Origin of the sequence: Flavobacterium notoginsengisoli, assembly GCF_042686225.1 — a bacterium.
Lineage (GTDB): Bacteria > Bacteroidota > Bacteroidia > Flavobacteriales > Flavobacteriaceae > Flavobacterium > Flavobacterium notoginsengisoli.
The window spans coordinates 115,344-173,014 of record NZ_JBHUOT010000002.1 but is presented as its reverse complement, the minus strand read 5'-3'; the positions used below and the strand labels follow the sequence as shown (position 1 = coordinate 173,014).

54 protein-coding genes and 1 pseudogene (2 of these 55 cut by a window edge) are annotated in these 57,671 nt (G+C 29.9%); all 55 read right to left on the bottom strand.

Features of this window, described 5'->3' with window-relative positions; all coding sequences use genetic code 11:
• Window positions 1–162 carry the 5' end (the start) of a glycosyltransferase family 2 protein gene (locus ACFS3A_RS06050; protein WP_379824526.1) on the bottom strand. 1,350 nt of this gene lie to the left of the window's left edge, so only the first 162 of its 1,512 coding nucleotides appear in the window; its start codon is at window positions 160–162; the stop codon falls past the left edge of the window.
• Between the two features lie 2 nt (window positions 163–164).
• Complete coding sequence (locus ACFS3A_RS06045) at window positions 165–1,319, bottom strand: glycosyltransferase family 4 protein (RefSeq protein ID WP_379824525.1); 1,155 nt, start codon at window positions 1,317–1,319, stop codon at window positions 165–167.
• Window positions 1,320–2,201, bottom strand: a complete 882-nt coding sequence (locus ACFS3A_RS06040) for a hypothetical protein (protein WP_379824524.1) — start codon at window positions 2,199–2,201, stop codon at window positions 1,320–1,322.
• Window positions 2,201–3,634, bottom strand: coding sequence for an MBOAT family O-acyltransferase (locus ACFS3A_RS06035; protein ID WP_379824523.1), 1,434 nt, complete (start codon window positions 3,632–3,634; stop codon window positions 2,201–2,203). The genes ACFS3A_RS06040 and ACFS3A_RS06035 overlap by 1 nt, the downstream gene beginning before the upstream one ends.
• A 15-nt stretch (window positions 3,635–3,649) precedes the next feature.
• The gene (locus ACFS3A_RS06030; protein WP_379824522.1) at window positions 3,650–4,795 is read right to left on the bottom strand and encodes an acyltransferase family protein; all 1,146 of its coding nucleotides are present in this window, start codon (window positions 4,793–4,795) and stop codon (window positions 3,650–3,652) included.
• Window positions 4,795–6,195 carry a UDP-glycosyltransferase gene (locus tag ACFS3A_RS06025; protein ID WP_379824521.1) on the bottom strand — a complete coding sequence of 467 codons (1,401 nt, stop codon included), beginning with the start codon at window positions 6,193–6,195 and terminating at the stop codon, window positions 4,795–4,797. Before ACFS3A_RS06025 ends, ACFS3A_RS06030 begins: the two co-directional genes overlap by 1 nt.
• Before the next feature lie 33 nt (window positions 6,196–6,228).
• A complete protein-coding gene (locus tag ACFS3A_RS06020) occupies window positions 6,229–7,050 on the bottom strand; it encodes a polysaccharide pyruvyl transferase family protein (RefSeq protein ID WP_379824520.1) in 822 nt (273 codons plus the stop codon).
• Window positions 7,051–7,054: 4 nt separating this feature from the next.
• Window positions 7,055–7,930, bottom strand: coding sequence for an N-acetylneuraminate synthase family protein (locus ACFS3A_RS06015; protein ID WP_379824519.1), 876 nt, complete (start codon window positions 7,928–7,930; stop codon window positions 7,055–7,057).
• A complete protein-coding gene (locus tag ACFS3A_RS06010; RefSeq protein WP_379824518.1) occupies window positions 7,917–9,083 on the bottom strand; it encodes a cytidylyltransferase domain-containing protein in 1,167 nt (388 codons plus the stop codon). The genes ACFS3A_RS06015 and ACFS3A_RS06010 overlap by 14 nt, the downstream gene beginning before the upstream one ends.
• Before the next feature lie 42 nt (window positions 9,084–9,125).
• Window positions 9,126–10,298: a hypothetical protein gene (locus ACFS3A_RS06005; protein ID WP_379824517.1), complete on the bottom strand. Its 1,173-nt coding sequence runs from the start codon at window positions 10,296–10,298 to the stop codon at window positions 9,126–9,128.
• Window positions 10,299–10,305: 7 nt separating this feature from the next.
• Window positions 10,306–11,436, bottom strand: a complete 1,131-nt coding sequence (locus ACFS3A_RS06000) for a glycosyltransferase (protein ID WP_379824516.1) — start codon at window positions 11,434–11,436, stop codon at window positions 10,306–10,308.
• Entirely contained in the window at window positions 11,433–12,509 is a 1,077-nt protein-coding gene (locus ACFS3A_RS05995; RefSeq protein WP_379824514.1) for a glycosyltransferase family 2 protein, read from the bottom strand. The genes ACFS3A_RS06000 and ACFS3A_RS05995 overlap by 4 nt, the downstream gene beginning before the upstream one ends.
• Entirely contained in the window at window positions 12,509–13,459 is a 951-nt protein-coding gene (locus ACFS3A_RS05990) for a glycosyltransferase family 2 protein (protein WP_379824513.1), read from the bottom strand. The genes ACFS3A_RS05995 and ACFS3A_RS05990 overlap by 1 nt, the downstream gene beginning before the upstream one ends.
• 126 nt (window positions 13,460–13,585) lie before the next feature.
• The gene (locus ACFS3A_RS05985; protein ID WP_379824512.1) at window positions 13,586–14,383 is read right to left on the bottom strand and encodes a glycosyltransferase family 2 protein; all 798 of its coding nucleotides are present in this window, start codon (window positions 14,381–14,383) and stop codon (window positions 13,586–13,588) included.
• A 17-nt stretch (window positions 14,384–14,400) separates the two neighbouring features.
• A complete protein-coding gene (locus tag ACFS3A_RS05980; RefSeq protein ID WP_379824510.1) occupies window positions 14,401–15,426 on the bottom strand; it encodes a glycosyltransferase family A protein in 1,026 nt (341 codons plus the stop codon).
• Between the two features lie 13 nt (window positions 15,427–15,439).
• Window positions 15,440–16,330: a glycosyltransferase gene (locus ACFS3A_RS05975; protein WP_379824509.1), complete on the bottom strand. Its 891-nt coding sequence runs from the start codon at window positions 16,328–16,330 to the stop codon at window positions 15,440–15,442.
• 22 nt (window positions 16,331–16,352) lie between these two features.
• Window positions 16,353–17,189, bottom strand: coding sequence for a hypothetical protein (locus tag ACFS3A_RS05970; RefSeq protein ID WP_379824508.1), 837 nt, complete (start codon window positions 17,187–17,189; stop codon window positions 16,353–16,355).
• Window positions 17,186–18,106 carry a glycosyltransferase family 2 protein gene (locus tag ACFS3A_RS05965; RefSeq protein WP_379824507.1) on the bottom strand — a complete coding sequence of 307 codons (921 nt, stop codon included), beginning with the start codon at window positions 18,104–18,106 and terminating at the stop codon, window positions 17,186–17,188. Before ACFS3A_RS05965 ends, ACFS3A_RS05970 begins: the two co-directional genes overlap by 4 nt.
• A 25-nt stretch (window positions 18,107–18,131) precedes the next feature.
• Complete coding sequence (locus ACFS3A_RS05960; RefSeq protein WP_379824506.1) at window positions 18,132–18,938, bottom strand: class I SAM-dependent methyltransferase; 807 nt, start codon at window positions 18,936–18,938, stop codon at window positions 18,132–18,134.
• 7 nt (window positions 18,939–18,945) lie between these two features.
• Window positions 18,946–20,226, bottom strand: a complete 1,281-nt coding sequence (locus ACFS3A_RS05955; protein WP_379824505.1) for an ABC transporter ATP-binding protein — start codon at window positions 20,224–20,226, stop codon at window positions 18,946–18,948.
• Between the two features lie 56 nt (window positions 20,227–20,282).
• Window positions 20,283–21,149 (bottom strand): ABC transporter permease, encoded by an 867-nt coding sequence (locus ACFS3A_RS05950; protein ID WP_379824504.1) that lies wholly within the window; start codon window positions 21,147–21,149, stop codon window positions 20,283–20,285.
• A 139-nt stretch (window positions 21,150–21,288) separates the two neighbouring features.
• Window positions 21,289–23,256, bottom strand: coding sequence for a polysaccharide biosynthesis protein (locus ACFS3A_RS05945; RefSeq protein ID WP_379824503.1), 1,968 nt, complete (start codon window positions 23,254–23,256; stop codon window positions 21,289–21,291).
• Window positions 23,257–23,338: 82 nt separating this feature from the next.
• Window positions 23,339–24,223, bottom strand: coding sequence for a glucose-1-phosphate thymidylyltransferase RfbA (gene rfbA / locus ACFS3A_RS05940; protein ID WP_379824502.1), 885 nt, complete (start codon window positions 24,221–24,223; stop codon window positions 23,339–23,341).
• 65 nt (window positions 24,224–24,288) lie between these two features.
• Entirely contained in the window at window positions 24,289–25,134 is an 846-nt protein-coding gene (gene rfbD, locus ACFS3A_RS05935; protein ID WP_379824501.1) for a dTDP-4-dehydrorhamnose reductase, read from the bottom strand.
• A complete protein-coding gene (rfbC, locus tag ACFS3A_RS05930) occupies window positions 25,134–25,682 on the bottom strand; it encodes a dTDP-4-dehydrorhamnose 3,5-epimerase (protein ID WP_379824500.1) in 549 nt (182 codons plus the stop codon). The genes rfbD and rfbC overlap by 1 nt, the downstream gene beginning before the upstream one ends.
• A 13-nt stretch (window positions 25,683–25,695) precedes the next feature.
• Window positions 25,696–26,782: pseudogene (locus ACFS3A_RS05925) on the bottom strand (DegT/DnrJ/EryC1/StrS family aminotransferase).
• The gene (locus tag ACFS3A_RS05920) at window positions 26,775–27,203 is read right to left on the bottom strand and encodes a WxcM-like domain-containing protein (protein ID WP_379824499.1); all 429 of its coding nucleotides are present in this window, start codon (window positions 27,201–27,203) and stop codon (window positions 26,775–26,777) included. The pseudogene ACFS3A_RS05925 and the gene ACFS3A_RS05920 overlap by 8 nt, the downstream one beginning before the upstream one ends.
• Entirely contained in the window at window positions 27,200–28,165 is a 966-nt protein-coding gene (locus tag ACFS3A_RS05915) for an MraY family glycosyltransferase (protein WP_379824498.1), read from the bottom strand. The genes ACFS3A_RS05920 and ACFS3A_RS05915 overlap by 4 nt, the downstream gene beginning before the upstream one ends.
• Entirely contained in the window at window positions 28,165–29,070 is a 906-nt protein-coding gene (locus ACFS3A_RS05910) for an NAD-dependent epimerase/dehydratase family protein (RefSeq protein ID WP_379824497.1), read from the bottom strand. Before ACFS3A_RS05910 ends, ACFS3A_RS05915 begins: the two co-directional genes overlap by 1 nt.
• Complete coding sequence (locus tag ACFS3A_RS05905; RefSeq protein ID WP_379824496.1) at window positions 29,067–29,882, bottom strand: glycosyltransferase; 816 nt, start codon at window positions 29,880–29,882, stop codon at window positions 29,067–29,069. Before ACFS3A_RS05905 ends, ACFS3A_RS05910 begins: the two co-directional genes overlap by 4 nt.
• A gap of 24 nt (window positions 29,883–29,906) precedes the next feature.
• A complete protein-coding gene (locus ACFS3A_RS05900) occupies window positions 29,907–30,623 on the bottom strand; it encodes a glycosyltransferase family 2 protein (RefSeq protein ID WP_379824495.1) in 717 nt (238 codons plus the stop codon).
• A 6-nt stretch (window positions 30,624–30,629) separates the two neighbouring features.
• Window positions 30,630–31,715 carry an O-antigen ligase family protein gene (locus tag ACFS3A_RS05895; protein WP_379824494.1) on the bottom strand — a complete coding sequence of 362 codons (1,086 nt, stop codon included), beginning with the start codon at window positions 31,713–31,715 and terminating at the stop codon, window positions 30,630–30,632.
• Between the two features lie 235 nt (window positions 31,716–31,950).
• Complete coding sequence (locus ACFS3A_RS05890) at window positions 31,951–32,925, bottom strand: hypothetical protein (protein ID WP_379824493.1); 975 nt, start codon at window positions 32,923–32,925, stop codon at window positions 31,951–31,953.
• 17 nt (window positions 32,926–32,942) lie between these two features.
• Window positions 32,943–34,082: an NAD-dependent epimerase/dehydratase family protein gene (locus tag ACFS3A_RS05885; protein ID WP_379824492.1), complete on the bottom strand. Its 1,140-nt coding sequence runs from the start codon at window positions 34,080–34,082 to the stop codon at window positions 32,943–32,945.
• On the bottom strand, window positions 34,079–35,023 hold the full coding sequence (locus ACFS3A_RS05880) for a hypothetical protein (RefSeq protein ID WP_379824491.1): 945 nt from the start codon (window positions 35,021–35,023) through the stop codon (window positions 34,079–34,081). The genes ACFS3A_RS05885 and ACFS3A_RS05880 overlap by 4 nt, the downstream gene beginning before the upstream one ends.
• Window positions 35,024–36,460, bottom strand: coding sequence for an MBOAT family O-acyltransferase (locus ACFS3A_RS05875; protein WP_379824490.1), 1,437 nt, complete (start codon window positions 36,458–36,460; stop codon window positions 35,024–35,026).
• Between the two features lie 10 nt (window positions 36,461–36,470).
• Window positions 36,471–37,049 (bottom strand): acyltransferase, encoded by a 579-nt coding sequence (locus tag ACFS3A_RS05870; protein ID WP_379824489.1) that lies wholly within the window; start codon window positions 37,047–37,049, stop codon window positions 36,471–36,473.
• Window positions 37,050–37,171: 122 nt separating this feature from the next.
• Window positions 37,172–38,581, bottom strand: a complete 1,410-nt coding sequence (locus ACFS3A_RS05865; protein ID WP_379824488.1) for a lipopolysaccharide biosynthesis protein — start codon at window positions 38,579–38,581, stop codon at window positions 37,172–37,174.
• Complete coding sequence (locus ACFS3A_RS05860) at window positions 38,581–39,981, bottom strand: hypothetical protein (RefSeq protein ID WP_379824487.1); 1,401 nt, start codon at window positions 39,979–39,981, stop codon at window positions 38,581–38,583. The genes ACFS3A_RS05865 and ACFS3A_RS05860 overlap by 1 nt, the downstream gene beginning before the upstream one ends.
• Window positions 39,974–41,032 carry a hypothetical protein gene (locus ACFS3A_RS05855; RefSeq protein ID WP_379824486.1) on the bottom strand — a complete coding sequence of 353 codons (1,059 nt, stop codon included), beginning with the start codon at window positions 41,030–41,032 and terminating at the stop codon, window positions 39,974–39,976. The genes ACFS3A_RS05860 and ACFS3A_RS05855 overlap by 8 nt, the downstream gene beginning before the upstream one ends.
• Window positions 41,033–41,034: 2 nt before the next feature.
• Window positions 41,035–42,369, bottom strand: a complete 1,335-nt coding sequence (locus ACFS3A_RS05850) for a hypothetical protein (RefSeq protein ID WP_379824484.1) — start codon at window positions 42,367–42,369, stop codon at window positions 41,035–41,037.
• Between the two features lie 20 nt (window positions 42,370–42,389).
• Window positions 42,390–43,139, bottom strand: a complete 750-nt coding sequence (locus tag ACFS3A_RS05845) for an SDR family oxidoreductase (protein ID WP_379824483.1) — start codon at window positions 43,137–43,139, stop codon at window positions 42,390–42,392.
• A complete protein-coding gene (locus ACFS3A_RS05840) occupies window positions 43,124–44,038 on the bottom strand; it encodes a Gfo/Idh/MocA family protein (protein WP_379824482.1) in 915 nt (304 codons plus the stop codon). The genes ACFS3A_RS05845 and ACFS3A_RS05840 overlap by 16 nt, the downstream gene beginning before the upstream one ends.
• Window positions 44,039–44,043: 5 nt before the next feature.
• Window positions 44,044–44,772 (bottom strand): acylneuraminate cytidylyltransferase family protein, encoded by a 729-nt coding sequence (locus tag ACFS3A_RS05835; protein ID WP_379824481.1) that lies wholly within the window; start codon window positions 44,770–44,772, stop codon window positions 44,044–44,046.
• A gap of 9 nt (window positions 44,773–44,781) precedes the next feature.
• Complete coding sequence (locus ACFS3A_RS05830; protein ID WP_379824480.1) at window positions 44,782–45,831, bottom strand: nucleotidyltransferase family protein; 1,050 nt, start codon at window positions 45,829–45,831, stop codon at window positions 44,782–44,784.
• On the bottom strand, window positions 45,828–46,985 hold the full coding sequence (neuC, locus tag ACFS3A_RS05825) for a UDP-N-acetylglucosamine 2-epimerase (protein ID WP_379824479.1): 1,158 nt from the start codon (window positions 46,983–46,985) through the stop codon (window positions 45,828–45,830). Before neuC ends, ACFS3A_RS05830 begins: the two co-directional genes overlap by 4 nt.
• Window positions 46,982–47,992 (bottom strand): N-acetylneuraminate synthase, encoded by a 1,011-nt coding sequence (gene neuB, locus ACFS3A_RS05820; protein ID WP_379824478.1) that lies wholly within the window; start codon window positions 47,990–47,992, stop codon window positions 46,982–46,984. Before neuB ends, neuC begins: the two co-directional genes overlap by 4 nt.
• Window positions 47,989–48,618 (bottom strand): acetyltransferase, encoded by a 630-nt coding sequence (locus ACFS3A_RS05815; protein WP_379824477.1) that lies wholly within the window; start codon window positions 48,616–48,618, stop codon window positions 47,989–47,991. Before ACFS3A_RS05815 ends, neuB begins: the two co-directional genes overlap by 4 nt.
• Window positions 48,608–49,750: a LegC family aminotransferase gene (locus ACFS3A_RS05810; RefSeq protein WP_379824476.1), complete on the bottom strand. Its 1,143-nt coding sequence runs from the start codon at window positions 49,748–49,750 to the stop codon at window positions 48,608–48,610. The genes ACFS3A_RS05815 and ACFS3A_RS05810 overlap by 11 nt, the downstream gene beginning before the upstream one ends.
• A 1-nt stretch (window position 49,751) precedes the next feature.
• Entirely contained in the window at window positions 49,752–50,939 is a 1,188-nt protein-coding gene (locus ACFS3A_RS05805) for a UDP-N-acetylglucosamine 4,6-dehydratase (protein ID WP_379824475.1), read from the bottom strand.
• Window positions 50,940–50,977: 38 nt separating this feature from the next.
• Window positions 50,978–52,048, bottom strand: coding sequence for a Wzz/FepE/Etk N-terminal domain-containing protein (locus ACFS3A_RS05800; RefSeq protein WP_379824474.1), 1,071 nt, complete (start codon window positions 52,046–52,048; stop codon window positions 50,978–50,980).
• Between the two features lie 9 nt (window positions 52,049–52,057).
• On the bottom strand, window positions 52,058–54,493 hold the full coding sequence (locus ACFS3A_RS05795) for an SLBB domain-containing protein (protein WP_379824473.1): 2,436 nt from the start codon (window positions 54,491–54,493) through the stop codon (window positions 52,058–52,060).
• A gap of 48 nt (window positions 54,494–54,541) precedes the next feature.
• Window positions 54,542–55,588, bottom strand: a complete 1,047-nt coding sequence (rfbB, locus tag ACFS3A_RS05790; protein WP_379824472.1) for a dTDP-glucose 4,6-dehydratase — start codon at window positions 55,586–55,588, stop codon at window positions 54,542–54,544.
• A gap of 12 nt (window positions 55,589–55,600) precedes the next feature.
• Window positions 55,601–56,608, bottom strand: coding sequence for a mannose-1-phosphate guanylyltransferase (locus ACFS3A_RS05785; RefSeq protein ID WP_379824471.1), 1,008 nt, complete (start codon window positions 56,606–56,608; stop codon window positions 55,601–55,603).
• Window positions 56,609–56,641: 33 nt separating this feature from the next.
• Window positions 56,642–57,671, bottom strand: partial view of a nucleotide sugar dehydrogenase gene (locus ACFS3A_RS05780; RefSeq protein ID WP_379824470.1) — the 3' portion only. 260 nt of this gene lie beyond the right edge of the window; only the last 1,030 of its 1,290 coding nucleotides appear in the window; its start codon lies off the right edge, out of view — the gene reads right to left on this strand; the stop codon is at window positions 56,642–56,644.

The following is a 57,671-nucleotide window of genomic DNA, read 5'->3' as shown; positions in this document are numbered from 1 at the left end:
TTTTGTTTTTAATTTGATATGACACCAAATAATCAAACTATCCGAATGATCTGCTGCTGTTTCGAATAAAGTTCTGGCAATATTTTTTTGCAGGAAAGATTTGCTCTCTCCATGATAATCAATCTCTGTTACTTTATTATTTTGATGATAAACAATAACCATTATTACACTTTATTTTGATTGACTATTTTTTTATAAAACCCAATGTTTTCGTTGACCAATATATTAATATCAAATTCAGCCTCTACTCTTTCTCTTGCTTTTTTTCCTATTTCCTGACAAAGGAAATCGTTTTGTAACAACTGAATAATTCTGTCTGCATAAATTTCATGATCTGACGGATGAACCAAAAAACCGCTTTCCTGATCAATAATAAGTTCCTGTGCCCAGCCAATATTACTGTTGACAACCGCTTTTTGCATTGCCATGGATTCGATAGTTACCATTCCTAAAGTTTCAGCAAAGGTAGGAAACACACAAACATTTGCCTTTTTAATATAATTTTGAACTTCACTGTAAGGTATTTTACCTAAATAATCTACAGAATTCAAATCCTCTTTGAATAGATCTTTCATCAGTTCCCATGTTGATTTTGAGCCTGTTTTTAAGTCATAAGAATCTCCACCTATTAAAATTAATTTGGCATCAGGAAAATCTTTTTTTACTTTCTTAAAAATTTCAGGCAGTTCTAAAACACCTTTTTTTCTAATTAAAGTACCAATGTAAAGCAGGCAGTTTTTTTCAAACTCTTTTGGATTTTCATTTTCAAAATTTTGAAGATCTAACCCATAATGAATTGTTTTTATCTCTTTATTTTTAATTTTAAAAAGTTCTACTGAAATCTCTCCTGCAAATTTTGTTGGTGCAATGAATCCTTTTGCTTTGTTTATAGCCAGCTTTTCAAACCAGAAATTTTTTTGTTTTTGTTTTCTGTTTTCCAGATGACAAAAATAAGTATCACTTCCATGAAAACGGATTGCTAAAGGAATTTTAAAATTCATAAAAGCTGTAATTCCAGTCCAGTCAGGAGATTCTATCAGATCTATCTTTTCTTTAGATATGATGGAATTACAATAATTTTCAACATATTTTCTATAAAAATACCAACCGAACAATTTATACTTTTTGCTCTTTATTAAATGAATATCGATTGTATTTTCTTTTATGATTTCTTGTGTTTTCTGCCCATAAACAAAAACCGTGACTTTTACACCCGTTTTTGCCAAAGCTACTGCAAGATTTTTCACGCTGGTACCAATTCCTGCGGCATTTGTTACCTTCTCGTGTGGGTATTCTGGTGTTAAAAAGGCTATATGCATTTAATTATTGAAAAAATCTTTTATAATTCTGGCTGTAAATAGTCTTGCTCCCGTATCATTCATATGTCCGCATGAAGCAAAATATTTGTTTTCTACAACTACGTTTTCATAATTATGAATTTCGGGATATGCTTTTTTAACTTTATCAAAGTAATCCATACCTACAACATTTTCGCACATTGGCGTCATAACAGCGATGAAATTAATCTTGTTCTTTTTGCAAATACTTTTGATCTCTTCATAATATTTATTATGTGGTAATGGATTTAAATTGACAATATTATTTTTCATATTACCATTTTCAATTCCCACCAAAGGATAATACCCCATTTCATCTAAATTTCTTGATTTTTTATGAATTAACGTAAAAAATGTTTCCCTAAACCCAATTCTTGCATCATATTTAATATATCTGTAGAATGGTATATAATATAATTCATTAAAATTTCCCTTATCTAAAAAACGCTCTTTTATTATCTCTGAATTATGAATATAAGGCAGAAATTTTGCAGAAACTCCTTCTGCATCGTGATCACTCGATAAATTCAAATCGGCTTCCAAGATTACATTTTTAATTTCATATTTTCTCTCAATCATTAATTTAAGCAGCAATGAAGCTTCAAATAAATGTCCTCCACTCATGCCGTAGTTGAACGTTTTTAATCCTTTCTCTTCAAACATTGGAGCCACAAAATGATTGTTAGCTCTGGAAGACCCCAAAATTACCACATCGTATTTATTTCCATAAGAGTTTACAACGTTTTCAACTTTTCCACGATCTCTGGAATGCATAAATACATAAGTATAAATGCCGTCTAATAGAACTGATATTAAAATTACTACAAGAAAAATTTTAATTATATAGAGTAAAAACTTCTTCATTAAAATTGGAAATAAATAAATTCTTTATAATCAGAGTAAGTTCCAAAAGCAATAATTGCCAGAATTGCTAATGCCATTTTTAAAATGCTTCTGTTACCGGAAATAGGCTCCACTTTAGTTCTGTTATTCCATTCAACCAAAACAAAAATTCCGACCATCAATAACAATTCATAATTATATCGTTCGTTATCTAAATATTGAGAAGCAAACTCTCTGTTTGTAAATATTCTTTTTAAATATAAAACAGCATCAGTAATTGTTCTTGCTCTAAAAAATATCCAGGCAACACAAGTCAACAGAAAAGTAGTTAATATACTAAACACAACTTTTATGGAATCTAAATTCCATTTCAAAACAAAAGAATCTATATTGTTTCTATTACTATTGGATAATAACAAAGGAAGAAAATAAACGGCATTTATAAATCCCCAGACAATATAAGTCCAATTGGCTCCATGCCAGAATCCACTAACAATAAAGATGATAAAAGTATTTCTGATTTTCATCCAGAGTCCTCCTTTACTTCCTCCCAACGGAATATATAAGTAATCTCTAAACCAGGAAGAAAGTGAAATATGCCAGCGACGCCAGAACTCAGCAATATCTCTTGAAAAATAAGGATAATTAAAGTTTCTCAATAAATCTAAACCAAACAATTTAGAAACCCCAAGCGCAATATCTGAATACCCTGAAAAATCCCCATAAATCTGAAAAGCAAAATAAACAGCTCCCATTATCAGTGAAAATGAATTCATTGACGTATAATGATCAAAAATTGCATTTGCATAAACTGCACAAGTATCTGCTATTACTATTTTTTTAACTAACCCCCATACAATTTGACAAACACCTTCTTTTGCCTTTTCTAAATCAAATTCTCTTTTTACTTTTATTTCCGGCAATAAATGAGTCGCTCTTTCGATTGGTCCTGCAACAAGAAGAGGAAAATAACTTACGAATAAAGAATAATCAACAAAATTATATTCTGCTTTTATTCTTTTGTAATAAATATCTATAACATAAGACAATCCGTGGAAAGTATAGAATGAAATTCCAACAGGTAAAATTACATTTAATAAAAACGGACTTGTTTTAAATCCAAATGCTGTAATCATTTCAGCAAAAGAAGAGGCGAAGAAATTATAGTATTTAAAGATTCCTAAAAATCCTAAATTTACAATAATACTAAGCCAAAACCAGAATTTCCGTCTTTTATCTGAATCGCTTTTCTCAATTTGAATTCCGGTGAAATAATCTAAAAATGTAGAAAATACTAGTAAAAATAAAAATCTCCAATCCCAACACGAATAGAAATAATAGCTGGCAACAATTAACAAAGCATTTTGCGTGCTTTTCGTTTTATTAAATACAAACCAATACAGAAAAAAAACTATTGGTAAAAAGATGGCAAATGCCAGAGAATTAAAAAACATAAATTAGTTTAATAGTCAAAATTTATTTTCAGTTATAATATGTGATACTTTTCTCTTTAATTTTAAAAATTGTATTTCATATCCATAATACAAAAGATGCGAAATAAGAATAGTTAATCCAAAAACGCCTATATAGATAATACTATTTTTAAAAAATGGTAAAAAATCCTTCAAAAATGGCATAAATAAAGGCATCAGCAAAAAGATAACCAGTTCATGCACCAAATATAAACCATAAGATATTTTACCTAAATAATTGAGTATTTTATTTTCAATTTTAAAAATTGATTTATTATTTGTTGCCAGGTTAATAATACATATTGCAAACAACCAGGGAAAAATAATGTAATTAATAATATTAAACAATGATCTAATTACAGCACCAATTAAAAACAAAATAACAATTAAAATGTACACTGTTAATTGAATTTCTCTTTTGGTAAAAAACTCATATTTTATACATCGTTTACCTAAAAAAAATTGTTTATAAAATGCTAAAACACCAAAAAAGACACCAATTGCCATGCAATCAAATCTGGTTACCGTTATGATGCTTGATAATGTTTGCAGAGAATTATTTCCAGTGATTTTTTCAAATAATATTAAAAATAACTTACATAAAGGCAGGAATAAAATAATGAAGAGAACTATTTTAATTCTCAATTGCTCCTTGATTTTCATTATCCAGGGCAGAATTAAATAAAATTGCTCCTCAATTCCAATTGACCAGATAACTCTAATAATTAATGGTGTTAATTTTAAAATGAGAGTTACATTGGTTAAAAAAAACACATTCATTAATAAACTTTTTATAGAAAATCGTTCCATCTCGCTTATGTAATATTTGGGCGCAATAAAGGGAACGATAGTATAAACAAAAAATAACATCAGAAAATAGAGTGGCCATATTCTTAAAACTCTTCTAAAATAAAAATCTCTTGTATTAATTTTCGAAAATTTTTCTTTCTCTACTAATAACAAATAAGAAATCAAAAATCCGCTTAAAACAAAAAAAATGGTTACTCCGATATTTCCAAAATTACTTAATGCTTTAGAAAATTTATTTTGATTATGCTGCAAGTGAGAAATGATAACCATAATTGCTGCAACTCCTCGTAACGAATTCAAATTCGGAAAATAAACTTTATTATCTTCTGTCATTAATTTTGTTTTTTTAATAGTACGTCAATTGCATCCCAAATTATTAAAGAAGCTTGTGTTGGTTTTTTTCCGGCTACAATTTCATACCATTTTTTTCCATCTGCCACATTGGTAAGTTTATGATCTAAAATTTGTTTTACTTGTTTTTCTAAATCATTTTTATTAGTGCAAAAAACTGCAGCTTGCTGGCTAGGCATACTTCTAAAATGCACATATTTATAATTTTGACCAATATCTCTAATGCCCTTTTTTAATTGAGGTTGTTCATAATTAAAATAAATACAGGGCTTTTCGTGTGCCACAAAATCAAATACGGTAGAAGAGCATACATTTGTAACAAACTCTGAATGCGCACAAACATTATGTAATAAACCCAAATCTTCTTTAGTTGGTAAAACCTCATTCCAGTTTTTACCGGCGGGTTTCCATAAAGGATCAAGAACAGCGATAACATCTTTATAAGATTCTATTACTTCATCATATCGTGTTGTTGTATCTACTGGACATTTACGATAAATAATACCTAAATTTTCTCCCTTTAAATTTAAATTACGTACAGCTTTTGCTAAATCTTCCAAATAATATTGATCGAGAGGTGAAGTTGTTTCATCATCACCAGAAAAACAAATATACTTTTTAGAGACATCTAAATTATTTTCATTAAAAAAAGTCGCTCTGTCCTTTGACAGACTACTGTCATAATGAGGCTCAAATTGAGGTGTTCCTGTTACAAAAACCTGCGATTCTTTTACGAAAGAATAATATTTTAAGACTTCTTCTTTCATTAAATCGCTCCATACAAAATAAAAATCCGCTTCAACAACCTGCATTGCCTTAGGAACGTTATCCCATGAATACACAAAAGCAACTACTGGAATTTTAAGGTCTTTGGCTGCTAATAATGCACTTATAGACTGCGTTGCCCGTTGCGTTGTACAAAAAACCAAATCAGGTTTATGTTTCTGTAACTGTGCCTTACAATACTGATACTTAGAAGTCGAACGTTCCAGGGCATTGATACGTTTTCTTATTCTGAGAATTCCATTTTCTGAAGAATTGAAACCAATTAAAAACCGGATAAATAAAGTACGTAATATATTTTTTACGCCTTTATAACTAAAAGGAAATTTGTAGGTTTCATAAACCTTATCATTAAATTTCTTTTGAGAAACATTCAGTTCTATATGTTTTCTAATCCTGGAATAAAGAGGTGTTAAAGGATGTGTCTTGTGATTTTCGATTTTGATTTCATCAAACCCTAACTGCTCTTTTAAAGAAAAAACAGTATTGTTCCAATACGTGATTTGATACCCTTTTTTTTCTCCTATCTCTTTAAATTTTGTAAAAGCAAAATTACGTAAACCTACACCGTCCGGGAAAAAGACAAATATTTTTTTCATTAAATAAAAGCTAAAGCTATAGTTAGAAAAGTCTTAATTTTTAAAAGGACAGACTTTCATTAATCCGTCACATAATTGATCTATAATTTCTCTTTTAGGAAGATTTGGAAGCTCTTTAAAAAGATTTTCTAAATCAGAAACAGAATATTTTTCCACTCTAATTTCCGGTTTATAAAAAGGCAACTGAACAGATTCAAAATAATCCTGATATTTTATATCATCTCCAAATACCTTATCCGAAAATTTCTGCCAAACTGCAGGAATATTATATGCATGAGCTACTATAATTCCATGAAGTGATGATGAAACAATTTTTTCGCATTGCAAAAACTCTATTGTTTTGGTTTCAATATCGTTTGTCATCATATTGATAAGAAGTACCTCAGGATTATCTTTAAACCAATCTTGTACTAATTTGAAATCATTGTAATGCGGTACAAAACCAAACTTATATTTTTTCTCCACCCTGGGATTAAAATATCTTGGTAATAATAATGCAGGATCTCCATAAACTTCAGGAACATCATAAGAAAGGTCTAAAAGAAACTTTCTGGTCTGAGGTCCTCTTACGGCTAAAAAAACTGCATTTTTTATTTTGGTATTGCGGTTAATTATACCACTTCCCCAAACAATACATTTGTGATTTACATTTGCCAAAATACTCCCAATAGTAACATAAATTGGCATTCCATAATCTAAAAATGAAAACTTTTTGGGCCAGGCAAAAATCACTTTTTTTGCAGAAATCTTTTCAACAAGGTATTTCCCGAGAAGATCTCCGTAATTTTCTCTGTTTTTACCCTGAATAATTCTTTCGTTCCACCAAAAAAGCCTAATTGTGTTTGAGAAAAACATATAATTAAACTTTTTTATTTTTAAGTTTATCTCTCTGGATTTGTTCAATTGGCAAAATATCCGAAGTTTTAAAAGTCAATGCTTTATAGACTGCATTTAAATCTCTAGTAAGTTTTCGTAATCCCATTGGTTCTAATGAAGCCGCATGATCAGTACCTTTCCAGGTTCTGTCCAGAGTATAATGTCTTTCGATAATATTAGCACCTAAAGTATAAGCTGCAATATCTACGGCAATCCCTAAATGATGGCCTGAAAACCCAATATGTTTTACACGATGTTCATATTTTTCTTTTAAAATATTAATATCTAAAAGACAAACATCTTCAAAAGGAACCGGATAACCCGATGTACAGTTATATAAAACTAAGTCTTTATTTCTTCCTTTTTGAGTAAAGAATTCAACTAAAGTATCGGTTTCGTCTTTAGTTGTCATTCCTGTAGAAATATGAATTTCACCAGAATAATTCTCGCTAAGCCATCCCAACATTTCAAAATTGTTGTTACATGCTGATGGAATTTTAATAAAATCAGGATTTAAAGAAGCTATTTCTTTTGCTGATGTGGTATCCCATACAGATGTAGAATAGGTTATTCCGATTTCATCACAATAGACTTTTAATTCTTTGTGCTGTTCAACATCGAATTCTAAAAATTCCCTGTGTGCTCCGTAAGTTTCTCCGTAAGAATTAGAGAAATTTGGATGGGGCGAGTTGTATTGTTCCTCTGTTAAAAGTTCTTTATTGTTACGTTTTTGGAATTTTACTGCATCTGCATTTCCAAAGATTTTAGCTATTTTAATTAACTCTTTGGCTATTTCCATTTCCCCTTTATGATTACATCCAATTTCGGCAATCACATAAGGTTTCTTAAATTCCTTCATAACGTTTGTTGTACTTTATTAAAATTTCACAAGTTTCTCTGATTGCTCCTGCTCCGGAACTATGAGTCAATATATAATCTGCATTTGCTTTTACAATATCAGTTGCATCTGCCGGAGTGAAAGACCAGCCTACGCTACAAATATTAGCTAAATCATTTACGTCATCACCCACGTATGAAACGGCGCCAAAACTACTATTTCTCTCTGAAAGAAAATGGCTTAAAAATGAAAATTTATCTTTTATTCCTAAAAAAGTATGCTGAATCTGTAATTTCTTCATTCTTTGTGCTACTAACTCAGAATTTTCTGAGGTCATTACTACAACCTCAACATTATTTTGTCTAAGGATTTCTAATCCCATTCCGTCGCGCATGTCGAATTTTTTAGCCATTTCTCCATTCGCATCATAATAAACACATCCGTCTGTAAAAACACCATCTACATCTAAAACTAAATAGTCTATCCGTTGATGTATTTTTTGTTTCTTCTGGCGATCAGCCAAAAGTTTTTCAATAATATCCCAATCCGATAAACTATCAATTTCTACAAGAGATTCTTCTGGCATTTTTACCAAACCAACAGCACCACTAACCCTATTTTTAGAAGTCAGAAAAGCTTCTTTTGTCGTAACATATACTGCTCCGTTTTCAATCAGCAATCCATCAAAATCCTGACGTCTTGGTCTTTTAAAAACATCATAATTCTGAGGTGTACCATCTGCATTCCATGTAAATCTATGGGTGTTTACTACTGTCAATGCAGAGTCTTTTTTATTCACCAGAATTTCACTTAATGCCGTATTGATATCCTGAGCTTTTGTAAGTGGTGAAGTTGCCTGTAATAAACACAAAATATCAAAATCATTTGTTATCAATTCTGCAAATTCGATCATCGCACTTTCCGTAGAAGCTATATCTGATGCATTTTCATCATTGCGCAAAAGTGTTTTTACTTTTGAATTCCAGAAATATTCTCTTTTTACATAATCTATGATTTCCTGATCATCTGTAAAGACATACACTTCATCTAATTCTGAGAAAACAGCCTCGGTCAGTACCCACGAAAAAAGTGGACGCCCAAGCATTTTCTTTTTGTTTTTCCCCGGAATTCCTTTGGAATTTTTACGAAGTGGAATTATGGCTGTTTTTTTCATTTCCTTTAAAACTTAATTTATTACTCACAATATTCAAGAGTTTCAGCTTCTAAACAACGTTTTAACTCTCTTTTTAAATTTATTTTTTAATAAATTAGATTGATATTTTAGAGCGTACAAATAATTTGTTAAAGTAATTGTATTATTTTGATTTAGGAAATCGTAGATCTCTAAATTAATTTGGTTTTTATTTTTTGTAACGATTACTTTACCAATAAATTCATCTTTAAAGGCGTTGTATTTCTCAACATTAAAAACAGAATTAAAATTATCTAATTTTCCAATTACATCAAGCGTTAGTTGAGTTCTCATGCATTTATCACATTTTGAACAATTAATTTTGTCTTCAAAGTCAGGAGCAGTACAAACATCTAAAAAATGAAATGCCGGACTAAATTCAGAGATTAATTTTGTCCTTTCAATTCGATTTAAATGACTCATTGACGAAATAAACTCTAATGATTCAGTACTTATAAATCTTGTTATTAGTATATCCCAGCTACTTGTATCATTTTTATCTATTTTAAAAAAATCAAACCGATAAGCTGAAGCATAATAATATGTTTTAAACATTTTTTGTAAATTTAATATACAAGAAAGGTTTCTTAAACTGTGTGTTTTCTGAAAATCATTCCCTAATATTTCTCCGATATTTGATTTTATCTCAACCAGAGGTAGATTTAATTCTGAAGAAAATGATTTTACTCTTTTCACTCTATCTTTAAATGTTTTTTTTGCTATTTCTCCGTTCCACTGACCGTGCGATCCTGCATCAAGATAAGTTAGATGGTTTAATGAATAAGAATACTTTAATTTTAAATGCTCAAAAATTGTTGCCGTAGAATCGATTCCACAGGAAGCACCTGTAGCTACAGCTTTAGCAATATTTAAATTTTCATCATTAAGTACTTCTGGAATAATTTTAATGCCTTTAAAATCATTATTCGATAATACTAAAGCAGGAATTAAATATGTTGTAACATTGTAAAAAAGTCTGGTTGAAATTTTATTTTTAATATACAAATCTTCTCCCATTTTCATAGCAACGGGAAGCAAACCAATTAAAAATGCATCTGAATTTTCAACAACTAAATACTCTTTGTATTCTTTAGGAAAATCATACCATAAAATTCCTTTCTCTTTAGATGTCTCAAAAGACGCCTGTATTCTTACATTATCTTTTTGCTCAATTATTACTAAAGGATATATAATCATACTTTTATTATTTCAATTGATTATATATATGTTTTATCTCATTACTGACATATTTTATTTCAAGTTTAGCACTTAAAATATCTAAATTGTAATTTACTCCCTGCTCGGTATTTTGTTGTAAAGTTTCTAAAATTAATTCTTTTATCTGTTCTACATTATCGGGATTACTTATAAGTCTCCCGTTGAAACAATCTTTTATAATTTCTTCAGTCACTTTTCCCGGGTTAGATTGTATAGGAAAGGCTCCTGAACAAATCGCTTCTAATAAAGTATTTGGCATGCCATCAGATATACTGTTCCCTATATATATCTTTGCACTTCCCATTAAGGAAAGTACTTCTTTATGAGTAATGGCCCCATAAATTTTAAGATTTTCCCATGCATTTAATTCTGAGTTCTTAACAAATTCAAAAACTTTTTGAGGTGCTCCGAAAACTACTATCTTAAAACTTTCAAGTTCTTTTTTTAAATCTTTTATTGCGTTTAATACAACATTACAACGTCCAAGATTCCCTTCATATCCTTTTATCAAAATAACATTTCTATCCTTCAAAGGAATGGAAAATTGTTCAATCAATGCTAAATCATATCCTCCTCCTCCTGGAAAAATGCCTAAACTTGTTCCTTTAAAGCCATAATCTTTTGCTATTTCAAAATCTCGTTTATTGTCAGCAAACATATAATTAACCCTCAAAAATAGTTCTCTCAAATTTGAATCAAAGTTTTCCTTACCTTTTTTATTGAAAATATCACTTCCCCAAGATGAATAAATCCATTTAACGTCTCTATGTTTTTTCATTACATTCAAAATTGGTAAACTTCCAATTTGTATTGAAAAACTATGGACGACGTCTGGTTTAACGCAATCAAAATATTTCTCAAAAACCGACTCCGTTTTATACTCATTTATTTTTTTTAAAACCTGATATGTTCCCGGATATTTTTTTTTCAAAAATGTTCTCCCAGGATAATTCCATCTCATTTTCCAATTTACTTTTTGGGAAACCCAGGAAATTTTTTCAATTGAATTGCTCATACCTGTAATATCAAACCAATACACTTCGTGCCCGGAATCCTCAAGCTGATTTACCCATCTAAAAAAATGGAGAGTCGGAATTGAAACCATTAAAATCTTCATTGAGAAAAATACATTTTTAATTGAATCTTTTTCTTTTTTCTATCAAAAGAAAATTGATATGGCAGATTTCTATAATTTTTAATTATTTCCTCTAGGAACAAATTATTTACTTCTTCCATTTCAATAAATGAAATGCTTTTTTTTCTGAATATTCTTTTTAATTTATTCTTGTTTCTTGATTTAAGAGTTGCTTCTTCAATTCTTAATGAAATTAACTCATTCTTAAAATTTTTAAGCTGAGCCAGAACAGCACTGATTTCTATTTGAGAGTTTTGAATTACAATTTCGTTTAAAGAATGACTGTTTAATTTCTTATAATCTTCTTCATTGGACTCTTTTCCCCAATCCTGATTCTGATTCACAACTGTTCTTTTTAGATCTTTAGTAAGTATCATATAAGCATGATTAATCCTTTCTAAACAACTATGAAACGGATATGTACTAAACTTGCTGCGATACTGTTTTGGATGCCATTGATGTTTAACTACAGTTTCTTTATCATAAAATTTCACTTCCAAACCAAAATTTTTCATTCTTAGGTGAATGTCTGTATCTTCAGCTCCCCAACCATGATAAAATTCATCATATCCCTGCATTTCTTTTAAAATAGATGTTGGAAAAGATGTAGTACCGGTAACCTCTTGACTTCCCTTGAAATCGACTACATAAGACTCAAAAATTTTACCCTTTAAAGACTCTTTTTGAGATAAAAAACCATATTGAAAATAATGTACTTCGTTATCTTTCATTAATGAAGTAACTGTACTTATAAAATGGGGTGCAAAAATTAAGTCAATATCACCAACCATAAAAAATGGTGTTGTACATTTTTTCAGAGCAATATTTATTGCACGGGATTTATTCCATAATTGACCTGAAACAGGACATGAGATAAACTTTATTTTTACATATTCGGAAATCACCTTTTCTAAATCTAAAAGATAATTCTCATTTGATCCATAATCTACAAAAAACAACTCAAAATTCTTATTCGATTGTTTTTCTAAGGAATCCAGACAGTTTTTTATGATTCTTAAATCCCGATTACGGTTTGTTAATACTAATGTTATCATTATAATTTCAGAACTGATTTAAATTTAGTATCGCCACGGCCTAATACTTTAAATACCTGATAAAAGAAATTTATTCTCAACATAGAAAATAAAAATCGTAATGATTTATTTGAATTATAAGTTCTAATAAAATCCAAACACTTTTTGCAGTCCTTATATTCTTTACCGGCAAGTTTATATCTAAAAGTTCCCAAAACCATCTTAATTAATGCCAGATTAATTTTAGGATTATTTGGAGATTGCATTATAACTCTTTTTTTTACTTCCAAAAAAGATTCAATATGAATATTTAGCTTACCATTTATAGTTGTTATAGAATCGTTATTTCTCCTTACAAAAATTAATGTTTCAGATAAAATCTCAACATTTTTATACTTTGAAAGAATCCGGGAATAAAGTTCTAAATCCTGGGATTGATAAAGATTCTCATCAAACAATTCCATATTCGTTAAGATTTCCCTCTTCCAGGTTGGAGTAATCATTAATATAGGGCATCTTCCCAGAATATAATCTTCATAAATATTATCTGTAATTTTAATATCTGATTTTTCTCTAAGATTTTCAAAATTAAATTCTCTTTCAAACTTTTGAGTTTTGCAAATACAAAAATCTAATTTATCGTTATTGTTAAATGCTTGTTGTTTCTTTTCTAAATGTTCATGATGCATTATATCATCACTGTCAAAAAAATGCACTAATTCTCCTTTACTTAACCCAAACCCATAATTCCTACAGGCATTTGCTCCTTTTGGCTTAGAATGGGGACGTTTATAGAATTTAATTCTGGGATCTTTTTTTTCATAGGATTTCATCACATCCTCGGTAGCATCAGTTGAACCATCATCAACAACAATACATTCCCAATCTTTACAGGTCTGATTCAGTATTGAATTTAATGTCTCCGGAATTAATGATGCCCTATTATATGTGGGAATAATAATTGAAATCATTCTAATTATATTAAAAATTAGTTATTTGTTACTTGTTTAATCCCTTAGATTTTAACAAAATTTATATCCAATTGTTTTTTTATTTAAGCAGTAAAACAATAAATTTTAATTCCTATTTATAATTCCTTAGGAATCTATGGAATTACTTTTATTAACCTTTTTTTTTATACTTATTTTCAAAATGAATAATTTAATTTCATGGTGAACTTTTCTTAAAAGCTCTATTGTTAAAATTAAAATGGTCTTCTTTATGAATGACCCCATTATTTTAAAATAAGACGGATATTTTAATTTTCGTAGCTGATAATAAGCTGTTGTTTCATTTTCCCAGCGTTTTAATGCGTTTTTTTCATCTCGTTTTATATGATAGAAAAATGTTTCATTAAAATCTTTGATTAAATACCCAGCTTTTATAACACGATCAGACCATTCTTTATCTTCGCTAAACACAAGATTTTCATCAAACTTGAAATTGTTCCAAATCTTTTTATTTACCATTGCACAGCCTGCCATCAGTCCAAAATTCAAACCATCGTGTACAAAAAAATCATTGTTGTTTGCCCGAATATAGTTAGAATAGGAATTAATGTATCGCATACCTGCCAATTTTGAATTTGCATTAAACTCTTTAACTGAGTTTTTAAAAAACGAATTGCCTACAGGAACAGCATGAGAACTTAATAATAAAATTAAGTCATTCTTTGCATTTTCAATCCCGAAGTTTATTGCTTTTCCATACGTAAAATTATCAATAGTTATAATCTTACACTTATACTTTTCTGCAATTTGAACACTTTTATCAGTTGAATTATTATCTACTACAATAATTTCATCGATATCCTCTAAGTATACTTTCCTTAAAATGTTTAAAATAGATTCTAAGGCTTGAGATTCATTCTTGTTTCTTATTACAATAGATATCATTTATGTTCCAGGATTGATTATTTAAAGGCCGCAATTTGTTTAGCATTCAATTTTTTATAAATCAGAATATTTTTTTTTAGTGTTCTATTATACAATAACTTTTTAAATATCTTTTCAGTGAAAAAATAATATAGAGGGCGAGATTTTAATATTTTTAAATCCTCAACATTTGATTTTTTATATTCCACATTTTTTATTTTATTGAATTTAATTTGCATCCAATCTTCCAAGACATTTCCTAAATGAAATGCATGATTGCCGTAAGTAGACAATCGATAGCCTCCCATTTTGAGTACAGGCAGATCTGTAAATAAGTATTCACTGTCTCCACCAAGTTTATAAATACTATTTTTTTTTGGTATTTTAGAAAAAACTTCTTTTTTATATGTGCAAACAAAATGTGAACTTCCTAAAACAGCCACTTTCCCTTGATTATTTTTTAAAGTTGCAATTACATCTTTGTATTTAATATCAAGCCATGGCCATCCTATACTATTAGCAAACATAGTCATTGCATCAGGATCTTTTACTGGACGAAATTTTAATTTTGAAGAAAATAAATAATCAAACCAAATGTTACTTGTTAATCTAAAATGTGTTCTAAAAACAGGTACCGGACTTACTGAGCCCGCTTTTGGAAATGCTTTAAAAACCTCCAGGACTTCGTTTTCCCAATTATTATCAAATAAAACATCAGCATCTGTAATAGTTATCAAACGTTCTTCGGCTGTACGGAGTGCCTTTACGATACTATTAATTTTGCCAATATTCTCCTTTTCTATTATTAGTTCATGAATGAGATTTTCTTTCTGCAGCTTTAGTAATTTTTCGTTTACCCTATCAGAAGATCCATTACTTATAACTGAAATCTTTAAATTTGAAGATGACGTTTTAATAACTGAATTTAAACAATAGGTAAAAATGGCAAAGGCATCTTTATAATATCCTTCTTCTTCCGGAATATACAAAGGAATTATTATCCGATGATTTGAATCAGATTTGGATAATAAAACGTTTTTTGAAAGATTTTTCCCTTTTCTCATTTTTCCTTTTCTATCATCTTATTACAGAAACAAAAATCTGTTTTACGAAGATGAAATATTGTTTGAAGAGCTTTTTATAAATATATAATTTAGAAATTTGTAAAAAATAAATAAAATACTTCTTATTATTTACAAAACATTTATTAATACGGCAATATAATTCTTTGGCTTGTGAGTCAGAAAACATTTCTAGCCTCTTATCTATTAAATAATAATAAAACTGAAATTTTGCTTTCCTTTTTAGTTTTTCATTAGAAAAATTTCCTGAAATACTAAGTATTGAAATCCTTATGTATAAAATCGCTTTGTTTATTGTAAAAATATTGCCATAATTAGAAAATTCAAAAACTGCTAATATATCCGAATACCAAGCCAATGGAAAATCTTTAAATCCTAATTTAAATTCTGTTCTCTTAAACACATATTCACTCAATGAGCTACGGGTATTATTAAATAAAAAATTAACTGATTTTTCTTTTTCAGGATGTTGAACAACATGCGAAATAGCTATTCCTTTTTCATTAACTTTTTGTGTCGCAAAACGGATAACATTTATTTTTTCTTTTTCAACTTCATTTATTACTTCATAAAAAGATTCGATTACATTATTAGACAAAAAATCATCATCTCCTAAAATCATTAACCATTGTTCATCTACTGTAAGATTAATACAGCGTTCCCATTGTTGAGTAAGAGACTTTCTACCTAAATTATTGTCAAATCGTTTATATATGATATTAAAATGGTTTTGATACTTTTCTATTATTGGTAATGGATTATCTGGACTGGCATCATCCCCTATATAAACTTTAAATCTTTGATTAGTTTGATTTTGCAAAGACTTTAATGTTTCTTCAAAAAAATTTAATTTATAAAATGGAATTACTATACCAATTTCATTCATAAAGTTGTGTCTTTTTTTAAAGTTAAATAGGTCTCAATAATAATTCTTTGACTGAATTTTCCATTCTTACAGAATCCGATCTAAATTTGTTTCGTCCTTTTGATCCGTCGATATATAAATTAGGCAAATGATGTATCAAATTATCATCAAACTCCGAAACACATATTACCTTTTTCATTCCTCCATATAAATAAATATCAGTATTAACTTTACATTTAACACTATATTTTTGTTTTTTCACAAGATCTATTTTAAATATTCTCTTTATGATTTTTTTTACAATTATTAAATATTCAGGTTCTTTCTCTTTCACAAGTTCTTTGAAATTTATTTTGGAAGAAATTTTTAATAACTGCTTTTTTGTAAGTATAAAACTTGCTTGATGCACATTATTAAAATGTGCAAATTTCTTATTTCCATAGATTTCAACTGAATTGAAATCCCATTCAAAGTCATGATGGTATCCGGGATAATATTTTCCGGTTTGATCTTCTTCATATTGTACTAAACCACTTATTCTGTTTGTAGGCAATACTAGCGAATATTCTAAATGTTTATCAATATGTTTCTCTAAAAAGAGATGATCGTTTTCACCATAAATAAAAATATCAAAATCTTTTCTATTATCGAATATAATTTCTCTACAAGTCATTGGTAACAGTTGATAATCATCTAACAAAATGACATTTACTTTATCTACTCCATCTATAGACAAGGGAATATTTGAATTTACAACAACAGTCACATTATATTTTCTAAAGTTCTTAAGTTCTTTGATTACATTCGTTAGAAACTCAAGTTGCTCAGAACCATAATTAACTAATACAACCAATACCGTGGGTAAAATAATTTCTTTCAATTTTCTTTATAATTAAGAAATGAATAACTTTCAAATTTACTTTGTTTTTGGATATGCTTAATTGCTTTATAATTTTTTATAATTTTCTTTAAATAAAAAAAATTATAACGTAATTCGGATTTGTTAAGTTTTATAATTGATATGATACTTTCTCTAATTGTGTATTTAGTCATTCTATTTACAGACCATTTATTATTAGGATTCATGAGCTTTAAATCCCTGAGATTCGTAAAAGTCTTTAGAGTAAATTTTCTCTGGTTTAAAATTCTATCATGATAGGCAATAGCTTTTGGTACAATTCCTACCTTCATTTTTTTAAATTGACATCTGTTTATATAATCATTATCTTCTGCATAATGAAAAAAATAGGGATTAAACCCTCCGATTTTTTCTAATGTACTTTTAGATAAAATCCAAATTGCTGCATTTATAAAATTAACATTATATATCTCTTTTAATGTTTTTTGTAAAAATACATCTGAATAAAAATTTCTACAATTATTTGATGAAATATAAAACTGAAACAGAAAATCTATTTCATCTCCATTACCATTTAGATGTATTGGGCTTAAAACTCCAAAATCTGGATTTTGTTTAATTTGTCCGACTAATATTTCTAAAGTATATTTTTCTAAATAAGCATCTTGATTTAATAAGACAAAATATTCTCCTCCATTTGCTAATGCAATATCAAATCCTATGTTATTCGCCGCTCCAAAGCCTAAATTTTTATCTTGCTTCACTAGCAAAACTTCCTTAAAATTAGATTCTATAAATTCAATTGTCCCATCTGTACTACAATTATCTATAACAATAATATCTGAAGAAATTGAACTATTTAAAACACTTTTTAAACATTTTTCAATCCAGTTCATTCCGTTATAGGTCACTATAATTACAAATATTTTTTCATTCATATTTAAAAATTATCAATTACTAGCTTTAGGTTAATAGTCTTTTTAGGAATTTAAATGGTGACAAAATAAAATTTCCAACCTTATATGTATTACTATTTCTCATTTCTAAAAGCATTTCTTTCTTCACGATATTACCACCTTCAAAAAAAGAAATTTTGTGTTTTTTAAATTCAAAATCAGACGCAATAATTACTAAAAACATCGGATTTATTATTTTATTCTTAACGACAGAATAATTGCCCTGATAAAAACTTAAATCCGCTTTATTGTCATCCTGTTGAATAACTGAATTACCATTACTGAAAAATTGTGAAAGTAACTGTTGCTGACCAAAATAATTACGAATCAAATTAGAAAATTCGTCTTTGTACAATTCTTTTACATGAAATTCATTAATCAAATTTCGTCTTTCCGAATAATTAATTTTATCAGGTGTCGATATAATAAGTATTCCATCAGGTTTTAAAACTCTTTTAATTTCAAGCATCATTTTCTCATGCTCATCATGATGCTCAATAGTTTCATAACTCACCACTACATCAATGCTGCTATCTTGTAAGGGAATAGCACTAGTACTTCCCTCTAAAAATTTAATATTCTTTTCTGTATATTTTAGCTTAGCCTTTTCAATTGTCTTTTTATCGATATCTACACCATATACAAACGAAGCTTTTTTACTCATTAAACTCGTTCCATACCCCTCTCCTGATGCAATATCTAATACAATCTTATTTTCTATATATTGATCAGTTATAGCATATCGGTGCAAATGTTCAATTGTAATTCTGTTATAAATAAAAGTTTCAAGTCTTTCTCCTGTCCAGTTTTTCATATAGTAGTTATTCCCATTTTAACAGTGGTCTAATTAAACCCGGAAACCTTCCTGAATAATCACCTCTCATTGTTTTATCGCTTTTAATTTCAAGAATATTAAACCCTACTACTTCCATTTCGTGAAGTTCAACTACAAATGGACTGTATCTCATTATGGCAAAACTACATGAGTAAGTTCCTTCTGCTAAAATTTTACCAGGTAGTGTAATCGTTTTTTTATGAACTCCAATTTTTAACGGTTTTTCTAAAGATTCTGAATCTTTGTCATGGGAGCTTAATATATGAACTCCTTGTGTATTAAATAAATTTAGTCCATGCGTAAACATTTGATTATCCTTAAGAATTTCATATGTAAATTCAATTTTAATATCATTAACAATCAAATGATTAAATGTAACCCTATCATCTACATCTATCACTTTTGCTTCAAGAAGTCTGATAAAATCGGCAGGTTGTTGTTCATTTATATCCCATTTTTTATGTGCGTTAGTGTTTCCGCTTTTCAAATATTCATCAATACAATCATCGACTTCTCCTTCAAAAACTACTTTACCATGTTCTAAAACAATTCCCCTGTTGCATAAACTTTTTACAGCAGCCATATTATGACTTACAAACAAAACCGTTCTTCCTTCGCCTTTGGAGATATCCTGCATCTTTCCTATTGCTTTTTTCTGAAATTCAGCATCACCAACAGCAAGAACTTCATCGATAACCAGAATTTCAGGTTCTAAAAAGGCTGCAACTGCAAAAGCTAAACGAACTGTCATTCCTGAACTATATCTTTTTACTGGTGTATCAATGTAACGCTCACAACCAGAAAATTCAATGATTTCATCTATTTTAGAACTAATCTCTTTTTTAGTCATTCCTAAAATAGCACCATTTAAATAAATATTCTCTCGACCAGTCATTTCTCCATTAAAACCAGTACCAACCTCTAATAGCGATGCTATACGTCCACGGGATTTAATACTTCCAAACGTTGGACCAGTTACTTTTGAGAGTATTTTCAAAAGTGTTGATTTTCCCGCTCCATTCTTTCCTATAATTGCAAGTACATCTCCTTTCTTCAACTCAAAACTAATATCCTGCAATGCCCAGACATAATCTGAAGATCCTTTTTTAGATCTATCATTGGTTTCACCAATTTTTAAATATGGGTTTTCTTTACCTCTTATTTGATGCCACCATCTATTCAGATCATGGCTTAATGTTCCTGTTCCAACTTGTCCTAAACGATATTGTTTGGAAATATTTTCAGCTTTTAAAATAATATCTTTCAACTTAGAAATGAGTTTAAATAATCTTAATAGTTGTAATTAAAAAGTAAAACGATTCTTTAGACTGTATCTATGAAATTCTTTTCAGTTTTATTAAAAACTAAAAGGCCAATAAAGAATGCGGCAACTGTTATAACCACTGTATATGAAAGTCCCAGAAAAGAAATGTCTCCAACATTCAAAAGCATAAAACGAGATGTTTCAACAATATACGCAAGAGGATTATATTCTACAATCCAACCGTATTTTGGAAGTTTACTTTTTACTAATTCAATAGGATACATTACCGCAGATAAATACATTAATAATTGTATTCCGAAACCAATTAGATAGGTAAAATCACGATACTTAGTAACCAATGATGAAATTAACATCCCAAGACCAAGACCTAAAACTCCCATTATAACAATTAAAACCGGAAAAAGTAAAACATAAATATTTATAGTTAAATCGTATCCTTTAAAGTAAAAAAAGATGTAAAAAACAATAAATATAAAAAACTGAATACAGAACTTTATTAAGTTCGAAACTACTATTGAAAGAGGTGTAATAATACGTGGAAAATAAACTTTCCCAAAAATACCTGCATTTGATTTAAATGTATCAGATGTACCGTTTAGACATGCTGTAAAATAATTCCATACAATAATCCCTGCCAGATTAAATAAGAATGGAGGAATTGTTCCTGTTTTTATTCCAGCCACGTTATTAAATATTATAGTAAACGTAACGGAAGTGAATAATGGCTGAATTAAATACCAAAGAGGTCCTAAAACAGTTTGTTTATAAACTGTAATAATGTCTCTTTTAACAAAAAGCATCAATAGATCCCGATACTGCCAGATTTCCTTAAAATTGATTGAGAAAAATTTATTCTTAGGTGTTATTTCAAACAACCAGTCGTTTGTATTATTAGAATTTTCCATTATATAGAAGAGAGAAAAAATATTTGGCCAGACTTGAATTTTAACAAGATTTTTAACATTTAACCTATTGTTTAAAAATGCAAAAAGGCGTTTTTAGAAAAAACACCTTTTAATTATATTTTATATATTGTTTATACTATTATTTATCTAAGACTTCAAAAGTAGAATTCATGCTCTTAAACTCCGGAACAATCTTTTTCATCTTAGCTACAATATCATCATTTTCATAGAAATCAGCAATTCCTATCAGTTCGTCTACCTCAATATGCAGATTTTCATATTCGTCCTGAATTTCCTGAGCAATCATAATTTTATTATGATAAGTTGGAAGTGTTTTAGAAGTGTCATTTAACAATTCCTCATAAAGCTTTTCACCTGGTCTTAAACCAACAATTTTTATTTTTATTTCTTTATCCGGAATAAAACCTGCTAGTTTGATCATCTTCTTAGCTAAGTCAATTATTCGAACTGGTTTACCCATATCAAAAATATAGATTTCACCTCCGTTCCCCATGGCTCCAGCTTCCAATACTAACTGACACGCTTCCGGAATCGTCATAAAATAACGAATGATATCCTGATGCGTTATAGTTACAGGTCCGCCTTCTGCAATTTGCTTTGTAAATAATGGCACAACTGATCCATTTGATCCTAAAACATTTCCAAAGCGAGTGGTAATAAACTTTGTACCTCCTTCAATATTTTCTCTCTGATTTTTTAAGAATAAAGATTGTACATATTTTTCAGCGATACGTTTACTTGCCCCCATTACATTACTAGGATTAACCGCTTTATCAGTAGAAACCATAACAAATTTCTTGACACGATACTTACAAGCTAAATCAGCCAGATTTTTGGTTCCTTTAATATTAGTTTGAATTGCCTGTGCAGGATTCTCTTCCATCAAAGGTACATGCTTATAAGCAGCCGCGTGAAAAACAACGTGAGGATTATAATTCTTAAATACTTTTTCTAATGCTTTTTTACTTCTTACATCCGCTATTACAGCTACAATTTTAGTGCTAAAATTCATAGACTGTGTTTCCAGACATAAATTATGAAGTGGAGTTTCAGCATGATCCAGAACAATAACATTTTTAGGGTTAAAGTTTAAAACTTGCCTAACTATTTCACTTCCAATTGAACCTGCAGCTCCGGTGATCAAAATTGTTTTATCTTTTAACTGCTTAGAAATTGATTTACTATCCAGAACTATAGGTTTTCTTTCTAAAAGGTCTTCAATCTGAATATTTTTAACTTTCTGAGAAATTTCTTTTTGGTTCTCCCAATCTGAAATTAACGGAACTGTATATACTCTGTAATTAAACTCTAAGCACTGATCCACAATGATTAATTGTTCATCTTTACTTAAGCTTTTATCGGCAATAATCACTCCTTCAGCAGCTACAGATCTCATTAATGCAGGAAGCTTTTTTCTTAGAATCAAAATTGGAAGATCCAGCATGCGTTTAGACGCATTTTGATTATTCTTATCTACAAAACCTACAATTTTAAATCGGGAAGGTGTTTCAAACTTTAAAGCATTAGCTACAGAAATAGCATTAGCATCTGTACCATAAATTACGGTTCTGACCAATTTAGTTGTAGCTTTTTCCGAAAAATACATTTCGAATGTCTGTTTTACTATCACACGATATAAAAACAGTCCACAAAAAGACAAAACCAAATTAATAAAAAGTGCTGTATTTAAGAAAGCTTTATGTCCTGTATATAATTCGAATACAAGATTTATGAACAAGAAAAAAACCAAAACTGACATTTGTGAAAACAGCAGTTTTATTGCATCAATGTAAGAAGAGTGCCTAATAATTCCTGAATAAGTTCTAAAAAGCCAAAAGAAAAATATATTAACCAGTATTAAACTTGCTACAAAATAAAAATCATGAGAGGTAATAATATAACCTATTGCAGTCCCTTCAAAAAGCAAGTAAGTAAAGGAGAATGAAAAAAACAAAACCATTACATCAATTGCAATAATAATCCATCTGGGCAAATAACTTAAGTTATTAATATTTGCCCTAAGGTTTCTTGGCGAAAAAGTCTTGTATAACAATGAGGTTATACTATTTGGTTTGTCTGTGCTCAATTGAGGTTTTGGTTTAAATCAGTAAACTATTTTCTACAAAAATACAAATTAAAGGTTTTAAATATTCACTTAGATAATCAAATTAAATTTTAACACCTTTTTTCTTTTGTTTTAAAAATTCTAACAAATAGGTTCCGTAGCCAGATTTTAACAAAGGCTGTGCAAGTTCTTCTAACTGCTCATCATTAATAAACCCTTGTCTCCAGGCAATTTCTTCTATACAACCAACTTTAAGTCCTTGCCTTTCCTCTAAGACCTGAACAAATTGGCCAGCTTGCATTAAACTATTAAAAGTTCCTGTATCTAACCAGGCAGTACCTCTGCTTAATATGCCTACTTTTAATTGACCTTTCTCCAAATATACTTTGTTAACATCTGTAATTTCATATTCACCACGAGCACTAGGCTTAATATTTTTAGCTATTTCGACAACACTATTATCATAAAAATAAAGCCCCGGAACAGCGTAATTTGATTTAGGGTCTAATGGCTTTTCTTCAATAGATATCGCATTTTTATTTTCATCAAATTCTACTACTCCATATCTTTCAGGATCAGAAACATGATAGGCAAAAACAACACCTCCATCTGGATTAGCATTATCTTTTAATAATTGCTGCATATTTGTTCCAAAGAAAATATTATCTCCAAGTACTAATGCTACTTTATCTTTTCCTATAAATTCTTCGCCTATTACAAATGCTTGAGCTAATCCATTTGGGTTTGGCTGTTCCGCATAACTAAACTTACATCCAATTGTACTTCCATCTCCCAAAAGTTTTTTAAAATGAGGCAAATCGTGAGGTGTTGAAATAATTAAAATTTCATTTATTCCTGCCATCATTAAAGTTGACAATGGATAATAAATCATTGGTTTATCATAAACCGGCATTAATTGTTTACTTACTGCTAATGTTAATGGATGCAATCTTGTGCCAGAACCTCCAGCTAATATTATTCCTTTCATAAAATTTGATTTTAGATTTTAAAATATTCCATTCAAGATTTAGATATGAAATATAAAACCATTTTTTAAACAAATATTTTCTTTAAACTCTCTTTGTAATTTGGGATATCTAAATTATATGCTGATTTTATTTTTGTTTTATCCAACAATGAAAAATTAGGACGTTTTGCCGGAGTAGGATAAGATGAAGATGGTATCCCTCCCACTTTACAACTATAATCACCTAATTCTCTAATACTTAATGCAAACTCGTACCAGCTAATTTCTCCTTCGTTGGAATAATTATAAATTCCCGGAATCCATTTTGAAGATTCAACTATATCAACCATTGCCTGCGCTAAATCTGCTGCATATGTAGGAGACCCGATTTGATCATTTACAACATTTATTTCATCTCTTTCCTGCATTAATCGCTGCATTGTTTTTACAAAATTATTACCAAACTTACTGTATACCCAAGAAGTTCGAATAATAATTGATTCCGGATTTTCTTTTATGCAAGCTATTTCACCTGCGAGTTTACTCTCTCCATAAATATTTATTGGATAAGTTTCAGCATCTTCATCCAAAGCAATTGAAGAAGTTCCGTCAAAAACATAATCTGTAGAAATATGAATTAATCTGGCATTATTCTTTGCCACATATTTTGCAATTAAGCCAACAGCTGAATTATTTATTCTAAATGCTAATTCCTTCTCAGATTCAGCTTTATCAACAGCTGTATATGCTCCGCAATTAAATACAACATCTGGTTTGATCTTTTCTAATTGTGATTGAAGCAAATCTAAATTATCTAATGTTGCTTTTGTTCTATCGGCAAATACCCATTCGTATTGAGGATATTTAGGAGCTAAAAATGATAGTTCCGATCCTAATTGTCCTGTTGCTCCGGTTACTAGAATTTTTTTCATTAAAATAAGCTATTACAATTTTCAATGAAAGGCAAAATCTCATCTTTTTCGGAAACTATTGCTTCATCTAAATTCATTCCCCAATCTATGTTTAATGAAGGATCATCATATTTAATTCCGCCTTCAGAAGCTTTATTGTAAAATTGATCACATTTATACATTACGGAAGCAGTTTCACTTATAACCGAAAAACCATGGGCAAACCCTTGTGGTACTAATAATTGTTTTTTATTCTCCGATGACAACAAAACGCTAAATGCTTTGCCATAAGTAGGAGAATTTTTTCTCAGGTCAACTGCAACGTCAATAATTTCACCTTCTAAAACGCGAACTAATTTTGTTTGAGCAAAAGGTGGATTTTGATAATGCAAACCTCTTAGAGTTCCTTTTTTTGAAAAAGACTGATTATCCTGAACAAAATCAATATTAATACCTAAATCTTCAAATTTAGTCTTACTGTAAGATTCAAAAAAAAAGCCTCTTTCATCTCCAAAGACTGTTGGTTCTACGATTACTAAATCTTCTATAAATGTTTTTTCAATTTTCATATTCTATTTTTGATTATTTATTTTTAAAGAAGTTAAATATTACTTCTTTGATTCTATTTTTATCTTCAATTGTGATATTTGATCCTGATGGCAAACACAGACCCTTTTCAAACAACCCTTCAGAAACATTATTTCCATAGTAAAGGTATTTTTCATAAAATGGATGTAAATGCATTGGCTTCCATAATTGGTGGCTTTCTATATTAGCATTCTCAAAAGCAATTCTTAAATTTTCTCTTTGTGCTCTTGTTTCAAGCAATATTGTATTTAACCAATAATTCGAAAAAAAATCTTAGTCTAGATTGTCAAAAAGTTGTACATTTTTAATTTTATTAAAAATTTCCTTATAAAATAAGTAATTATTTCTTCTGGATTTAATATTTTAATTTGTCCAAGGCCTATCCCTGCACAAATATTACTCATCCTATAATTGTAGCCCAATTCAATATGCTGATAGTGTACTGCTTTTTCTTTTATTTCTTTTGAACCAGAAATTAACACTCCCCCGCTTGAAGTTGTAATAATTTTATTTCCATTAAAGGAAATTATTCCAAAGATACCAAACTTACCACATTTTTTTCCTTTATATAAACTTCCAAATGCTTCTGCACTATCTTCAATAATGGGTATTTTGTATTTTTCTGCAATTGTATGAACTTCATCAACTTTATACGGCATACCATATAAATGAACTGCAATTATAGCTTTTGGTTTTTTACCTTTTTTATTCGATCTCTTATAGCTATTTCCAAATTCTCTGGACAAATATTCCATGTTTTAGGTTCGCTATCAACAAATACTGGAATCCCATTTTGATACAAAATTGGATTTGCTGAAGCCGAAAATGTCAAACTTTGACATATTACCTCATCTCCATCTTTAATTCCCAATAAAATTAATGCTAAATGTATAGCAGATGTTCCAGAATTTAGTGCTGCACCAAACGATTCTTTTCCAAAGTAATCTTCAAGTCCATTTTCAAATTGATCCACATTTGGCCCTCCTGAAGTAATCCAATTTGATTTAAAGGCCTTCTGAATATACTCTTGCTCAAAACCACTTTCCTGAGATAGTGACAGATAAATTCTCTTTTCAATCATTATGAATTAGCCAATAATCTGACGGAAAACGAACATCGTCTTCAATTACATTTACTAATGGTAATGTAGAAAATGACATTAATTTCGAATTTTCTTCTAAAGACTCCACAGCATTTGCATAACCTGAAGGGATATGAACAATTTTACTGTCAGATTCTGAAACCCAAATTGTTTCAATAGTTAAATCTTTAGATGGATTTTCCCAATTATCGATTTTAATAAAATGAATTTTAAAAGATCCTGAAAGACAATAAAAATTTTTCTCATCTAACTTATGCCCTTGCCATGCACGTATTGGATTCTCTCGAGAATTACTTATAATGTAAAACCTCTCTATATTCAAAAATTTAAAATCATTTACAAAAGAGATACTTCCTCTGTAATCTTCAAATCTTCCTCCCTGAATTACTTTTGGGTTCATATTTTTAATCTTAAATTGCTTTTGTTTAACAAGTAGAACTTAAGTGAATATGTAATAAGTAAAGGCAAAATTACAAGCAAGAAAATAATCACATCATTAACTTTTTGGTAAAGCTTTACAACTAAAAATGAAATTACAATCTGTATTAATCCATAAAGTAAGGCTACTAATCTGTGTTGCATTTTATATTCATTGCTTAAGATTTGATAAAAATGTAAACGATGAGCTTCAAATATATCTTGCTTCAAATATAATCGATGTATAATAGTACAAATAGCATCAACACCATATACAGCTAAGAATAAAAGCCAAATAATTGATTCTGTTACCAAAATTAATTTTAAAACTAAATAAATTACCCAAAAAGCTATCGCAATACTTCCCACATCTCCGGCAAAACATTTTGCCTTTTTTCTATAATTAAAAAACAAAAAAATTAGGCTGGCAACCATTCCATATTTTATAAAGCTTCCATCTATAAAAAGCTGAATTTTTACATTTACGTATAATAAAGCCCCCATAACAACTAATGTATAAAGCCCAGTAATGCCATTAATTCCATCCATAAAATTATACGCATTAATTAAACCTATAGCTAAGATGTAAGCAATAACAGTACCCCAAATTGGAAACAAACTAAATAACTCCAAATCTAAAAAAATCAATGAAATTGAAATGAAATGAATCGATATTCTAATCTTATTTGATAAACTTTGAATATCATCCCAAAAACTAACCAAACTAACTAAGGTTATTCCAGTAAAGAAAAAGTAATTTGTTTGTATGTGTTGTATAAAATAAAGCAAAGCTGAAAACCAGAAAATTATTCCACCTCCTCTTAATGTTATCTCAGTGTGGGAACTTCTTTGATTTGGTTTGTCGATTATATTATAACGATCTGCAACTTTAAAGTAAAGCAACATGATGATCATTAAAACAATTCCTAAAATTGTATATTCCATTATTTTTCTATGAAGCTTTTTATAGTGTTTTCTAATCCTTGACGAGCTGTGTTAGGAAGTTTTTCAATTCCAATAGCCGCTTTTATTTTTTTATTCGAAACCCGATAATTTTCGGTAAGTTTTTGAATGGTTTCTGAATTCAATGGTAATTTAACCAAATCACCTACTTTTGAAATACTATTAATTAGTCCTTTAGGAACTGCAATAAGCTTATTTTTTTTATTTAACACCGAAGATATTATTCTTACCACATCATTTGTTGATAAAACTTCGTCATCCGAAAAATTGTAAATTCCAGAAGGTACTTGTTTATTTTCAATAACTTCTTTAATTAAAAAATTAAGATTATCGATACCTAAAAATGATCTTTCATTATGAAAAGATGCTAAAGGGTAAGGTATGCCTTTCTTTACTACATTAAAAAGTAAATTTAAATTTCCTTTATTTCCAGGACCGTGTATCATGCAGGGTCTTATTATAAAAACTCTTTTAGTATTTGGAATTTCTTTAGACAAAATATACTCTTCCGCTTTTAATTTTGATTGTCCATATGGAGTTTTTGGATCGGCTGGAGCACTTTCTAATAAAATATTCTCTACCTCATCGGCAACTGCTTTTACACTACTGAAATAAATAAAATCTTGTATTTCACTATCTAAAAACGCATCAAACAATTCTTTCGTTAAATCTGTGTTAACTTTAAAGTATTCTGACGCATTCAGCGTTCTTTTAACATCATGTGCTTTTCCTGCCAAATGAATCAACACATTTGCGGATGTATTAACTTTCCAATTTAGATTTCTCAAGGAAAGAAATTCGGTTTCAAAAGAATTGTCGATTAAATATTTAGAAAGATTCTTACCAACGAATCCTGATTCTCCTGTTATTACTATTTTATTAGTCATTTAAACTGTTGTAGTGCTTTTGTATTTATTCCTTTTCTCTCTGAATCTAAAAACCAACCCCATTTATTAAAGTATGTAATTGCCGAGCTGACGAATATTTTAAATAATCTTTTATTTTTATTTGCACCAGATTCATACTCATGATATACAGAAACTTTTGGGAAATAAATAGTTTTATAATACTTATGTATTCTTCTGGATAAATCCCAGTCTTCAAAATACATAAAAAAATTATCATCATACATTCCCACTTTTTTTATTGCTTCTAAGTTAAGCAAAGTAAAACAACCTGAAATAATAGGAACATTATAAATCATATCTTTCGGCACTTTACGTAACTCATACTTATTGATAAATTTGTCGTGTAAACTGGTCGGCTTTTTAATTTTTCTTTTTAATATACTAAAGGGACTTGGTAAAAGCTTAGGTAAATTCTGAATACTCCCGTCTTTATTCAAAATCTGTGGCATCATCATTCCGATTAACGGATTAGATTTCATAAAATCAATCATTGGAGTTAAAACGTCGCCTTTAAAATATATATCAGGATTAACAATAAAATGATAGTTAGCCCCAAGATCTATTGCTTTTTGAATTGCCAGATTGTGAGAAGCTCCAAATCCTGGATTAGAAGGATTATGAATATATTCTATCATTGCACTTGTAGCTAAAATACTTAATTCATTTGTAGGAGAATTATCGACAAGATACAACTTTAAATTTAAATTTGTCTTAAGAAATGAATCTATCGCGTTTCTCAACATTAAGATGTCATTTTTATAAATTACCAAACTGCAAACTACATTACACATAAAATTTCATTCTTTAAAAATATCCTATTTTAATTTAAAAACAAATCTTCGGCATAAGGCATAACATAGAGAAAGTCTAAATGAAACTTTTTTCAATAAACTATATTCGCTTTTCCCAGTACCTGTATATGAGGCATTTTGAGAATGTACTCTATATTTAATCAGCTTTCCTTTATTGAAATTAACTTTGAAAAATAATTCTCCAGTAATACCTATCCAACTGTCATGCATTGGTATTGTTTTAGGAAAGGGAAGTACTTTATTTTTTAAGCGAGAAGAAAAAGCCATACAGCAACCAATGTAACTATTTTTTAGAATATTATTTATTATTCCTTTTTTCGAATTATTAAACAAAAAAAAGGATTCTTCTACTATTTCCCCTGTTTCAGAATTAAATATACTACAATCAGAAAGGATTAAATCGTATCCTTTTTCAAAATCTTTTAAACAAGTCTGAACCTTATCTGCCATCCAGACATCATCTTGGTCAGACAAAAAAATATAATCCCCTTTACTTTTACTTATTGCATTCTCAAAATTTTGATGTACTCCTTTGCCTTTATTTTTATGAATAGAAATTCTTTTATCGTTAAAAGAGTTTATAATCGTAACAGTGTCATCAGTAGAATTGTCATCAGAAATTACTACTTCATCATCAATACCAATTTGATTTAAAATAGAATCAAGCTGTTGTTTTATATAATTTTCCCCGTTATAAGTGGCTAAGCAAACTGAAATCATACTATGTTATCTTAATTCTTTTTTATCTTCAACAGTAAAATCTTTATGAATATATGAATACATTATAATCATTATAAGCATCCCTGTCGAACTTACTAACAATGGATTGGTTCCGCAAATGAATAAATAACTAAAAAAAGCAGGAATAATGTATTGATTATAGCCATTAACTCTTTTATTATTTATAATATTAATTAATGGATAAACCATCATTATTATAAAAAAAACTCCAAGAGGAATTCCAAAGTAACGTATCAACTCAACATAGGTAAGCTCAACTTGTGAAAGAATTCTTTTCCCCCCTATTGAATAAAATTTACTTCCCAGCCCCTGACCCCATATCAAATATTGAGGATGTTCTTCAAAAGTATCTATAATAGATATGAAATGACCAGATTTAATTTCTGATGATGCCTCTTTTTTTTCAAATGATAAACTCAAAGCAAACATTGTTATAGCAGTAAAGACAGATGCAAAAACCACTAAAGAATAAAAGGCATTTTTTCTTTCTTTCAAAAATATATAAGTCCAATAAATAATAACAAATAGGGCTGAAAGCATATTTGCTCTAGTTCCAGATAACACCAAACAAACAGTTAGCATTATTATTAAAATCATTCTTTTAATTGTAAATCCATTCCTAACAATACTAGAGCAATAATAAGATAAAGGAAAAACAAGTACTGGACTAGTCTTATAATAAACCATAAAAACATCATATCCATAAAAGTTTCTGTAGGCTATCATCAATGTTTCTTTCTCACCCACAATATAATCATATACCTGTCCAAAAAGCACCACATTGTAAAGAGGTAAGCAGTAAATTATAAATGTTATTATCGGTATTAAAATTGAATATTTAATAACATACTTTCCAATATCAATATTAGTATCAACCACAACTATTAATAAAACTAAAATAAGCATAGATTTTAAAAATCCAAATGCGAATGCGTAATCAGTATCATTTCCTTGAACAACTGCGGTAATTATTCCGAAAACAGTTATTAATAGTAAAAAAAGTATAATTATTAAATATTCCTTATAATATTTTATTTTGGATTTTGTCTTTAAAATTATCCATCCAAACATTGTCAGTACAAATAAAGGAATTTTTAAATGGAAAATACGGTCAGTCGGATCTATTAGTAAAATCAGTACAAGAAGTGACAGTAAAAATTTAACAATCCTAAAAAGCATCTATGTATAAAATTTAAAAGAAAAAGGTGCAAAAACTATGGAACTTTAATTTCTTAATTCGTTAAAAGTTCTCAAAAAAATAATAAGTAATTATGTAATTTAAAATCGAAAAAAAATTACAAATTCTTTAGACCATTCGTTTAAGCCATTCGCTTATAGAATAAGCCTGTAATATTGAATCAGGAGTAGGATTAAATTCAGTTTTAAAAAAGTCAGTGTCAAAATCCGGATTATCTCTATCAATTATTAACACGTTTTTGGGGTCGTAAAAATCGTAATTAACGATATCACTGTTTGTGGTAATTATTTTCTTTTGCGCTCCCAACAATTCGATAGTTCTCATTGTTAAACCAGTCTGTTGCGGATGAGCTATATCTAAAGTAGCCTTCGACTTCATTATAAAGTCCAGATTCATTTTTGCAGTAATTGTTTTAAATACAAGATATTCTTTATTCCCCTTTAACTCTTTACCTATGAGCTTATGTAAAAGATAATTCATGTACCCTGTATATAGAATTACCTTATAACTCAATTCTTCTTTTTTACAAAAATCTACAATCTTCTTTGCCAGTTTTAGTCTGTCTGAATGATACCAGCCTAAAAAATATATATCATGTTTGACCTCCATCTCTGTATAAAGCTTTCTATCATATTCTTTTCTAAAAAAAAGAGGATTAAAAATAAAACCTTTATTTTCAACACAATCTGCCCTGTCAAATGAATAAACTGTATCAAAATTCTTCGCTGTTATTTTACTTTGTGGTATTCTTACAATAGAATCCCATAAATATAAAATCCATTTGCTGTTCGGATTCTTACTTTTAATTTTATCAATAGCACTTTGAGAAAGACATTCTCCTTTTATCACAAAAACAATATCATAATCAGATTTACAAGCATTTGCTATAGCCATACTTGTCTTTTCCCTATAAAAATTTATCTTATCTACATTATTCCTCCTCAAATAATACCTATAAGGGATTCCTTTTGGAAATTCGGAAAAATAGTCAACATCATATCCTAAAGAATTGAATTCATTGATTATACACTGATCATAATCATAAAAACCAATTCCTATAAATAAAGCTTTTTGCCTTGACATTCTTTTTAAATTTAATATTATTTAAATAGGCCTTTTTCTTTCATTTCAGCAATACTATCTTCGTATTTGCTTTCTTTTATTTCCTGAGTAAGTACCCAATCTGTAAATTTCCTTATACCTGTTTCAAAATTATACTTTGGCTCAAACCCAAGCAAGGCTTTTATTTTTGTAAGGTCTGCATAGTTGTGACGAATATCACCAAGCCTGTAATTACCAGAAATTTTAATATTTGTATCTGCTCCATAATTTTTTACCAATGTGTTGGCTACAGTGATAACATCAGTGGCTTCACCTGTTCCCACATTAAAAACTTCTCCATTAGCTTCTTCTTTTTCAAGTCCAAGAATTGTTGCTGTAACGATATCATCAATATAAACAAAATCACGTGTTTCTTTTCCATCTTCAAAGATGTTAATATCTTTCCCATTTTTGATAAGTGTAGAGAAAATAGACAAAATACCTGTATAAGGATTTGACAATGATTGCCCAGGACCATAAACATTTTGATATCTGAAAGCAACTGGTGCGATTCCTATTGTAGGACATACAGTCATAATCATTTGCTCCTGATTTTGTTTTGTAATCCCATATACAGAAGATGGATGAATTTTAGACTCTTCATCTGTCGCAACTAGTTGTAGAGGTTTTGTGGCACCTTTATACTTTACTTCGAAATCTCCCATAGACATATAATCATCAGTCCTGTGTTTCGGATATATATATGCATTTAAATCTTCAGACCAGTACCTTCCCTCACCATAAATAGATCTTGAAGAAGCAACTACAACTTTTTTAATTGAATGTTGTTCGTTAGCGAGTAAATCCAACATCATGGCAGTACCACCTATATTAACATCAGTATATTTTTCAATTTCATACATTGATTGTCCTGTTCCTGTTTCGGCGGCAAAATGCACAATAGCATCTTGTCCTTCAATAGCTTGTTTCCAATCTTCTTTTGAAGTCACAGTACCTTTGATAAATTTAACTTTGTCTTTTATTTTTAGAAATAAAAAAGAATTATTTTCTGCATCTTCACCATGAATCTGAGGTGATAAGTTATCCAAAACAGTTACATTGTAACCTTTCTCATTTAATTTTAAAGCTAAATTAGAGCCTATAAAACCTGCTCCACCAGTTATTAATATATTTTTCATAATTCTTTTTTTAATTCTTTAATCAATAATTGTGTTCTGTAATCTGTTCCTTTTTTATTAAGATGACAATACGCATTAAATATCATGTCATTCGAAACTATAAATTCTAACTGTGTACCTAAAATCAAAAACTTATCATCTTGTAGTCTTTGATAAATTTTGTTTATCTGGGTTTTATTATTTTGATAAGATTGTTCATCAACCGCAGGAAAGGTAATAAATAATCTGGCTTTTTTTTCCAATACAAGGTGTCTGAATTCCTTCAGCTTCTCTACTATATCTTCATTGAATTTTCCATCTATCGCATCCAAAGCCAAATAATCTACAGGAGGAAGATTATAATGAGCTACTGCATCACCAAATTGGTTAAAAGAATCTCGGCTATAAACAGGATCATGACTTAGAGGAAAATACTCTAAAGGATCAAACTTTGAAGCCACATATTTAGGGCAATACATTAATATTTGCTGCCATTGTTTAAAGCTCATATATGTAACGGCCTCATTTCCTTTCCGAAAATCAACATCAAAAAACATTCTGCATAAAACCTCAGATCCATATGCAGTGTTACCATAGAAATGAGTATACTCCGGAGATATTATAATTACATCACCTTCCTTAATATAGGGAGCTGCTTCATTCAACAAATATTCAAGCCCTAAAGCAGCATGAATACCATTATTAATTGGATTAAATTTCAAAGAATCCTTTAACATCTGACTGTTTATACCAAAAGACAAATTAGACCCCCCAATAAGTATAAGCCTATCACCTTTAACATTTTTCATTAAAGAGTCTTTATCTAGTTTTGAAAATAAAAGAGATGTTTTAGATCGGGGTGTAGGTGGCATAAGTGCTCCTAAAACCAAAATAAACAACACTACACATGTGAATATAGACAATCTCTGAATAAATTTTTTCATATTAATTTCTACCTGCATTTAAAATTGAAAATAAATAAATTGTGGTTTATCCTGTAATGTGTAATTGAATATCATAAAGATTATAACTATATAAAAAGTCCATCTGAATATAGAGGGAAACCTTAAAAATAGTTTCTCAATAGCAAATTTATTCTCACGCCCTAACCATTCAATAAACATAAAAAGGATTATAAATAATATTAGTTTTGGAGGCATAATTGTCGGAACCGACAAAAGCTTTTTGGAAAACATATTTGAAATATACGACAGAGCATGTGTTATATTATTAGCCCTAAAAAATATCCATGCAATAACTGTAAGAGAAAACGTAATTGCTATACTGAAAAACTCTTTAAAAGTAGGTAAAAATCGTCCCTGAGCTACAGTATCAAGATTATTCCTGTTGTTATTAAAAATAATAGATGGCATTATATATAATGCATTTAATAATCCCCAAACAATAAAAGTCCAGTTAGCACCGTGCCAAAAACCACTGACTAAAAAAATTATAAATGTATTTCTAATTTTTAACCACATACTTCCTTTGCTACCTCCTAAAGGAATATATAAGTAATCTTTAAACCAAGAGGACAATGAAATATGCCATCTCCTCCAAAATTCAGCTATATCTCTGGAAAAATAAGGATAAGCAAAATTTCGTAGAAGGTCAAAACCAAAAAGTCTGGCAGTTCCTAAAGCAATATCTGAATAACCCGAAAAATCACCATAGATCTGAAATGTAAAGAAGATAGCACCTAATGCCAAAGTACTTCCTGATTGATCTGAAGAACTATTGAAAATTGTATTAGCATAAATTGCACATTGATCTGCAATAACTACTTTCTTAAAAAGTCCCCATAAAATCTGCCTTAATCCATCGACTGCACTATAGTAATTAAATGTTCTGTCATTTTTTATCTGAGGTAATAAATGCGTAGCACGCTCGATTGGCCCAGCTACCAGCAGAGGAAAAAAACTGACAAAAAGCGAGTAATCGATAAAGTCTCTTTCTGCTTTTATTTTATCGTTATAAATATCAATAACATATGATAATCCATGAAATGTATAAAAAGAAATTCCCACAGGCAGTATAACATTTAAAGTCCAGACATTTACCTGTAGTCCAAAACCGGATAATAGTTCACCAAAGGATGTTGCGAAAAAATTATAGTATTTAAAAACCCCTAAAAAACCAAGATTTATTATTATACTAAGCCAAAACCAAAATCTTTTAGAGTGAATTGTTTTAGACTCAAACATTTTAATTCCTGTGTAATAATCTAAAAGCGTAGAAAAAATGAGTAGGAATAAAAACCTCCAATCCCAACAAGCGTAAAAAAAGTAGCTTGAAATTAATAACAGGATATTTTGATATTTTCTAGTCTTATTCAGTAACCAATATAAAGCAAAAACAATTGGCAAAAAGAAAGCAAAATTTAATGAATTAAAGAGCATTTTATAATTATTAATTAGTTTTTATCCAAGTATTGGTCTTAAAGCAATATCGTTTAATAACCTTTGCGGGAGTTCCCACGGCAACGCAGTAATCCGGAATATCTTTTGTTACAACTGAATTAGCCCCTATCACGCAATGTGTGCCAATATTTGCTCCCATTATGCATACATTTTCGCCAATCCAAGAATTTTCTCCAATTGTAACTGTTCCTATCTGTTTTACAGGTTGGTGTAAAATAGGTATTGAAATATCTTCGTAATTATGTAAATTATCTGAGATATATACCTTATCTGCAGTAAGTACATTATTACCAAATATTATTGATTGTGTTGCATAAATATGATTAAAATTACCTATCCTACATCCATCTCCAATTATAAGCTTACAATCGTTAAAACCCGTATAAGGCATAGCGGCAAGCCAAGTTTTGTAAGCAACATACACATTCTTCCCCACGCTTATATTTTGTTTTCCTTCAATTGAAAGAGGTTTATGTATAAACGTTTTCTTGCCTAGTTGTTTAAATTTAGATTTGTTTATGGTATACCAAATACGCCAACGCAGAGACAAATAAATTCTTTTAAACATATTCTACATTTTTAAAATCACTATCTTTTGATTGTTAGTCAGAAATTTTAATTTACAAGTATACAAGTTGGTTATAGCGAATCGTTTTATTTTTTATTTTAGTAAACATTTATACATTTAAACTATCTGAGTAATGATTTAAAACTGGCCTTACTAATATTATTAAGTTTAAGCAATAAAATGAATAAGCAGCAAAAAATAATAAGCTTAAAAGCAAAAACCTGGATAGAAATAGATGGATTCCAAATTTCAAGAATTATTACAACTACTAAGTAAACCCCCATGTTAGAAAAACTATTTTTCAACGATAACTGAGTTTTAATTCTGGTAAAAAGCAAAATATCCATTATAAGAAATGCCATTCCTGAAGCTAAAGCCGAAGCATATATTCCCATTATTGGTATCAGAAAAACATTAATTGAAATACTAACTACACCTCCTATAAGCATAGAAGCCCCTATCGATTTTGTATTGTTTTCCGCCGCTAAAACACTACCAAGTAAAACATTATGTGCCGCAAATAATATCCCAAAAATAATATACGGAACTATATCACTACCACTATAAAAATCTTTTGATGTAAAAAAACAGAAAACTTCTTTTGAGAATAATGCTAGTGCAATCGCCAATATGTAAACTACAGCAAGATATATTGTAGAGGCCCTATTGACAAAAGATGAAAATCCATCTGTATTAAATCTCTTAAATATCTCAGGTTCAAGAGCTCGATAAGCGCTTTGGACTATAACATTAAGAGCCTGAGAAAACGTAACTGCAACATTATATACACCTAATACTGCCAAACTAATATGTCTTTCAAGTATTATCCTATCTGACAGCGACATTATTAAGTATGCTAATGCACCTGGTAACAGGGGTAAAGAAAAACGGAGTCCATCTTTTATCTGTTTAATGTTTATATTTAGAGTAGCATTTTTTAAAATAATTCCCCACGAAATAAAGAAGTATAATATCAATGGAATAAGTTGTCCATAATAACTTCCTAACAACCCATAAGACTCAATTACAACAAAATAATAAATTAATGCGAACTGAAGTAATACACGGAATATACTTAAAAAAACAAAGTACAATGCCTGTTCCCGAACCCTAAATAATACCATTGGTAAAATAGTAAAAACCTCAAGAAAATTACAGACTACCGCTAAACGAAAATACGGATTCCAGGGAACTTTTATAGAATAAAACTTAATTACATAAGGCAAAATCAAAAATAATACACCCAAAAGTATAATATTCAAAATGCCAATAAAAACAAATATGTTACCTATTAGTTTTTTCTTTTCAGTCTCAGTTTTACATTCAAAGTAACGTCTAAGCACATAGGAATTGAGTGACAAAGAAGACAGTACATATAAAAACATTATAAATGCAGATGTATATGACAAAATGCCGTAATCATTGGTAGTCAATACTGCTGTAAATACGGGTAACAATATAAGACTTATAGCTCTAGGGAAAACTTCTCCTACAGCATAAAGAAAAGTATTCTTAAATAGTTTTGATGACATTAGTTGTTTATATTATTCTTGACCTCAACATCAAGTAAAGATTTTAATTTGTCCAGTCTTAAAGGCACGTAAAATTCAGGTACTGGCGCGGAAGAGCTAAACGAAGCATTTTTATATTGAAAATAAAACTCTTCAGCCGAATCGAAAAGACTTACATTAGGCAGATTAAAAAATTTACGGAAAAACCAAAAATTTTCACGTTTGTATAGATATACTTGTTTTTTGGCCTGCAAAAGCTCAAAAATTACTGATGAATAAATTACTATAAAGTGCTGTACCTCTGCAATAAGATCAGTAATCGTTTTATCAACAGGCACTACTCTTATATTAGAATACTTTGAAAATAGAATTTTATATTCATCTATTGAATTGAATTGAGCTGGATGTAACTTATATTCAAAGACTGTATCAGGATATATAGATGCGAGTCGTAATGTCAATTCGTTTAACTCAATTTCATGTTCTTTGGTAGAAATAATAGCTACAGTATTTGAAATAACCTCAAAATTTTCAATATTATGTATAGCTGTACCAATCTCTACACTTTTTCCAGGAATATTATTATGATCACTCCAAAAATTGGAATAAGTCAAAAAAACATTAGGGAAAATTATATCTTCATAGTTTGGAATTGTACCATAATGCCAAACTATATTAAATTCGATCACATCAGCATGCTGAAATTCATAAACTGGTATACCTGATTTATGTGCAGCATATATAAGTCCTTTTTGATAACCATTTTGATGCAAAAAAACACATTTAAAACGATTTACAGAGAAAATTAACTTGTAAAATAAATAATGAACTTTAAATTTAAAGAAAATATTTCTCAGAATTTCCTCAGTAACAACCTCATAACCGTATGTATCTTGTAATACACTAATTATCTGACCCAATAAATCTTTGTCAACACTTTTTTGTACTCTATTGTAATATATTGGACGAAATATTCTTAGCAAATAAGTACTAACATCAGCTACTCCTTTCTCTTTGTATTTGGGCTTATTCTGCGCTGTTTCATATAATAAAAAATCGTTACCAATCAAAGGCTTTATTGTCTCCAAGTAAGGGTCAAAATACTCCCCCTTTTTATTTACAAAACGTGATACGCCAAAAAAGAAGTACTTCTTCCTATTAATAATTTTATATAAGCCAGCAAATTTTTTAATTAATACAAAAAGCATTTGGGCTTTACCATATGAAACCGAAGCCTTACCTTTAATCTCATCTTTATATATAATATAATTATATAATTCAGGTCTAAAAATATCCCACAAAGGAATATCGTCATATGTTTTTAAGGAAAAGAGATTATATTTCTTTTCCATATCAAAAAACAAATCCGGATCTTCCTGTAATATCTTTTTATTATCGCCTATCACTTCATCTTTAAACATACACAACATTTATTTTACCTGATAACCAAGAAGAAACTAAAATGAAATTTTCTGCTTTTTTAATTCCGATAGGATCACATAATTGTCCTTTATTGTACCCAAAAGACAATAAATTATTAATAAATTTAAAATTTAGATCATAAATAAAAATCATTCCCTGTTGTTTGTCCAAAAGATAATATTTATCATCAACTCTTACAATATCGTGAGGAATCCACATTTCTGTAAAATGATGTCTCATTGAATTACCAAAATCTAAATTAAAAATTATACAGGAACCAAATTTGTACCAGTCAAAGACAAACAAATAATTTTCGAAAACTCTAAATCTCCACGGTTTGTTTGTATCTCCTAAAGAGCCTATATTTTTGCCATCAATAATTACATTATAATCAATCGTTACTTTAGAAAGGAAACCATCATAGTAAAACATAAATAAGCAGTTATTATCTTGTTCTACTTTGTGTTCACTAAGCTCTAAGTTAACAGTAGCTATGTAAGAACTATAACAACTATTGAAAATAATCTTTTCATCAAAACGATCAACCTGAGTTAACATAAAATTATTGTTCGAAAGAAAATCTACTCTTTCATTGTTATATCTAATGGTATCTTTTGACTCAACAACAATCAAATTATCTTTAACCACTTCAATATCCCATGGAAAAAAGTATTCTATTTCGTTAAAAAATTCAGCTTCATAGTATTGAGACTTATCTTTATCCAAATGAAGCTGGATTATATAATTAAGTCTTTGGCATTTTAATTTCAGCTCTATATCAATATCTTCATTATTTATTAAGTCAAAATACTTCTGAGAATAACTTTTTGATAATGTGTGTAAATCTATATTACACCATAAATCTTGTTTATCCTGCTTAATAAGTAACAAATATGTTAGATAATCAATGGTATCCTTAGAAAAAACATTTTCTAAATCACATGTCTTTTGAAAAAACCATCCTAGATCATCTTTAACATACGACGTATTTAATTCATTATAAAATTTTAAACTGTTTAATTCTTTATTAAAAAACTCAGAGACCAGCATAATTATAACGATATTATTTTTATTGCTTGATTGCCAAATTTATCATTCGTAGCTACAGCAATCTTTTCTATATTATCTAACGGAATTGTATAATCATCAAAAGTATAATTGAAATTTTGAGAAGAATGATCCAAGTAATCAAAATTATCATGGTAATATTGTCCATCTTTGGTCTTAATTGCCAAGTATGGTTGCGGCCCAAATGTTTCTCCATTTTCCACATATACAACCAAATGCTTACTATCTAACTCAACTTTTATGTTAATAGCTTCTTCCTGCACCTGCTCTGAACTGAATAGAATTTCTTGAAATGCTCTTTTAGATTCACTGAATATAAAAGGAACATCAGAATATTCTTCAATAACTTTTGCCAATAAAATTCTAAAGTCATCAATTTCTCTCTTCATGTCACGCCAGTCATGATTTGTTATCCCAACATATACATTTTCTCCTTTTCGAGCTTTTTCAAATGCTGTAACAAGTTCATCATATGTAATATTTCTGTGTCTTGAATTCATATTAAGAACACGGGCAACATACCTGTTCATAGCACCAGATTTTCTCCAGTCTCTGTGATCTGGCTGATAGATTGACCAATCATATGGAGCTCCTCTCCAATCACCAAATCGTCCATTTGTAAGGTCACGTTGCAACTTTGGTTGAAACTCATCCTTTACTGCCTGATTAGAAGGATCAAACGGTATCCATTGTTCAAGAAAATGACTCGAATCAAACCTCACAGTATGAAATCCAGCACGATTAACTAAAGGGAACCACTCCTTTTCTATTAACCTTCTCGATATTATCTGATGTAAATCATACATTGAATTTTCATATGATGTTGCTGGAATATGTGCATCTTTCGTAAAAGAAATCGGATGAAAATGCCAATGAAGCACATCCATGTATGAATCAGTAGCTTTTATCTTACTCTCATAATATTCAAATATTTTAAGATATCCCAAATCTCTTCTACGTGGGTTAGCACCTGTAAAGCCTACATGATCCATTATATGCCAGTTATAAAGCCAGCCATTACCTTCTATATCTAAAAGTTCATTCCTATAAGATGAAGACATAATAGTATCGAGCATAGTATCAATTTGTCCCCATTCACCTAAAAAATTAATGGTATGGGGATCAACAATAAGTTTCAACTCTTTCCATAGCTCGTCAGAAATTTCGATTTCCCTATTTTGTAGTTTAATAATATTGTCCTTCGTAGGTTCAAGATTTATTCCTGTAATAAATTTAACTCTTTTAAACAGCTCTTCTATACTTTCATAAAGAGGCCCTTCTGTGTCAATATGATGACATATGTATACTTTTCCTATCATAAAAATTTTATTGATATTATTTATATGGCAGTCCATCCTCCATCAACCATTAGATTATGCCCTGTTATAAAAGAAGCATCATCAGAAAGTAGAAAAGAAATTGCAGGAGCCATTTCTGAAGGATTTCCTAATCTTTTTAAAGGAGATTTTTCGCTGTATCTATTGATAAAAGAAGGATTTTGATTTTTTACATCCAATACCCCGCCCGGAGACATACAATTAATCCTCACATTATATTTACCATAATATGAAGCAAGGTATCGTGTAAGATTTACTAATCCTCCCTTAATTGCAGCATAAGCTGCTGGAGAAGTACCTCCATATTCTTCATATAATGTAAAATCATTACCTACTACTCCATATATTGAGGAAATATTAACTATAGATCCGCTTTTTTGTTTTTTCATTATTTCTAAGACTTTCTGACAAATGTAGAAAACTGAATTCATCTGCATATCTACGTTTTTCTGCCAGGAATCGTAAGGGATCTTTTCAAATTTAGTTCCCCAGTCTTTGGTTCTCGGATATGCTAAATTGACCAAACCATCAATTTTACCATAATGGCTTAAAACGGTATCAATAAGTGAATCCATTTCATTCGTTTTAGTCACGTCAAAGGTCAGAAACAAATCAGCTTCAGAATCAAAACTGTTTACATCAACTGCGATTACCTTTGCATCGTTTTGTGCTAAATGTTTTAAAGATTCTCTTCCTATTAAACCTCCTGCCCCAGTAAGAATAATAACTTTATCTTTTAATCCTGCATACATAATTTTAAAATGGTATTTGCCTCGGTAATAGAATTAAATTTCTTCTTGTCTTTTAAAATTGTATTAATATAAAAATACATTTGATCTTTATAAGTATCAATAATTCGCTTTTGTGAAATAAATATACATTCCTCATTAAACATAATTGTATTATTAAGCAAATCAACAAAATATGTACCTCTTTCTGTAACCAGTTCGATTGTCCTTTTACTCTCTTTTCTAAAGTAATTCAAAATAATTGATGCAGAGAATTCATTGTATGACCATAAATAGTTGGCATAATCGTAAGCAGAAATATTCAGGGATGATACATTAGAAAAAAAAGATTTTGTTTGGATCGGTTCTCCAAACAACCAGAAAACATAATCTAATTCATGGATTAAATCAATATGTACCCCTCCTCCTAATTCTTTATTGGCACTATAAACTGTTCGGAAATCAACTCCTGGTCTCCAGTCAGGCAAATAAGAACCGCAATATACATTAACTTCATTAATTCTTTCGCTTTTAAGAATATCTTTGAGTCTTGTCAAACAATCTAAAAATCGTAGATTACAAGCCACATAGGTAGAAGTTTTTTTTTCTTCCAATTGATTCACCAGAAGTTGAGTATAATCATTTATTTCTGAGAATAATGGCTTTTCAATAAACAAAGGTTTATTATATAAAGATATCTTTTGAATTGTTGAAAGATGCTCTGAAGTTGGATTAGATATAATAACAAAATCGATCGTTTTCATATCAAAAGTATTTATATCATAAATATTCTTGATGTTTTCTATATTATCACAATGTGATTTTCTTCTCAAAGCATAAATTTCTGTTTTCTTATCCACATGCTTGAGTGCTTCTATATGTTTTTTAGCTATGGAGCCTAATCCAATTATAAGTACTTTCACTTTTCTCAGTAATTAAAATCGAAGTTCAATTTCTTGTTTTCTACTAGGAAAGTCATAAACTCAAAATCAATCTCATGATCTAAATCAAAACACAAGTGAGGAACTTCATACACAAGGCTCTTATCTGTAATTACTGTTTTATTACCAGATCCAAAAAAAGTGCTTTTAAAAACATAAAAAGATGCATTTAAGTCAAACACCTTCGGGGCAGACTGTCTCGTTAAAAATTCACCTTTTTTACACAATTTATAAAAACCATTTCCACTTTCTTCTACCATATTAAAATATGGGTTTCTATTTGCTGGACTTACCGAAAACAAATTTAAAGCCTCTTCATTAAGAAACAACATTTGAATAGATTTTTCAAGGTCTTCTGCTGTACGCAATGGAGACGTTACATCAAGATCAATAACGAAGTCGTAAGTGATATTTTTTTGAATTTCAGCATATTTTTTAACATCAGTAATTGCATCTAGTTTTCCAGCAGTATCACTTGCCAAAAAATCAGGACGACTATAAGAGCAATCAACTTTATCAAATTGTAATCGACATACTACATTTTTGATTTCCTCTGAATCAGTTGAAAGAAAAATATCAATATCATATTTTCTTGCCAACTGTACAGCAACTTCAATCGAATAAGCGATTAGCGCTTTTCCGTTAATCTTTTTTATATTTTTCCCCGGAATACCTTTAGAGCCACCTCTGGCACAAACAGTTATTAACCCTTTCATCGGCTTATATTATAATTTAATATGTTTTATATCTTCTTGAGCTTTTTTAAAATCTTCGTGTTTGCCCACATCAAGCCAATAGCCATTAATTGGATAAGTTACTAGCTTCAGGTTCATTTCTAGTACTCTTTCCATTAAATCAGTAATATCATAAAACTGATTTTCTGGTATTATATTAAGTAACTTCTTCTTAATAATATAGATTCCTGCATTGGAGTAGTATGTGTAACGTGGTTTTTCTTTTAGAGATTTTACTTGTTTATTATCTCCAACTTCTAATACAGCGTAAGGAACATCTATGTGATAAGAAGTTGCCGCTACAGCCATATCCGCCTCTGATTCTTGATAAGTTCTAAAGAAATCAGTAAAATCTATATTGGTTAGTAAATCACTATTCATAACAATGATATCTTCGTTACAAAATTGATCAACTAATAAAATAGAACCAATGGTACCTAAAGGTTTATCTTCCCTTACATATTTAATACCTACCCCTTTAGCGCTTCCATCACCGAAATACTCAACAATCTGGTCACCTAGATAGTTTATACTTAAGTTAATATTTTTTATACCAACATTAATAAGCCTGTCAATATTATACTCTATGATAGGTTTATCGCCTACTTTTAGTAAAGGCTTAGGGGTATTTTCGGTTAATGGCCTTAATCTTTTTCCTTCACCTCCTGCCATTAATATGGCATCAGCAGGGATTAGAGTTCTTCTCAAATTGAAATCAAGAATATCAACAATTATATTATTATCATTAACTATTGGTATAATCTTTAACAGATTTATTCTGAATTGTTCAAGTTGATCCAAATCAAACTCATTTTCCTTAATTGAAACTGGTGTAGATTTAACAAAATCCAAAAGTTTGTCTTCAAAACCCAGCCCTTTAATAAAACCTCTTCTCAGGTCTCCATCTGTAAGAGAACCTATTAATTTATTCTGCCCGTCAACAATAAACAATATAGATGAAGGAGCTATTAAGTCAAGCTTTATCAGTGCTTCCCGAACTGATTGAGTATATAATATTACGTGCTTTTCAACTATATTCATGATAAATTATAAAAACTTTTATTTGTATTGATCTTTTTATTCTTCAATATTTCTTTTAAAATTTTGTTAGCAGCTCCTCCATTATCATACGGATTTGTCACAGAACCAAGCTTAGCCCGGAAATTCCCATCTCTAATCAGTTTAAAAGCACCTGTAATATCTTCTATCGAATTACTTACATTAATAATACTCTTTGCCTGTGTACGCCCCTTTTGTCTATCCCCAATATTGATTGTTATTGTATCTAATGATGGGGCTTCTAATATGCCACTTGAACTATTACCGACTATAGCATCGCATAACTTAACCACAGAGAGAAAACGCAAAGATCCTAAAGAATCGAAAACTTTAGCTTTATGAGAATTTTCAACTACATATTCATCAATCATTTTGTTAATTATTCGACCATCTGTATCAGCATTTGCTTTGGTAAATATAAAAAAACTGTCTTCCTGAATATCTATAGCATCTAATAGATTTTTAAATTGTTGCGACGACGATAATTCACCTAAAGTTTCAGGATGAAAAGTTACCTGATAATTATATTTTAGAAATTTTACATCAAGATTTTCTTCGAGTTCTTCTTTGGTTAATAATTTCATATTTGCAATATTATCCAATCCAATTGCACCCACATTAAATACATTTTCAGGATTTTCGCCTAATTGTATTACCCTATTTCTATACTCCTCAGTAGACGTAAAATGTAAATGGCTCATTTTTGTAATAGAATGACGAATAGCATCGTCATAAGCCCCTTCTGTGATTTCACCGCCGTGCAAGTGTACGATTGGAATTTTAAAAATAGTGGCTGCAGATGCAATAGCAAGCATTTCATATCGATCGCCTAAAATTAATAACAAATCTGGATTAAGCCTTGAAAAAATTTCAGCCATACCCAACATAGCAATTCCCATGGTTTTAACTATGCTTGAAGATGTATCTGCAGATAATAATATTTCTACTTTTTCATTAATGATAAAACCATCTGCTTCAATACCTCTATATGTCAATCCAAACTCAGGAGATAAATGTGCACCCGTTGCAACGACTTGTAATTCAAGATCATCTGATTTGCTTATTAATTCCATCAAAGGTTTTAAAAGCCCGTATTCTGCACGAGTAGCAGTTACAACACAAATCTTTCTTATCATATTTCGATCAAATCGTCTTCTTTAAAATAACCTTTTGCTACTGTACCGACAACTTCATCCCATTTCATTGGAGAAATGCCATGACCAGGTCTTTTAACTGTTAAATTTTCTTCTGTAAGTATATCTCCCTTTTTTATTTCTTTTTTCGCAACAATACTCTTCCTAGCTATTACTATATTTTTACGTTCAGAATCACTTGGCTCTTTAATTCCGTTTCCTGAAATTGCTTCTTCAATATTTCTTATAGCTGTTACCATTGCCTTTAGCTCAGAAGGTTCTAAAGATGCGGCGTGATCAGGTCCGTCCATTGTCTTGTCTAATGTAAAATGCTTCTCTATAATAGTTGCACCTAATGCAACCGCACAAATAGGCACTTCTATTCCCAATGTATGATCTGAGTAACCTATCTCGGTATCAAAATGTTCACCAATCATTAACATTGCTTTAAGGTTTACATCTCTCATTGGAGTAGGATATTCTGTATTACAATGAAGAACACTAATATTCCTTTTGTCAATCCCATGACTTAGAAATACTGATATAGCTGCTTCAATATCCTCCATTGTACACATTCCTGTAGAAATAATGATTTTATTGAAAAGCTTAGCTGCCTTTCTCAAATAAGGAAGATTAGTAATTTCCCCTGAAGGAATTTTCACAAGATCAAGCCCTAAATTTTTTAAATAATCTAATGAATCTAGATCAAACGCAGTAGAAAAGAATTTTATCCCTTTTGTATCACAATAATTTCTCAAAACTTCGTGATCATCATGAGATAATTCAAGTTTTTTAAGCATTTCAAATTGTGAATCTTCTGAATTTCCAGTGTTTTGTATCTGGTATTCTGCTTTTTTTGCAGTTTTAGCAACTAATTTTTCAGCCTTAAAAGTCTGGAATTTTATATAATCTACTTTTGCATCTACTGCAGCGTCAATCAGTCTGAAAGCATTTTCGATACTACCATTATGATTAACACCTGCTTCGGCAATAATCAGAGTTTTTTTCATTTTTTAAGCAATTTAGCAGGATTTCCGACCCAGATCTCATTATCTGGAATATCTTTTATAACTACGCTACCTGCACCAACAATAACATTTTTACCAATTTTTACTCCTTGTCTAACAACGGAGTTTGCCCCAACAAATGAGTTTTCTCCAACAAAAACATTACCTGCCAAGACAGCACCTGGTGCGATATGTACTCCACTTTGAATTACACATTCATGTTCGATAATACAGCCTGTATTTAAAATACAATTATTCCCAATTTTTGACAATGCATTTACCGTACTATTCGCAGCAATTAAATTCCCTGTTCCAATAATTAAATGTTCACTTATAACAGAGCTTGGATGAATAACATTTATTAGCTCTTTTCCTTTAGAATTAATTAATTTCGCAACTTTTTGACGAATCTTATTATCGCCTACTCCTAAAATAAATGTTCCAGCAATGTTCCAGTCAAATGTTGGATTATTTTCATTTCCAAGATAAACGAGTTTAAAAGGATTCACTAAAGACTCCATTATCTCACAATAATAGTCTACTGTCATTCCAGATTGTTTTGCAGCATCTAACACAACAAAAGAATGCCCCGAATAACCGATTATAGCAATAGGCGACTTATCTAACACTACTTGGTATATTTACAATTCTTTCTTCTAGAAACTCTGCGTTAAACTGTTTATCTCTCTGACAATTACTGTACATTGGCAAACGATACATCAACTGCCAGATAGGTCTTGTCATTACGTTATTGTCATTTGTCGCTTTTAAAAACAAATCACGATCTGACTTATTTTCAAGTTCCACACACATTAACCAATAATTGGCTTTTGTATTTGGAGTTTCAGTTCTAAATTTCACACCATTTGATGCAAAAAACGATTCATACTGTTTTGCCAATGCCCTTTTGTTCTCAATAAAATTACTTAATTGCTCTAATTGAGCACATGCAAGAGCAGCGTTTAGATTAGGCATTCTAAAATTGTACCCCATTTCATCATGAATATACTCATATGGGTGTGGAATCTTCGCTGTAGTAGTCAAATATTTACCTTTTTCTCCTAATTTCAGATCATTTGTAACAATTGCACCACCACCACCGCATGTTACTATTTTATTTCCGTTAAATGAAAATGCACCAAGTTTTCCAAAGCTACCTGTTGATCTTCCTTTGTATTCACTACCTAAGGATTCCGCGGCATCTTCTACTACCGGAATTTTCCACTTATCACAAACCTTCATCAATTCATCCAAATGTACTGGAAAACCAAAGGTATGCATAGGCAAACAGGCACTTATTCTTTTTCCTGTTTTTTTATTATAACAACCATCTTCTCTTAATTCTCCAAACTCTTCTAAGAAAAGTGAAACTGAATCTGGCGACAATCCCATAGTATCTAAATCAACATCTAAAAAAACAGGTGTAGCATTTAGATAACTTATAGAATTTGCGGTAGCAACAAAAGTTAGAGCTTGTGTTAAAACTTCATCTCCAGTCTTTACACCAATTAAACGCAAGGCTACCTGAATTGCAGCTGTACCATTTACAACAGCCACTGCTTTTTGAGTATCGGTAATGTTTTGCATCATTTCTTCAAACTGATCCACATAAGCACCAACTGAGGAAACAAAAGTAGAATCTATAGTCTCAATTAAATATTTCTTTTCATTTCCACCAAAATGAGGAACATGAAGAGGTATAAAATTTTCTGTTTTATATTGTTCTTTAATAAAAGAAATTGTGTCGTTAATACTATTCATATTACATTTTTGAATCTAAATATTTACCGGTTTCTTTATGTCCGAAATTAGGTATCATAGTGTGGAATAGATTCACTATTTCTTCCTTTTTCCAAGTTTTATTGAATCTCATTTCAGCAATTTTTTCTGAAAAATTCTCTAGTTTATCTTGTTCAAAAATAGCATCATTTTTAATAACACCTAAATTTTCAAAACGTTTCATATCTAGTATTTCATTTTCAGTAAAAAACTCCTCAAAATCTTTTTCACCAGTAGTATCACTAGCAGTAAACAAACATGGCCATTTTTTCTCTCTAATTAGCGCTTCAGATTTATCTCTGGCTTCTTCTTCGGAAGCACAAGGATAAGCCTCGTATCCCAATTCTGCTAAATATTTAACTGCAATATCTGCAAATGTGATTAAATGCAAATTTTCACTTAATTTAGGAAAGAAAACATCTCTATTCTCTCCAAAAATACAAGACATTAAACAAAGTTCTCCAGATTCTTTAGGTGTAACAAAATATCTTTTGATATCGTTTGGTGCTACAATGGGTTGCTTTTTTATTAATCGTTGATTAAATCCATGTAATAATGAACCATCTGAAAAAGCAACATTTGCAAAACGAGCTGTTGAAATTTTAATTTTCTCGCTTTTGCGCATTAAATACATTTCCATGATTCTTTTTGAAGCTCCCATCATATTAACAGGATTGGCCGCCTTATCTGTAGAAACACAAAAATACTTTTTTGTACCATTTTCTATTGAATGCTGTAATGTTTTTTCAGTATTAAAAATATTAACATCAATCATTCGCATCAAGGTAAAAGGGTCTTTTTCACTCCTGACATGTTTCAAAGCCGATAAATTTAAAACATAATCGTATTGCCCATCTGATTTAATAAAGGCATCATATTCAATTGAGCCAATATCTAAAGCAAATGTTTGAAAATCTCCATCAATATAGCCAAAAGAGCTTCTAATATCTCTTACAAGCTCTACCATATTATTTTCGCTAATATCAACAACATGCAATTTAGCAGGATTTCTTTTGAATATTTCTTTCGTTACAGCTTGACCAATTGATCCTGCACCGCCAATCACTAAAAATGAAGAAGTACTAATTATATTTTTTAGTTCAGCTTCATTTGTCAAAATGTCTTTTTCAAATATTTGTTCTTCTCTTCCTATTAATTTAAGAATATTCATTACAAAATTTCAGTTTTAAAATTAAAAATAGCAAAAAACTATGCCGCCAAATCTTTTAACAATCTTTTCCCAATTAAAAACAAGACAGTTAAAAATCCTAGAATAAACCCTCCCAAAATTAATCCTTTTAACTTGCCAAAATGTTCTTTTTTCAATGGCAAAATTGGTGGATCAATGACCTGTATTAAAGGAGTTTCTTTTCGCAAAGTCACTTTAGCCAACTCACTTTGTTTTACCAGTTCCGCAAGTATAGCGGTATTCGCCTGAACATCTACCTGTCTCCTAACAGAAGGTGCTCTTCTAACATTAAGAGCTGGATTCAAATTAAAGGTATTGTCATTAGCAACAGCTACACCAGTAATCGCTCCGTTTAGTTCAGCACGCACAGAGTCTACCTGATGTTCTAAAATTTTCATATTATTTCGTGCTTTTTTACTTTTGGTATCAACATAGAATTTACTGACTTGTTTGGCAAGAGCCTGACAGAAATAAAGAGAAAATAATTCGTTGTTAGAAACCACATCTATTGATGTAATGGCAACTTCTTTATCTTTTTGCTTCACAGATAAAGAAGATTTAGAAAGATTTTGATAAATAGTTCCCAAAATACTATCATGTACCCTTGTAAAATATTTGCGATTTACATCTGGTAAAAACTCAATATTTTTTAATTTAGGATTATCATTCCAAGCCTCTCTCCATTTATTGTTCTGAATGTACATTTCAGCTAAAGAAATTACTTTTCCATTTACATTAACTGGTGTCATTAAGGTTTGCTCTACCATTGAACGTGACTTAAATAATTCTGTCAAATTCGAACCTGAAAACATACTTCCTCCACCGCCTCCTACATCAATTCCGAAAGAACTTGCTAAACCCAATGCTCCACCTAAACCACCACCAGATTTCTCATCCTCTAAAGCAAAGGTTAAAGTTGCCGTATAGATTGGTTTTTTGGTGAACGAATATAACATTCCCAAAGTGGCTCCAATTATACCTGCTAAAACAATAATTTTCCATTGAGTTAATAAGTAAGAATACCACTCTTTAATTTTTTTCAATAGATCTTTTAACGAAATTTCATCGTTTTCAATAGTTCTTTTTTCCATTTGAAAGTATTATTTATTAAAAGCAGTAATAATTAATAATGCTAAACTAGAAATAACACTACCTATACCCACCCATTCTCCTGCAGTCATTTTCTTTCTTTCTGGTTTTTCCGGAACTACTATTTGTGAATCTGGTTCTACTTTAGGATAGGATTTAAAAAATAAGAATGAAGTTGTTACATCAGCCTTTCCATTTGGGTAGATTATATATGCTTTTCTCTTCCATCCCTTACTATCAACTCCACCAACTGCATTAATATAATATTTAAACCCTTTACCGTTTCTATAAGGTATTTCAGAAGTTAGCAAAACATTTCCAGTTACTTTAACACCTTCATTATAAACTGCAACTTCAATTTCGTCTCCTGGAAATAAAGTAACGTTAGAAAAGTGATTTTTATCTTTTACAATTTTTTCCCAGTTTACAGGAATCGTTGCAAATTTTAAATCTTCTTTTAATTTTTTTGCTAGCTTACCTCTTAGACTATCATTTTTAGAAATATTTAAATCAATCCTTTCTAATGTCTCTATTTGCTCCTCTTTTATAGGTCTTTTAATCTTCATCCCATCCAGATTCGCAATGGAAGTTAATCCTCCTGCCCTCATCACAACATTGTAAACAGTCTCTTTTTTATTAGCTAAAACATATTTTCCCGGATATCCAACAGCTCCACTAACAGTCACCATTTCGGGTTTTTCATAAACTGCCATTCTGCGGATATTTATAACATCAAAAGGTTTTAGCACAAAGTTTTTTATTTGCTCATTATTATCTGCCTTAATTTCGAGTTCTACCAATTCGATACGTTTTGGATCTGCATCATCTATTGCATCAGATTTAACCATTCGGGCTATCTCAACTCGCTTAGAAGCAGAACCAGTTAATCCGCCTACCTGAACTACTAAATCATTTAATGTTAAATTTTCAAAATAATCATATACTCCAGGATTTTTAACTTCTCCATCAATTGTTACTTTGTACTCTTCTCTAAAATCTAAAATAGAATAAACAGTAATAATATCTTCTCTTTTTAATTCAATATCTGCATTTAAATCACCTGATAAAGCAGCGCCTAAATCTACATTAACAATTTCAGTAGTTAAATCTGTTTTTAAACGAATAATTCTTGCTCTTTTACTGTAAGCATCTTCTTTTAATCCTTCTGCTCTCGTTATTAGGTCCGAAATTCTCATTCCTTCATTAAACGAATAATAATCAGGTCTGAAAACAGCTCCTTCAATTTTAATACGGTTTTCAAAACGATTTAATATTTTAGTTACTTTGAAGACATCCCCAGATTGTGGAAGATAAGAGTTGTATTCACTTTCATTTATATCATGAACTTTAAATTCCTTTCCAGTCTTTTGTACCACATTTACGGAAGCAGTATATGCAAACTCATTAAATCCAGAGGCAAAATTCAATAAGTCAGAGAATTTTTCTCCTTTTCTCATTTCAAAAATACCTGGTCGTTTTACTTCACCTTCAACAGTAACTCTTTGGGTATAGGCAGGAATTCGAATAACATCATTTTCTTTTAAACTAACATTATCAGATTGATCTCCTTTTACTAAAAAACGATATATATCAATATTTCTAAAAACTTTATTGTTTCTTATTAATTCTATATTTCTGTAACTTCCATTTTTTCCTGGCCCACCTGCTAAGTGTAAGGCATTATAAACAGTAGACAGAGATGAAATTGAATAATTACCGGGTTGTTTTCCTCCTACAATTGTAATTTTAATTGTTCTTATTTGACTTAAACTTACACTAACCTGAGATTGTCCGGAACGAACCGTACTATAAACTTTTGAGATAGCTGCCTTTATTTTTTGTGATGCAGCTTCTATTGACATTCCAGACACAGCAATTTGCCCAACGTAATCAATTGAAATTTTTCCTTCTACACTTACAGTTAGACTGGCATTATATTCCTGAACACCATAAATACTGATTTGCAATTCATCACCTGGACCCAAAACATAATTCATGGGAGTTGCTAATTTTAAATCTGGCTCAAAATTTAAAGTGGGATTATCAAATAATTCTGAGCCAAAAATTAAAGAATTAGCAGAGTCTTTAACTTTTTCATTTACTATTTTTTCCTGCTTTCTTCCACCACCTAAATCAGTATCTCCTTTTTTAGTCCCAATATCTTTTTTAGAATCTTTTAAATTCCTCTTTTCGTATTCATTAAGTTTTACTCTTAATTTATTGAACTCCGTTTGACTCATTCCTTTAGAAATAGCCATTGGCTCAACCTGATCAATAGTTGTATTATTACTCTTTAACTGACCACTAACTTTTGCCAGATCATCATCTGACAAATAATCCACTTTCACTGTACTTAAGTCTTTCCCTTTAAGTATATCCTGAGCATTTACATGAAATGAAACTAGCAATGCAAAAAATAAAGTAAGAACGTATGTTATTTTTTTCATATTAAGGCAAAATTATCTTAAGAAAATTTACTTTATATTTCTTGTTTTTTATGAATATTGTTTTTTATAATAATCTTTATAGGCTCCTGAAGTTACATTTTGAAGCCACTCTTGATTATTCAAATACCAATTGATAGTTTTTTCTAATCCCTCCTCAAAAGTAACTGAAGGTTTCCATCCTAATTCTTTATTAATCTTTGAAGCATCAATCGCATAACGCAAATCATGACCAGGTCTATCTTTTACATATGTAATTAAATTTTGAGAATCACCTTTAGACCTTCCTAATTTTTCATCCATAATATTACATAAAAGCTTTACCAAATCAATATTTTTCCATTCATTAAAACCTCCAATGTTGTAAGTTTCATGATTTTTTCCTTCATGAAAAACTAAGTCAATAGCTATCGCATGATCTTCAACAAACAACCAGTCACGAGTATAATTACCATCTCCATAAACAGGCAAAGGCTTATTATTGATAATATTGTTAATGAAAAGCGGAATCAATTTTTCAGGAAAATGATAAGAACCATAATTATTTGAACAATTTGTTAAAACATATGGCAATCCATAAGTTTCTCCATAAGCACGTACAAAATGATCTGAACTTGCTTTAGAAGCCGAATAAGGAGAGTTGGGATCGTAAGATGTAGTTTCTGTAAAAAGTCCTTCAGCTCCTAAAGAACCATACACCTCATCTGTACTTATATGATAGAATCTTTTTCCTTCAAAATTTCCTTTCCAGTGATTTTTTGCAGCATTTAGTAAATTCATTGTTCCAATAACATTTGTTTTTACAAATGCTAAAGGATCTTCTATTGAGCGATCAACATGAGATTCTGCTGCTAAATGTAAAACTCCGTCAAAACTATGAATTGAAAAAAGCTCATTAATAAAAATCTCATCAACAATATCCCCTTTTACAAAAGTATAATTTGATTTATTTTCAATATCTTTTATATTCTCCAAATTCCCTGCGTAAGTTAATGCATCCAAATTAAAAATTTGGTATTCTGGATATTTATTTACAAAACGTCTTACAACATGAGAACCTATAAACCCTGCACCACCAGTAATAAGTATTTTTTTCATTTTAAATTTCTATTAATTTAATAAATCTGAATTTTGTTTTTCCAATTCGTTATATATATCTTTCACATCTTGTGAGCTTTCTTTCTGCAAAATGAGATTTGCATCATTAGTATGAACAAATATTGTATTTTTTAGCCCTAAAAAAGTTGTATAATCTTCACATCCAATAACCATATTTCCATTATTATCAGTAGGATGTCCTTTTGAAACCAAATATTCATACACCGATTCAAAAGATCCCAAATCAGACCATGAGAAAGAAGCTGGAACTACTTTTATTTTTTTACTTCTCTCCATCACTGCATAATCAATACTAATAGAAGGGATTTCCAAAGATGCATTCAAATCTAAAAATCCTTTTTGAGAAGATTCCCAAACTAATTTTGATTTTTCATAAACATCTGGCTGAAATTGTTTTAATTCCTCTAAAAGAACACCAGCTTTAAAACAAAACATGCCACTATTCCATAAAAAATTACCTCTTGCTATAAACTCTTTTGCAGTGGTTTCATTAGGTTTTTCACGAAACGAAAGAACTTTGTCTCCTTTTGATTCAATATAACCGTATCCTGTTTCTGGTTTAGTTGGTATTATTCCAAATGTTACTATATAACCTTCTTTTGCTTTTGAAATAGCTTCCTGAATGGCAATATTATAATCTTCCTCTTTATCAATAATATGATCCGAAGGAGTGACAATTAATATGTCATCTGAATTAGAGGCAAACGCTGCAAATGCAATCGCTGCTGCAGTATTTCTAGGAGTTGCCTCTACAATATTTAAGTATGCTGTTTGGGTTTTATCCATAACTTTTCCACTCAAATGATGATTATCAACATTTCCAACAACCATTACTTTATCTGCTAAATGAGTATTTCGTTCAACAGTCATTTCGAATAAAGATTTCCCTTCAAATATTTCCAGATATTGTTTAGGCTGGCTTTTACGAGAAAGAGGCCATAATCTGCTACCAACACCTCCGGTTAAAATTACATGTATAATTGAATTATTCTTTTCCATATTTTTCTAAAATTTAAAAAGAGTTTTAATATGCTATAGTCTATTATCAGCTATAGCTCCTAAAACCCCTTTTACATCATATAATAAACTATTTGATTTTTGCAAAGTAGCAAAATCTAATTCTAAAAACTCTGTATGAGATACTCCTAGAACTATGGCATCAAATTTATTATCTGGAATAGAGTCTAATGTTATTAAATTATATTCTTTTCTTACATCATGTGCATTTGCAAGCGGATCAAATATGGTTACTAAAATTCCATAATCTTTTAAAGCTCTTATTACATCCACAATTTTAGTATTTCTAACGTCAGGGCAGTTTTCTTTAAAAGTAATTCCAAGCATTAGCAATTCAGCGCCATTTACTGAAATACCTTTTTTAATCATCAACTTCACGATTTGTGAGGCCACATATTCTCCCATACTGTCATTCAAACGTCTTCCAGCTAATATTATTTCGGGGTGATATCCAAATTCTTGTGCTCTCTGCGCTAAATAATAAGGATCTACTCCTATACAATGACCACCAACAAGACCCGGTTTAAATGGTAAAAAGTTCCATTTAGTAGCTGCTGCTGTCAATACTTCCTGAGTATCAATATTCATTAAATTGAATATTTTAGCTAATTCATTTACAAAAGCAATATTGATATCACGTTGTGAATTCTCAATAACTTTTGCTGCTTCTGCAACTTTTATCGTTGGAGCTAAATGTGTTCCAGCGGTAATAACTGATTTATATAATTCATCTACTTTTAATCCAATTTCAGGAGTTGAGCCAGAAGTAACTTTTAATATCTTTTCAACTGTATGTTCTTTATCCCCAGGATTTATTCGTTCAGGAGAATAACCCGCGAAAAAATCTTCATTAAATTTCAAACCTGAAACCTTCTCTAAAACGGGAACACACTGTTCCTCAGTAACTCCGGGATATACAGTAGATTCGTAAACAACAATATCTCCTTTTTTCAACACCTTGCCAACCGTTTCACTAGATTTATACAAAGGTGTTAAATCTGGTCTGTTATTTCTATCAACTGGTGTAGGAACGGTAACTATATAA

Excerpts from the sequence above, each read along its gene's own strand:
- ACFS3A_RS05885 (WP_379824492.1), bottom strand. The coding sequence starts at position 34,082 with ATGAAAAATATATTAATAACTGGTGGAGCAGGTTTTATAGGCTCTAAT.
- ACFS3A_RS06000 (WP_379824516.1), bottom strand. The coding sequence starts at position 11,436 with ATGAAGATTTTAATGGTTTCAATTCCGACTCTCCATTTTTTTAGATGG.
- ACFS3A_RS05980 (WP_379824510.1), bottom strand. The coding sequence starts at position 15,426 with ATGAGAAAAGGGAAAAATCTTTCAAAAAACGTTTTATTATCCAAATCT.
- ACFS3A_RS06015 (WP_379824519.1), bottom strand. The coding sequence starts at position 7,930 with ATGAAGGAATTTAAGAAACCTTATGTGATTGCCGAAATTGGATGTAAT.
- ACFS3A_RS05895 (WP_379824494.1), bottom strand. The coding sequence starts at position 31,715 with ATGTTTGGATGGATAATTTTAAAGACAAAATCCAAAATAAAATATTAT.
- neuB (WP_379824478.1), bottom strand. The coding sequence starts at position 47,992 with ATGAAAAAAACTCTGATTATTGCCGAAGCAGGTGTTAATCATAATGGT.
- ACFS3A_RS06005 (WP_379824517.1), bottom strand. The coding sequence starts at position 10,298 with ATGATTATATATCCTTTAGTAATAATTGAGCAAAAAGATAATGTAAGA.
- rfbD (WP_379824501.1), bottom strand. The coding sequence starts at position 25,134 with ATGAAAAAAATTCTAGTAACCGGAGCAACAGGACAATTAGGATCGGAA.
- ACFS3A_RS05850 (WP_379824484.1), bottom strand. The coding sequence starts at position 42,369 with ATGATAGGAAAAGTATACATATGTCATCATATTGACACAGAAGGGCCT.
- ACFS3A_RS05990 (WP_379824513.1), bottom strand. The coding sequence starts at position 13,459 with ATGATTTCAATTATTATTCCCACATATAATAGGGCATCATTAATTCCG.
- ACFS3A_RS05900 (WP_379824495.1), bottom strand. The coding sequence starts at position 30,623 with ATGATTTCAGTTTGCTTAGCCACTTATAACGGGGAAAATTATATAAAA.
- ACFS3A_RS05785 (WP_379824471.1), bottom strand. The coding sequence starts at position 56,608 with ATGGAAAAGAATAATTCAATTATACATGTAATTTTAACCGGAGGTGTT.
- ACFS3A_RS05950 (WP_379824504.1), bottom strand. The coding sequence starts at position 21,149 with ATGGAAAATTCTAATAATACAAACGACTGGTTGTTTGAAATAACACCT.
- ACFS3A_RS05800 (WP_379824474.1), bottom strand. The coding sequence starts at position 52,048 with ATGGAAAAAAGAACTATTGAAAACGATGAAATTTCGTTAAAAGATCTA.
- ACFS3A_RS06045 (WP_379824525.1), bottom strand. The coding sequence starts at position 1,319 with ATGCATATAGCCTTTTTAACACCAGAATACCCACACGAGAAGGTAACA.
- ACFS3A_RS06020 (WP_379824520.1), bottom strand. The coding sequence starts at position 7,050 with ATGTTTTTCTCAAACACAATTAGGCTTTTTTGGTGGAACGAAAGAATT.
- ACFS3A_RS05865 (WP_379824488.1), bottom strand. The coding sequence starts at position 38,581 with ATGTCATCAAAACTATTTAAGAATACTTTTCTTTATGCTGTAGGAGAA.
- rfbB (WP_379824472.1), bottom strand. The coding sequence starts at position 55,588 with ATGAAAAAAATACTTATTACTGGTGGTGCAGGGTTTATAGGTTCTCAT.
- ACFS3A_RS05920 (WP_379824499.1), bottom strand. The coding sequence starts at position 27,203 with ATGAACCCAAAAGTAATTCAGGGAGGAAGATTTGAAGATTACAGAGGA.
- ACFS3A_RS05855 (WP_379824486.1), bottom strand. The coding sequence starts at position 41,032 with ATGCTGGTCTCTGAGTTTTTTAATAAAGAATTAAACAGTTTAAAATTT.
- ACFS3A_RS05915 (WP_379824498.1), bottom strand. The coding sequence starts at position 28,165 with ATGGAATATACAATTTTAGGAATTGTTTTAATGATCATCATGTTGCTT.
- ACFS3A_RS05880 (WP_379824491.1), bottom strand. The coding sequence starts at position 35,023 with ATGCAGGTAGAAATTAATATGAAAAAATTTATTCAGAGATTGTCTATA.
- ACFS3A_RS05860 (WP_379824487.1), bottom strand. The coding sequence starts at position 39,981 with ATGTTTAAAGATGAAGTGATAGGCGATAATAAAAAGATATTACAGGAA.
- ACFS3A_RS06010 (WP_379824518.1), bottom strand. The coding sequence starts at position 9,083 with ATGAAAAAAACAGCCATAATTCCACTTCGTAAAAATTCCAAAGGAATT.
- ACFS3A_RS05965 (WP_379824507.1), bottom strand. The coding sequence starts at position 18,106 with ATGAATGAAAAAATATTTGTAATTATAGTGACCTATAACGGAATGAAC.
- ACFS3A_RS05835 (WP_379824481.1), bottom strand. The coding sequence starts at position 44,772 with ATGAAAGGGTTAATAACTGTTTGTGCCAGAGGTGGCTCTAAAGGTATT.
- ACFS3A_RS05830 (WP_379824480.1), bottom strand. The coding sequence starts at position 45,831 with ATGAATATAGTTGAAAAGCACGTAATATTATATACTCAATCAGTTCGG.
- ACFS3A_RS05905 (WP_379824496.1), bottom strand. The coding sequence starts at position 29,882 with ATGTGTAATGTAGTTTGCAGTTTGGTAATTTATAAAAATGACATCTTA.
- ACFS3A_RS06035 (WP_379824523.1), bottom strand. The coding sequence starts at position 3,634 with ATGTTTTTTAATTCTCTGGCATTTGCCATCTTTTTACCAATAGTTTTT.
- ACFS3A_RS05845 (WP_379824483.1), bottom strand. The coding sequence starts at position 43,139 with ATGTATGCAGGATTAAAAGATAAAGTTATTATTCTTACTGGGGCAGGA.
- neuC (WP_379824479.1), bottom strand. The coding sequence starts at position 46,985 with ATGATAAGAAAGATTTGTGTTGTAACTGCTACTCGTGCAGAATACGGG.
- ACFS3A_RS05875 (WP_379824490.1), bottom strand. The coding sequence starts at position 36,460 with ATGCTCTTTAATTCATTAAATTTTGCTTTCTTTTTGCCAATTGTTTTT.
- ACFS3A_RS05890 (WP_379824493.1), bottom strand. The coding sequence starts at position 32,925 with ATGTCAAGGCAAAAAGCTTTATTTATAGGAATTGGTTTTTATGATTAT.
- ACFS3A_RS05810 (WP_379824476.1), bottom strand. The coding sequence starts at position 49,750 with ATGAATAGTATTAACGACACAATTTCTTTTATTAAAGAACAATATAAA.
- ACFS3A_RS05870 (WP_379824489.1), bottom strand. The coding sequence starts at position 37,049 with ATGTTTAAAAGAATTTATTTGTCTCTGCGTTGGCGTATTTGGTATACC.
- ACFS3A_RS06025 (WP_379824521.1), bottom strand. The coding sequence starts at position 6,195 with ATGAAAAAAATATTTGTCTTTTTCCCGGACGGTGTAGGTTTACGTAAT.
- ACFS3A_RS06040 (WP_379824524.1), bottom strand. The coding sequence starts at position 2,201 with ATGAAGAAGTTTTTACTCTATATAATTAAAATTTTTCTTGTAGTAATT.
- ACFS3A_RS05960 (WP_379824506.1), bottom strand. The coding sequence starts at position 18,938 with ATGAAAAACTGGACAGGAGAAAGACTTGAAACTTTTATTTATAACAGA.
- ACFS3A_RS05985 (WP_379824512.1), bottom strand. The coding sequence starts at position 14,383 with ATGATATCTATTGTAATAAGAAACAAGAATGAATCTCAAGCCTTAGAA.
- rfbA (WP_379824502.1), bottom strand. The coding sequence starts at position 24,223 with ATGAAAGGAATAATATTAGCTGGAGGTTCTGGCACAAGATTGCATCCA.
- ACFS3A_RS05805 (WP_379824475.1), bottom strand. The coding sequence starts at position 50,939 with ATGAATATTCTTAAATTAATAGGAAGAGAAGAACAAATATTTGAAAAA.
- ACFS3A_RS05795 (WP_379824473.1), bottom strand. The coding sequence starts at position 54,493 with ATGAAAAAAATAACATACGTTCTTACTTTATTTTTTGCATTGCTAGTT.
- ACFS3A_RS05910 (WP_379824497.1), bottom strand. The coding sequence starts at position 29,070 with ATGACTAATAAAATAGTAATAACAGGAGAATCAGGATTCGTTGGTAAG.
- rfbC (WP_379824500.1), bottom strand. The coding sequence starts at position 25,682 with ATGAAAATTGAAAAAACATTTATAGAAGATTTAGTAATCGTAGAACCA.
- ACFS3A_RS05995 (WP_379824514.1), bottom strand. The coding sequence starts at position 12,509 with ATGATAACATTAGTATTAACAAACCGTAATCGGGATTTAAGAATCATA.
- ACFS3A_RS06030 (WP_379824522.1), bottom strand. The coding sequence starts at position 4,795 with ATGACAGAAGATAATAAAGTTTATTTTCCGAATTTGAATTCGTTACGA.
- ACFS3A_RS05975 (WP_379824509.1), bottom strand. The coding sequence starts at position 16,330 with ATGAATGAAATTGGTATAGTAATTCCATTTTATAAATTAAATTTTTTT.